Annotated in this window: 54 protein-coding genes (1 of these 54 only partly in view); 23 read left to right on the plus strand and 31 right to left on the minus strand. The window is 42.9% G+C overall.

Annotation, left to right across the window (positions count from 1 at the left end; genetic code table 11):
• On the plus strand, window positions 1-751 hold the 3' portion of the coding sequence (locus V7K62_RS00525) for an ABC transporter ATP-binding protein (protein WP_334860664.1). 32 nt of this gene lie to the left of the window's left edge; 751 of the gene's 783 nt are visible here — the last part of the coding sequence; the start codon falls outside the window, past its left edge; it ends in the stop codon at window positions 749-751.
• Between the two features lie 447 nt (window positions 752-1,198).
• On the opposite strand, the gene V7K62_RS00530 is transcribed toward V7K62_RS00525, so the two are convergent.
• Window positions 1,199-1,789: a Uma2 family endonuclease gene (locus V7K62_RS00530; RefSeq protein WP_334860666.1), complete on the minus strand. Its 591-nt coding sequence runs from the start codon at window positions 1,787-1,789 to the stop codon at window positions 1,199-1,201.
• A gap of 287 nt (window positions 1,790-2,076) precedes the next feature.
• Here V7K62_RS00530 and V7K62_RS00535 point away from each other — a divergent pair, with 287 nt between their 5' ends.
• Window positions 2,077-2,769 (plus strand): Uma2 family endonuclease, encoded by a 693-nt coding sequence (locus V7K62_RS00535; protein ID WP_334860668.1) that lies wholly within the window; start codon window positions 2,077-2,079, stop codon window positions 2,767-2,769.
• A 14-nt stretch (window positions 2,770-2,783) separates the two neighbouring features.
• Here V7K62_RS00535 and V7K62_RS00540 read toward each other — a convergent pair whose 3' ends face one another.
• The 3 genes from V7K62_RS00540 to glpX all read right to left on the minus strand — a co-directional run bounded on the left by V7K62_RS00540 (window position 2,784) and on the right by glpX (window position 6,128).
• On the minus strand, window positions 2,784-3,344 hold the full coding sequence (locus tag V7K62_RS00540) for a DUF2087 domain-containing protein (RefSeq protein ID WP_334860670.1): 561 nt from the start codon (window positions 3,342-3,344) through the stop codon (window positions 2,784-2,786).
• A 226-nt stretch (window positions 3,345-3,570) separates the two neighbouring features.
• Window positions 3,571-4,857 (minus strand): glutamyl-tRNA reductase, encoded by a 1,287-nt coding sequence (locus V7K62_RS00545; RefSeq protein ID WP_334860673.1) that lies wholly within the window; start codon window positions 4,855-4,857, stop codon window positions 3,571-3,573.
• Window positions 4,858-5,090: 233 nt separating this feature from the next.
• Window positions 5,091-6,128, minus strand: a complete 1,038-nt coding sequence (gene glpX, locus V7K62_RS00550; RefSeq protein ID WP_334860675.1) for a class II fructose-bisphosphatase — start codon at window positions 6,126-6,128, stop codon at window positions 5,091-5,093.
• Window positions 6,129-6,483: 355 nt separating this feature from the next.
• Between glpX and V7K62_RS00555 the strand changes: the two genes are divergently transcribed.
• The 7 genes from V7K62_RS00555 to grxD all read left to right on the plus strand — a co-directional run bounded on the left by V7K62_RS00555 (window position 6,484) and on the right by grxD (window position 11,458).
• Window positions 6,484-7,056 carry a DUF981 family protein gene (locus V7K62_RS00555; RefSeq protein WP_334860677.1) on the plus strand — a complete coding sequence of 191 codons (573 nt, stop codon included), beginning with the start codon at window positions 6,484-6,486 and terminating at the stop codon, window positions 7,054-7,056.
• 48 nt (window positions 7,057-7,104) lie between these two features.
• Window positions 7,105-7,419 carry a glutaredoxin 3 gene (grxC, locus tag V7K62_RS00560; protein WP_196523084.1) on the plus strand — a complete coding sequence of 105 codons (315 nt, stop codon included), beginning with the start codon at window positions 7,105-7,107 and terminating at the stop codon, window positions 7,417-7,419.
• 469 nt (window positions 7,420-7,888) lie between these two features.
• Window positions 7,889-8,374, plus strand: coding sequence for a tRNA adenosine(34) deaminase TadA (tadA, locus tag V7K62_RS00565; protein ID WP_334860679.1), 486 nt, complete (start codon window positions 7,889-7,891; stop codon window positions 8,372-8,374).
• A gap of 113 nt (window positions 8,375-8,487) precedes the next feature.
• Window positions 8,488-9,246, plus strand: coding sequence for a lysophospholipid acyltransferase family protein (locus tag V7K62_RS00570; RefSeq protein ID WP_334860681.1), 759 nt, complete (start codon window positions 8,488-8,490; stop codon window positions 9,244-9,246).
• A gap of 708 nt (window positions 9,247-9,954) precedes the next feature.
• On the plus strand, window positions 9,955-10,563 hold the full coding sequence (locus V7K62_RS00575) for a hypothetical protein (RefSeq protein WP_334860683.1): 609 nt from the start codon (window positions 9,955-9,957) through the stop codon (window positions 10,561-10,563).
• Window positions 10,564-10,789: 226 nt separating this feature from the next.
• Window positions 10,790-11,047 (plus strand): BolA family protein, encoded by a 258-nt coding sequence (locus V7K62_RS00580; RefSeq protein ID WP_334860684.1) that lies wholly within the window; start codon window positions 10,790-10,792, stop codon window positions 11,045-11,047.
• A gap of 87 nt (window positions 11,048-11,134) precedes the next feature.
• Window positions 11,135-11,458, plus strand: coding sequence for a Grx4 family monothiol glutaredoxin (gene grxD, locus V7K62_RS00585; protein WP_094349509.1), 324 nt, complete (start codon window positions 11,135-11,137; stop codon window positions 11,456-11,458).
• Between the two features lie 345 nt (window positions 11,459-11,803).
• Here the strand turns inward: grxD and V7K62_RS00590 are convergent, their stop codons facing one another.
• The gene (locus V7K62_RS00590) at window positions 11,804-12,052 is read right to left on the minus strand and encodes a DUF6761 family protein (protein ID WP_104907495.1); all 249 of its coding nucleotides are present in this window, start codon (window positions 12,050-12,052) and stop codon (window positions 11,804-11,806) included.
• Between the two features lie 578 nt (window positions 12,053-12,630).
• Here V7K62_RS00590 and V7K62_RS00595 point away from each other — a divergent pair.
• Window positions 12,631-13,404 carry a response regulator transcription factor gene (locus V7K62_RS00595; RefSeq protein WP_334861442.1) on the plus strand — a complete coding sequence of 258 codons (774 nt, stop codon included), beginning with the start codon at window positions 12,631-12,633 and terminating at the stop codon, window positions 13,402-13,404.
• A 109-nt stretch (window positions 13,405-13,513) separates the two neighbouring features.
• Here the strand turns inward: V7K62_RS00595 and V7K62_RS00600 are convergent, their stop codons facing one another.
• From V7K62_RS00600 to V7K62_RS00615, 4 genes are all read right to left on the minus strand, one after another.
• Window positions 13,514-14,317: an ABC transporter ATP-binding protein gene (locus tag V7K62_RS00600; RefSeq protein ID WP_442937202.1), complete on the minus strand. Its 804-nt coding sequence runs from the start codon at window positions 14,315-14,317 to the stop codon at window positions 13,514-13,516.
• Between the two features lie 9 nt (window positions 14,318-14,326).
• Window positions 14,327-14,893, minus strand: coding sequence for a hypothetical protein (locus tag V7K62_RS00605; protein WP_334860685.1), 567 nt, complete (start codon window positions 14,891-14,893; stop codon window positions 14,327-14,329).
• A gap of 68 nt (window positions 14,894-14,961) precedes the next feature.
• Complete coding sequence (locus V7K62_RS00610) at window positions 14,962-15,423, minus strand: DUF4079 domain-containing protein (protein WP_194041934.1); 462 nt, start codon at window positions 15,421-15,423, stop codon at window positions 14,962-14,964.
• 133 nt (window positions 15,424-15,556) lie between these two features.
• Entirely contained in the window at window positions 15,557-15,952 is a 396-nt protein-coding gene (locus tag V7K62_RS00615) for a DUF1830 domain-containing protein (protein WP_334860687.1), read from the minus strand.
• A gap of 573 nt (window positions 15,953-16,525) precedes the next feature.
• On the opposite strand from V7K62_RS00615, the gene V7K62_RS00620 reads away from it, so the two are divergent.
• The 3 genes from V7K62_RS00620 to V7K62_RS00630 all read left to right on the plus strand — a co-directional run bounded on the left by V7K62_RS00620 (window position 16,526) and on the right by V7K62_RS00630 (window position 20,241).
• Complete coding sequence (locus tag V7K62_RS00620) at window positions 16,526-18,118, plus strand: photosystem II high light acclimation radical SAM protein (protein WP_334860688.1); 1,593 nt, start codon at window positions 16,526-16,528, stop codon at window positions 18,116-18,118.
• An 87-nt stretch (window positions 18,119-18,205) separates the two neighbouring features.
• Window positions 18,206-19,603, plus strand: a complete 1,398-nt coding sequence (locus V7K62_RS00625; protein WP_334860690.1) for a DICT sensory domain-containing protein — start codon at window positions 18,206-18,208, stop codon at window positions 19,601-19,603.
• Window positions 19,600-20,241 carry a pentapeptide repeat-containing protein gene (locus V7K62_RS00630; protein ID WP_334860692.1) on the plus strand — a complete coding sequence of 214 codons (642 nt, stop codon included), beginning with the start codon at window positions 19,600-19,602 and terminating at the stop codon, window positions 20,239-20,241. The genes V7K62_RS00625 and V7K62_RS00630 overlap by 4 nt, the downstream gene beginning before the upstream one ends.
• Window positions 20,242-20,308: 67 nt before the next feature.
• Here V7K62_RS00630 and V7K62_RS00635 read toward each other — a convergent pair whose 3' ends face one another.
• From V7K62_RS00635 to clpS, 6 genes are all read right to left on the minus strand, one after another.
• A complete protein-coding gene (locus V7K62_RS00635) occupies window positions 20,309-20,713 on the minus strand; it encodes a type II toxin-antitoxin system VapC family toxin (RefSeq protein WP_334860694.1) in 405 nt (134 codons plus the stop codon).
• Window positions 20,714-20,722: 9 nt separating this feature from the next.
• Window positions 20,723-20,962: an antitoxin gene (locus V7K62_RS00640; RefSeq protein WP_334860696.1), complete on the minus strand. Its 240-nt coding sequence runs from the start codon at window positions 20,960-20,962 to the stop codon at window positions 20,723-20,725.
• A gap of 129 nt (window positions 20,963-21,091) precedes the next feature.
• A complete protein-coding gene (locus V7K62_RS00645) occupies window positions 21,092-21,313 on the minus strand; it encodes a hypothetical protein (RefSeq protein WP_334860698.1) in 222 nt (73 codons plus the stop codon).
• A 3-nt stretch (window positions 21,314-21,316) separates the two neighbouring features.
• Window positions 21,317-21,781 carry a hypothetical protein gene (locus V7K62_RS00650; protein WP_334860700.1) on the minus strand — a complete coding sequence of 155 codons (465 nt, stop codon included), beginning with the start codon at window positions 21,779-21,781 and terminating at the stop codon, window positions 21,317-21,319.
• Between the two features lie 140 nt (window positions 21,782-21,921).
• Complete coding sequence (locus V7K62_RS00655; protein WP_334860702.1) at window positions 21,922-22,746, minus strand: CPBP family intramembrane glutamic endopeptidase; 825 nt, start codon at window positions 22,744-22,746, stop codon at window positions 21,922-21,924.
• Window positions 22,747-22,914: 168 nt separating this feature from the next.
• Window positions 22,915-23,196: an ATP-dependent Clp protease adapter ClpS gene (clpS, locus tag V7K62_RS00660; protein WP_334860704.1), complete on the minus strand. Its 282-nt coding sequence runs from the start codon at window positions 23,194-23,196 to the stop codon at window positions 22,915-22,917.
• Window positions 23,197-23,491: 295 nt separating this feature from the next.
• Between clpS and V7K62_RS00665 the strand changes: the two genes are divergently transcribed.
• On the plus strand, window positions 23,492-23,857 hold the full coding sequence (locus tag V7K62_RS00665; RefSeq protein ID WP_334861446.1) for a hypothetical protein: 366 nt from the start codon (window positions 23,492-23,494) through the stop codon (window positions 23,855-23,857).
• A gap of 636 nt (window positions 23,858-24,493) precedes the next feature.
• Here the strand turns inward: V7K62_RS00665 and V7K62_RS00670 are convergent.
• A complete protein-coding gene (locus tag V7K62_RS00670) occupies window positions 24,494-24,694 on the minus strand; it encodes a hypothetical protein (RefSeq protein ID WP_094349495.1) in 201 nt (66 codons plus the stop codon).
• Between the two features lie 471 nt (window positions 24,695-25,165).
• On the opposite strand from V7K62_RS00670, the gene V7K62_RS00675 reads away from it, so the two are divergent.
• The 4 genes from V7K62_RS00675 to V7K62_RS00690 all read left to right on the plus strand — a co-directional run bounded on the left by V7K62_RS00675 (window position 25,166) and on the right by V7K62_RS00690 (window position 32,123).
• A complete protein-coding gene (locus V7K62_RS00675) occupies window positions 25,166-25,495 on the plus strand; it encodes an STAS domain-containing protein (protein WP_334860706.1) in 330 nt (109 codons plus the stop codon).
• Between the two features lie 148 nt (window positions 25,496-25,643).
• Entirely contained in the window at window positions 25,644-28,346 is a 2,703-nt protein-coding gene (locus tag V7K62_RS00680) for a TIGR03960 family B12-binding radical SAM protein (protein WP_334860708.1), read from the plus strand.
• A gap of 937 nt (window positions 28,347-29,283) precedes the next feature.
• The gene (locus V7K62_RS00685) at window positions 29,284-31,458 is read left to right on the plus strand and encodes an Rne/Rng family ribonuclease (protein WP_334860710.1); all 2,175 of its coding nucleotides are present in this window, start codon (window positions 29,284-29,286) and stop codon (window positions 31,456-31,458) included.
• 8 nt (window positions 31,459-31,466) lie between these two features.
• Window positions 31,467-32,123: a ribonuclease HII gene (locus tag V7K62_RS00690; protein WP_334860712.1), complete on the plus strand. Its 657-nt coding sequence runs from the start codon at window positions 31,467-31,469 to the stop codon at window positions 32,121-32,123.
• A gap of 8 nt (window positions 32,124-32,131) precedes the next feature.
• Here the strand turns inward: V7K62_RS00690 and V7K62_RS00695 are convergent, their stop codons facing one another.
• On the minus strand, window positions 32,132-32,719 hold the full coding sequence (locus V7K62_RS00695) for a DUF1997 domain-containing protein (RefSeq protein WP_334860714.1): 588 nt from the start codon (window positions 32,717-32,719) through the stop codon (window positions 32,132-32,134).
• Between the two features lie 71 nt (window positions 32,720-32,790).
• Complete coding sequence (locus V7K62_RS00700) at window positions 32,791-33,177, minus strand: VOC family protein (protein ID WP_334860716.1); 387 nt, start codon at window positions 33,175-33,177, stop codon at window positions 32,791-32,793.
• Window positions 33,178-33,402: 225 nt separating this feature from the next.
• Between V7K62_RS00700 and pheA the strand changes: the two genes are divergently transcribed.
• A complete protein-coding gene (gene pheA / locus V7K62_RS00705) occupies window positions 33,403-34,278 on the plus strand; it encodes a prephenate dehydratase (protein WP_334860718.1) in 876 nt (291 codons plus the stop codon).
• Window positions 34,279-34,398: 120 nt separating this feature from the next.
• On the opposite strand, the gene V7K62_RS00710 is transcribed toward pheA, so the two are convergent.
• The 9 genes from V7K62_RS00710 to V7K62_RS00750 form a co-directional block, all read right to left on the minus strand.
• Window positions 34,399-35,046: an LON peptidase substrate-binding domain-containing protein gene (locus V7K62_RS00710; protein ID WP_334860720.1), complete on the minus strand. Its 648-nt coding sequence runs from the start codon at window positions 35,044-35,046 to the stop codon at window positions 34,399-34,401.
• Window positions 35,047-35,230: 184 nt separating this feature from the next.
• Window positions 35,231-35,548 (minus strand): 30S ribosomal protein S10, encoded by a 318-nt coding sequence (gene rpsJ / locus V7K62_RS00715; RefSeq protein ID WP_008232935.1) that lies wholly within the window; start codon window positions 35,546-35,548, stop codon window positions 35,231-35,233.
• Window positions 35,549-35,727: 179 nt separating this feature from the next.
• Complete coding sequence (gene tuf / locus V7K62_RS00720; protein ID WP_334860722.1) at window positions 35,728-36,957, minus strand: elongation factor Tu; 1,230 nt, start codon at window positions 36,955-36,957, stop codon at window positions 35,728-35,730.
• Window positions 36,958-36,980: 23 nt separating this feature from the next.
• Window positions 36,981-39,059: an elongation factor G gene (gene fusA, locus V7K62_RS00725; RefSeq protein WP_334860724.1), complete on the minus strand. Its 2,079-nt coding sequence runs from the start codon at window positions 39,057-39,059 to the stop codon at window positions 36,981-36,983.
• A gap of 137 nt (window positions 39,060-39,196) precedes the next feature.
• Window positions 39,197-39,667: a 30S ribosomal protein S7 gene (gene rpsG / locus V7K62_RS00730; protein WP_334860726.1), complete on the minus strand. Its 471-nt coding sequence runs from the start codon at window positions 39,665-39,667 to the stop codon at window positions 39,197-39,199.
• 580 nt (window positions 39,668-40,247) lie between these two features.
• The gene (gene rpsL / locus V7K62_RS00735) at window positions 40,248-40,631 is read right to left on the minus strand and encodes a 30S ribosomal protein S12 (protein WP_012410236.1); all 384 of its coding nucleotides are present in this window, start codon (window positions 40,629-40,631) and stop codon (window positions 40,248-40,250) included.
• A 135-nt stretch (window positions 40,632-40,766) separates the two neighbouring features.
• Window positions 40,767-41,093 (minus strand): HesB/IscA family protein, encoded by a 327-nt coding sequence (locus V7K62_RS00740; protein WP_334861448.1) that lies wholly within the window; start codon window positions 41,091-41,093, stop codon window positions 40,767-40,769.
• 260 nt (window positions 41,094-41,353) lie between these two features.
• Window positions 41,354-41,773, minus strand: coding sequence for a cupin domain-containing protein (locus V7K62_RS00745; protein WP_069070111.1), 420 nt, complete (start codon window positions 41,771-41,773; stop codon window positions 41,354-41,356).
• 447 nt (window positions 41,774-42,220) lie between these two features.
• Window positions 42,221-44,242, minus strand: coding sequence for a phosphodiester glycosidase family protein (locus V7K62_RS00750; protein ID WP_334860728.1), 2,022 nt, complete (start codon window positions 44,240-44,242; stop codon window positions 42,221-42,223).
• A gap of 799 nt (window positions 44,243-45,041) precedes the next feature.
• On the opposite strand from V7K62_RS00750, the gene gltB reads away from it, so the two are divergent.
• Window positions 45,042-49,745: a glutamate synthase large subunit gene (gene gltB, locus V7K62_RS00755; protein ID WP_334860730.1), complete on the plus strand. Its 4,704-nt coding sequence runs from the start codon at window positions 45,042-45,044 to the stop codon at window positions 49,743-49,745.
• A gap of 470 nt (window positions 49,746-50,215) precedes the next feature.
• Here gltB and V7K62_RS00760 read toward each other — a convergent pair whose 3' ends face one another.
• Both V7K62_RS00760 and V7K62_RS00765 read right to left on the minus strand, forming a co-directional pair.
• Window positions 50,216-50,911 (minus strand): PPC domain-containing protein, encoded by a 696-nt coding sequence (locus tag V7K62_RS00760; protein ID WP_334860732.1) that lies wholly within the window; start codon window positions 50,909-50,911, stop codon window positions 50,216-50,218.
• 844 nt (window positions 50,912-51,755) lie between these two features.
• Complete coding sequence (locus V7K62_RS00765; protein ID WP_334860734.1) at window positions 51,756-52,664, minus strand: polysaccharide deacetylase family protein; 909 nt, start codon at window positions 52,662-52,664, stop codon at window positions 51,756-51,758.
• A 1,606-nt stretch (window positions 52,665-54,270) separates the two neighbouring features.
• On the opposite strand from V7K62_RS00765, the gene lepB reads away from it, so the two are divergent.
• A complete protein-coding gene (gene lepB, locus V7K62_RS00770) occupies window positions 54,271-54,843 on the plus strand; it encodes a signal peptidase I (protein ID WP_334860736.1) in 573 nt (190 codons plus the stop codon).
• A 100-nt stretch (window positions 54,844-54,943) separates the two neighbouring features.
• Here lepB and V7K62_RS00775 read toward each other — a convergent pair whose 3' ends face one another.
• The gene (locus V7K62_RS00775; RefSeq protein WP_334860738.1) at window positions 54,944-55,474 is read right to left on the minus strand and encodes a ComEA family DNA-binding protein; all 531 of its coding nucleotides are present in this window, start codon (window positions 55,472-55,474) and stop codon (window positions 54,944-54,946) included.
• 14 nt (window positions 55,475-55,488) lie between these two features.
• Entirely contained in the window at window positions 55,489-55,863 is a 375-nt protein-coding gene (locus V7K62_RS00780; protein WP_292724826.1) for an NINE protein, read from the minus strand.
• Between the two features lie 298 nt (window positions 55,864-56,161).
• On the opposite strand from V7K62_RS00780, the gene V7K62_RS00785 reads away from it, so the two are divergent.
• Both V7K62_RS00785 and V7K62_RS00790 read left to right on the plus strand, forming a co-directional pair.
• The gene (locus V7K62_RS00785; protein WP_334860740.1) at window positions 56,162-57,094 is read left to right on the plus strand and encodes a J domain-containing protein; all 933 of its coding nucleotides are present in this window, start codon (window positions 56,162-56,164) and stop codon (window positions 57,092-57,094) included.
• Between the two features lie 126 nt (window positions 57,095-57,220).
• Window positions 57,221-57,544 carry a DUF1825 family protein gene (locus V7K62_RS00790; protein WP_334860742.1) on the plus strand — a complete coding sequence of 108 codons (324 nt, stop codon included), beginning with the start codon at window positions 57,221-57,223 and terminating at the stop codon, window positions 57,542-57,544.
• The last annotated feature ends 127 nt before the right edge of the window (window positions 57,545-57,671 follow it).

Raw genomic sequence — 57,671 nt, forward strand, 5'->3', positions numbered from 1 at the left:
TTTGGTAGCCACTGGACTTTCTAAAAGCTTTGGTGGTATCAAAGCAGTTCATGAGGCGAAAATCGAAGTTCCTAAAGGCAGTATTACGGGCTTGATTGGCCCCAATGGTGCTGGGAAAACTACTTTATTTAACTTACTCTCAAACTTCATTCGCCCAGATAAGGGACGAGTGATTTTTGACGGCGAACCGATTCACAACCTGCAACCATATCAAATCGCCCAGCAGGGAGTAATCCGCACCTTTCAGGTTGCACGGACTCTTTCGCGGTTGTCGGTGTTAGAAAATATGCTACTGGCGGCGCAAAAACAAACTGGTGAAAATTTTTGGCAGGTGCAGTTGCAACCGCACGTTGTCGCTAAGGAAGAAAAGCAACTCCAAGAGCGAGCGATGTTTTTATTAGAATCAGTGGGTTTAGCAAAAAAAGCACACGATTATGCTGGTTGCTTGTCTGGTGGACAACGTAAGCTGCTAGAAATGGGACGGGCGCTGATGACTAATCCCAAGTTAATTTTGTTGGATGAACCTGCGGCTGGGGTGAATCCGAAATTAATTGATGATATTTGCGATCGCATTATCACTTGGAACCGTCAAGATGGGATGACCTTTCTGATTATTGAACACAATATGGATGTAATTATGTCATTGTGCGATCGCGTTTGGGTACTTGCCGAAGGGCAGAATTTAGCTGACGGTACACCTTCGGAAATTCAAAGTAATGCCAAAGTTTTAGAGGCGTATTTGGGAAAATAGAGTGCGATTGCCTTTCTGTTTCAGAGCTTCTCCCACACCTACGGTGTACTCACAAGTCATCGAATTACCCAAAACAAAATAAAAACCTCACCCTGTCCTATCTTTAATCCCTCTCCTTAGTCAGGAGAGGGACAGGTTTTACGTAGTAAAACCAGGGTGAGGTATCTCAGGCGCGGGTTGGGGCTTAGGTTTGAGAGAAAGCCGCAGATGGGCATCAAAATCTTTTGAAATTTGGCTCGTGTTAAAATCGAAGCTCATATTATAGTGGAAAAAAATTTAGGTTTTTGGCTTTAACTGAACCGTATTATCACTTGGAACCGTCAAGATTGGATAGACTTTTGTAGGCAAATTACGAATTGCGTTAGCGTAGCGGTAGCGAGTCTGCGTACTCCTGCAAAGAAGCAAGCTACGCGCAGCGTCTCGTAAAGAGCGTCATTACGAATTATTTTAGTCTTCGTTATTTTCTGCAAAATTCACTTGCTCATAAAGATCCCGCAATTCAATTTTAAAATCAACGGTTTGCAGTGATAAAGTTGCAGATTCATGTTCAAGTTCAGTAAATGACCATTGACTTTCCGCCGTTTTTACATACTGCATCACATGATACTGATATTGGTCAATTAAAATATATTCCTTGAATTCTGGAATAGAGCGATAATAAAGAAACTTATCGCCTTGGTCATAATTTTTAGTCGATTTAGATAAAACTTCAGCAATTAACATCGGGTTCATAATCGTTGTTGTGCTGGTTCCTGTATAAATAGGTTGTCCCTCAATCACCATCACATCGGGATACGTATGCTGCCGATAACGGGGTATCCACAAACGCACATCACCAATATAAATATCATAATTATTGCCTCTCAAACCAAACTTCAAATAAGCATAGAAGTTGCCTGCAATTTTATTATGATTTGTAGTGCCACACGGCATCGTTATAATTTCTCCATCACAGTATTCGCTTTTATATTCTGCCTTTTCTTCAATTTCTAAATACTCTTCAGGTGTGTAATAGAATTTTTGTGTTTCTACCTGCATAAAGATACTACCTATGATTGTGCGGTTATTGTGCGGCTAAAATTTTTTGATGATATTACCATTTTAAAGTGCTATCTGAAGTTAGTCGGCTACAAGTTTTATGTTTGGTGGGGAACGGCTTGAGGCTTAGGTTTGAGAGACAGTCGCACACAGCGTCAAATCTTCGGAAATTTGGCTGGTGTTAAAATCGAATTTAATATTGTACTTGATTGATGATATTTGCGATCGCATTATCACTTGGAATCATCCTAAACTATAAGAAAGTCCAAGAGTGGAGGCATAGCGTTATGGTAATCACTCCTAATACCGCATCTGAGGTCATCTACCCCGAAAGCGACGGACAACCAATGGCGGATAATACCAAGCAATTTCGCTGGATAGTAACTATTAAAGAAAATTTAGAAATTTTATTTGCATCGCAATCAGATGTATTCATCGCTGGAGATTTACTTTGGTATCCAGTTGAAGGCAATCCTAACATCAAAAAAGCACCTGATGCTCTGGTAGTGTTTGGTAGACCCAAGGGAGATAGAGGTTCTTACAAGCAATGGAAAGAAGAAAACATTCCGCCACAGGTGGTATTTGAAATATTATCTCCTGGTAATACAACTAAAGAAATGGCAAATAAACTCCTGTTTTATCAACGCTATGGAGTTGAAGAATATTACATTTACGACCCAGACCGAAATGAACTAACAGGCTTTGTGCGCTCAGAAGATTGGTTGGAAGAAATTAACCAGATTCATGGGTGGATAAGTCCCCGTTTGCAAATCCGCTTTGAACTTACCCCACAAACTTTAGAAATATATCGCCTTGATGGATACAAGTTTCTTACACCCGTTGAGCTTGACCAAGTACGTACACAAGAACGTCAAGCCAAAGAAGTAGCTCTCCAACAACTGGAACAAGAACGCCAACGATATCAAGATTTATTGACACGACTGCAAGAACGGGGAATTAACCCAGAACAACTGTTGTGAAACATCTTTCATACCTATGTTGTACGCCAATAAACCCCATCCTCTCGCTGCATTAACTTGCAAGCAATCAACTCCCGTCGCAGGGTGGCGCAGTCAGGATGGTAGCGTTTGAGAATGTCATTTACTAGGCGTTCTGGATACTGAACCCCAATCTCAAATTTACTTGCTAACCACTTCAGAATTACTAAACGCTTTTTGCGACTAGCAGGAATTTCTTTGAGACATTCGCCCTCGAAATAATTTTTTAATACTTTGCTTTCCCAAGCTTCAATATCCACATCCTCTATCAAAGATGCCATTTTCTCAGGTGTAAAAATTTCCTTGCTAATGCTTTGCAAAGCCTCGCTATCCAATTGATATAGACGGCTATTACCTTCGGGGCGCACAGTTACCAAATTTAGCTCCTTAAGTTTCGCTAAATGATGGGATACCGTCGGTTCCTTGAGTTGCAGTAGCACCGCCAATTGTTCGACGCTGCACTCCTGATTCGCCAGGATACCTACAATCTTCAATCGGCTATCATCCGCTAATGCCTTGAAAAAGCGCAGTAAGATGTTAAATTGCTCTGCTTGCATAACTAACTTCTAATTAGATATCTATCTAATTAGAAGTATATCTAATTGAAAAGCTCACATCCCCGACTTCTCAAAAAAATCGGGGATTTTGTTGTTTAGGGACTTCCAAATAAAAAAATACTCAACTACTTCTTGTGGGGTGGGTGTCTCACCCGCCCACAGCCAAAGGCGGGCAAGATGCCCACCCCACAAGATTGGATAATTTATTTGTTGGAAGTCCCTTAATTTAACTAAACTGTTCCTCTGCATCGAGGTTGAACAGCATTTGCAGAGTTTGCATACAACGCCGTCTGGCTTCCACATCTTGCTGCGATCGCAATTGCACCATCGGGTCATGTAAAATTTTATTGACAATTCCCCGCGTTAATGCTTCAATCACCTCTTGATGTTTTTCTGCAAATTCCGAACCCAATCTCGACAAAGCTTTTTCTAACTCTTGTTCGCGGATGGTTTCGACTTTATTTCGCAGACAGCTAATAGTAGAGACAGTTTCTAAACTGCGCCACCAAATATCAAAGGCTTCCACTTCTTCTTCTAAAAGTTTCTCTGCTTCCTGTGCAATCTTCCGACGGCTTTCGTAGTTTTGCGCTACTACAGCCTTCAAATCATCCACATTAAACGCCTGGACATTTTCCAGTTCATTTACATCCGCATGAACATTACGCGGCACAGAAATATCAAATAACATTAAAGAGCGCTGAACTTCTAAAACCATTTCCAATTTGGCACGGTCAAGTATTGGCTCTGTTGCCGAAGTACTTGTAAACACCAAATCACTATCGGCAATTACGCTCATCATTTCCGATAGCGGGTGAATTTTGATCGGTTGTTGAGGGAACTGCTTTGCTAATTCTTGGGCGCGATCGCGAGAGCGATTTACAATACTAATTTCCACAGCACCTTTAGAAAGCAGGTGTTGCACCAGCAACCGCGACATCTTACCAGCACCCAGAATTACCACTCGACAAGCAGCTAAATTTGCGACTTTAATTTGTGCTAACTCCACAGCTGCCGAACTGATAGAGACAGCACCAGTACCAATACTAGTTTCAGTGCGAACCCGCTTACCAGCTGTCAGCGCTTGTTTAAATAATCGATTCAAAATGGTTTTTATACCGCTATATTGCTGCCCCAGTTTGTGAGTAGTCTTCACCTGAGCCAGAATTTGACCTTCTCCGAGTACCAGACTATCTAAACCACCTGCTACCCGCATAACGTGCATCACTGCATCATCATGCAGCAACATAAACAAGTGTTGTCGCAGAGAAAGCACGGGTAACTTACTGTATTCCGCAAGAAACTGCGTTATTTCTCGGATACCTTGGTCTGCTTCACTGGTAACAATGTAAATTTCCAGGCGGTTACAAGTGCTAAGAATTGCAACTTCGTCAATATGGGGATAGCTGGCTAATTGAGCGATCGCACTTTCAATTTGTGGTTCTGGAATGCTCAGTTTTTCCCGGACTTCTACTGGGGCTGTTTTATGGCTTAACCCCACCACTGCTATATTCATTTGCTAAATCGTAGTTACTAGTTGGTAGTTGGCAATTGGGCATTGAGTGAGAATAGGGAATGGGGAATTTTTATTTATTGGTTGATAGTTTTTCCAACCAACAATTAATCACTAACTACTAACTACTAACTACTGTAAGGGTAAAGCATTTTGGTGAGTATTTTTCAGTTTTATAGAAAGATTTCTTTCCTGATGCTTTACCCCTACTTTTACCATTCCCCATTCCCTAAAAATTAGTTCAGTTGGAGACTCTTCGGTTCGCCAAACATGTGAATCGTATCAACAAATCGAGCAGTTTTCGACTGGTTAGAAATTACCAAGCTTTGAGTTCTGGCTCCGCCGTTGAAGAAACGTACACCTTGCATGAGATTACCACTGGTAATACCGCTAGCCGCGAACAGAACAGTTTTACCAGATGCCAGTTCATGAGCATCATAGACCTTATCGGGGTCATTGATATTCATAGACTTTAAGCGATCGATATTGGCTTCTCTGCTTTCTCCAATCAGACCTGTTTTTACGACTGCGGGATCGTAAATCAGTTGACCTTGGAAGTGTCCACCCAAAGCACGCATTGCTGCTGCCGAGATTACGCCTTCAGGAGCCGCACCAATACCCATCAGAGCGTGGATATTAGTTCCAGCAAAACCGCAGCTGATGGCTGCACCCACATCACCGTCTGAAATTAGGGCGACTCTCGCTCCAGCCTCACGGATTTCTTTAATTAAATCGTTGTGGCGTTCGCGCTTCATGACCACGATCACGAGTTCTTCAATAGAGCGCTCTAGACACTCAGCGAGAATCTTGAGGTTTTCTGTTGCTGATTTGTTGATGTCTACCTTGCCCTTAGCTGCGGGAGGTGCCGCTAACTTCTTCATGTAAAAGTCAGGAGCAGCAAATAATCCACCCTTCTCAGAAATTGCCAAGACAGCCATCGAACCAGGTTGTCCATAAGCTACCAAGTTCGTACCTTCACAGGGGTCAACGGCGATATCAATTTCAATTAGTTCATCAGGGTTACAGAAACTTGCGGCATCTGGTTGGGTACAGATACCAACTTCTTCCCCGATGTATAGCATCGGCGCGTCATCGCGTTCGCCTTCCCCGATAACGATGCGACCGCGCATGTGGATTTTATTCATCCGCTCCCGCATAGCTTCCACAGCTACCTGGTCAGCGATGTTTTTTTCGCCTTTACCCATCCATTTCGAGGAAGCGATCGCAGCTTGCTCTACTACTTCAATAATCTCTAACCCAAGTGTATTTTCCACAGAGTCCGCCCTCTCAACTGCTTGAATTTCCGTCGTTTTATCTGGCTATTTCAGTCTTCAAGTCTACCAAAGGGCGGATACACGTGGAAGAAAGTTAAGTTTTACTGCTAACTCGTTAGAAAAGTGCCAGTTAATACATCCTGATTTTTTACTCATAATTACTCCAGTATAAAACCTGTTCACAAGTAACTAAGTTACAAACTGGTACAAATAAGTAACAGTGTATATCCAGAACATTCCTTTTCTTAAGTATCTATCTTTAGGTATAAAATAATAAATAAAAAAGCTGGTAGATTCACTAAAAACTAAAGAACGAGGCGTAGAGTAAATAACTTGTCAAATTCAGAGGTTAATCGTGTTTATCGACTACATCACCCTCATGTTAATCAACATGGTAGCTGGGTTATTTCTACTAGCTGACTATGTATACCGTGGTATAGATAGCTCTAATCAAAGATCGTGGATTCCCGGTTTCGGGATAACAGGCGCGATCGCACTTACAACTGGTTTACACATGAGCTTCACCTGGCCAGTAATCGGTAGCTTTAACATTGCCTTCGGTGAGACGAGTGTCCTATTTGGAATCTTGTTTGTGGCAGCGGCGATTTCTCTTGCTCAAGGTTGGGATTTATTGACAATAGCAATTTATGGCTTCTTTGCTGGTGCAGTTGCGATCGTAGTCGGTATCCGCATCATCAACTTGAATTTGACAAAGCAACCGCTTTTATCGGGAATCGGCTTTATTTTAACTGGATTAGGTGGTATTTTTGCCGCCCCAACTCTCTATTGGAAAACCAACCGAACTTGGCGGTTAATTGGTGTAGCAGTGCTGATAGTAGCGGCTTTAATTTGGGCATTGACTGGATATTTATCTTACTGGAATCATTTAGAAAGTTTCCAAAAGTGGGTTCCAGTGCCGATGCGGTAAGCAATGATCTAGGCTAGAGATATAGTTAAAACCTTGCTTAAAATCAATATGCTAGACTTTCTTAATCCCCTTTTAAATCGCCATCCAGAGCGAGTTAAAGCCAACGTCGAACTTTACACCTGGCAAACTTGTCCTTACTGCATTCGTGCCAAAATACTGCTGTGGTGGAAAGGTGTAAATTTTACTGAATATAAAATCGACGGCGACGAAGCAGCCAGAGCGAAAATGGCGGAACGCGCTAACGGCCGCCGTAGTGTACCACAAATTTTTATCAATAACCAGCACATTGGCGGCTGCGATGACCTCTATCAGCTAGACACACAAAGTCAACTCGACCCCCTTTTAGCCCAAGCCGCTATTTAGAAATCAAATTAGCCACCAAAGGCGGGCTTGGAAACGCTAAATTTAATAATTTTGATTTGTTCTAGCCCATACTTCTAGAACACCAATTCAGTAATCCTGAAAGAACCTCTCCCCCAACCCCTCTTTGCTTCAAAGAGGAGTGTTTTGCTCACCCTTCCTCACCACGAAAAGCGGAAATTCAAAGCCTCTCTCCTAAAAGGCTACGGTCTACACACAAGTCCTAAAAACCTTGCGTGATTTGGCTTAACTCGTTCCCAGGCGGAGCCTGGGAATGCATTCATTGAGTCTCTGACTCAATGTCTAACTGGAGGCAGCAGCCCCTAATCAGCCATTCCCATGCTCTGCATGGGAACGAGAAAACAATGGGAATCGAGCTTTTTTCGACTTGTGTGTACACCGTAGCCTTTTAGAAGAGAGGAATGGAAGAGAGGTCAGAATATTAAATTGCACATCGCTTATTAATAAGAATATGTTAAGTAAATACACGGAATATCTTATACATCAAAAATGGATGAGTTGTGCCCTCGAATTAGCAAAAACAGCAGGTAATGCAGGTGAAATCCCTGTAGGTGCTGTTATCATTGATTCAACAGGCAAATTGCTAGCACAAGGAGAAAACAGAAAAGAGCGCGACAAAGACCCTACCGCCCATGCGGAAATTCTCGCTCTCAAGACAGCTGCAACAACTTTACAAAATTGGCATCTTAATGAATGCACCCTCTACGTAACTCTCGAACCTTGTCCGATGTGTGCAGGTGCTATTTTACAAGGGCGTCTAGGATTACTTGTATATGGAGTAGACGATACAAAAACTGGCGCGATTCGTACAGTTATTAACATACCTGATAGCGCTGCTTCTAATCACCGCTTACAGGTAATCGGAGGCATTCTAGAGTCAGCTTGTCGTCAGCAATTACAGACTTGGTTTGCCACTAAGCGGCGTAGTGTAAACTAACAGACAGAGGTAAAACTGTCCATCTAGTACGACACAAGTCAGGCAAGAGAATCTACGGTGTAACTAATCAGGCTTTTCGTTAAATTTTTACCCGTCAATCAGCTGCATCCGTCATGATGGAATTTTACTCTTCATCCGATACCTGCCAGCGCACACCAGCAAATTCTGAGGTGGCTCCCACTACCTCACGGGTTTCTCCTTGGTTGAGTCCCCTGGCATATTTATTAGGGCGTCACTGCCTATTACCATTATTCTTTGGGCAAATTAGAATAACCGGACAAAAAAATATCCCTACAACTGGGCCTGTGATCTTTGCGCCTACTCATCGGGCGCGTTGGGATGCATTACTCGTACCTTACGCTACCGCTGATTGTCGCAGAGAACAAGACATGCGGTTCATGGTGACTATTGACGAATGCCAAGGTTTGCAAGGCTGGTTTGTCCGACGTTTGGGGGGGTTTCCTGTAAATTCTAAGCATCCGTCAATCCGCACCCTGCGACATGGAGTAGAGCTACTTCAGCAGCACAAAACCCTGGTAATCTTTCCAGAAGGTAACATTTTTCGTGATGGCCAAGTTCACCAGTTGAAGGCGGGAATTGCTCGTCTTGCTTTGAGTGCTGAATCTAGTCATTCCGGGCTGGGAGTGAAAATTATACCTGTATGCATTAATTACAGCCAACCTTATCCCAATTGGGGTACAGATGTGAGTATTGACATTGGCTCACCAATCAGAGTCGCGGATTACATGAATGGCTGTATAAAACAAGATGCAAAAAGCATCACAACTGATTTAGCAAAGGCACTGCAACAATTAAGCCATCAAGAAACAAAAGTTACTAATCACGCATTTGCAGAAATTACTAATTCTTGATCTCATCAAAGTCAAAAGTTCTAAGACTGGCTCTTAACCATTGATCATTAACCGTGCATAATTAATAAACTGTACCTTTTCAAGGTTTAACACTAATTGCTAACTGCTATATCCATCCTGAATAAGTCACAAAAGATGAATGGTATTTTGCAACCTTCGAGGATATATATATAGATTACCCTCTATTAACAGGATATTCAGCCAAATTGGCATTTTTTTGTCTGCAAACTACTGAATTGGTTGATGATAAATATTTTTACTATTTGGTCAGACAGTTAAATGAAAGTCTTTGGATACTCGGTAAATATGGCTGGTAAAAACAAAATTTTGGGAAGCGTAGACTGGGGACATCTCGATCTTTAACTTGTTTGGTGAGATGGCGTTTCACGCCCGTTGGAAGCGATCGCAAATAGTTCAAGCAGCTTTTTGGGAAAATTCTCCTGCCAAATATCCTAGTGAACCTGAGATAATTATTGGTGAGGAAAGTCGGTAGTCAGACGGATAGTGAGGCACTCCACCGTAGGTATCACTGATCGCGGCGATATAAGTTAGTTGGTATACAGGGGTAATGGGAACTCTATTAAACAGATTTTTAGTCTAAATCAGAGATACTTAGGATGTAACTTTGCTTTGTCCAAAACCAAAACAGAGTTAAGATACCCGAAGTTTCCATAACTCTTTTATATAGTTGTCGCACTAATTGATCCCATGAACACTGCTGCCGCTGTTACCTTGATGCACCGTACTGTTTTATCAGTTATAGCAGTCCTCAGCCTGCTATCACCTGTGAATGCTCAGGTATCACAGTCACCAGGCACTACCAGCCAACCACAACCCATTGACCCCAACGATCCCAATAACCTCCGCCCCATAACCGAAAGTAACAGCCTTTTGAGCATTGCAGGGGGCGATCGCCTCGTCAAAGATGCAGAACAAGCCGTTTCTGCTCAAAATTACCCCTTAGCTGCTAAGAAGCTACAAGAAGCACGTCAGGTTTATAATCAGCTATCTAATTTTTATCAAGAGTTAAATTCTAGCTTTTCGGGAATTGACAACAGAGTTTCTGATTCTCAGCGTCAAAAAGCTCTATTAACAGCCCAAAAGCGAGATGAAGCCACCTTTCAGCTAGCATTGGTACATCGGGCACAAAATCAGCCAGAATTAGCTGTACCGTTGTTAGTTCAAATAATTAAGAGTCAAAACCCGACGCGGGATTTAGGTAAGAAAGCCTATAAACAGTTGTTTGAATTGGGTTTTGTTGATTCTCCCTATCCCAGAGAAGGCGGTAATTCATCCTCTTCATCCCCAAAAAAATAAATTAAATTTTTGTTGGCTCTTTTTACCTACCCACATTTCCCAACCAGTTGCTTGGGAACGCCCCAGTGCTAGGATAGAGCTATCCACCGTAACCAAAACCTGAGCGTTCTCAAGCAATACACCTCAGAGGCGCGTTTATCTACAGCCTTGCCAAAGCCTGAAGTTGGCACAGGCATTTGCTCTATATCTGTTAATAATAGAAAAGTAAGTTTTTTCAGGAATTGCGATGATTAGTCCGCAACAGGTTGAGGAAATGATCAAGGCGGAACTGCCAGACGCACAGGTTCACGTGCAAGACTTGACTGGTGGCGGCGACCACTATCAGGTGACAGTAGTTTCATCGCACTTTGCAGGTAAAGGACTAGTGCAACAGCACCAGTTAGTTTATGGTGCGTTGGGTCAAGCTATGTCAACTGAAGCAATTCATGCCTTGGCGGTAAAAACATACACTCCCGAAGCTTGGCAAGCAACAGCAGCTTCGTAAATAAGAGTCAGAAGTTAGGAGTTATGAATTTTGACTCCTCACTTCTCACTCGTCACTGTTGAATCCAACATAGGAAACACAAATACCATGACACCAGAACTCAAAGACAAAATTGATAGCTTGCTACAAGAAAACAAGATTTTAGTTTTCATGAAGGGAAACAAATTAATGCCCCAATGTGGTTTCTCTAACAACGTTGTGCAGATTCTCAATACCTTGGGAGTTCCCTTTGAGACAGTTGACGTTCTATCAGACCCTGAAATTCGTCAAGGTATTAAAGAATACTCTAGCTGGCCCACAATTCCCCAAGTGTATATCAATGGTGAATTCCTTGGCGGTTCTGATATCTTGATTGAACTGTACCAAAAAGGTGAATTGCAGGAAAAGGTAGAAGTAGCACTAGCTTCTTAATCTTTCTTTACGCAAACTAAAGGGTACGCTGCTGAATTTGCGCTTCGCAATCAAGGCAATCTGCCGTTTTTAATATCCTTGAAAGGAGAGACACTATTTATCTCCCCTTTCAAGGCTTTTTTAATCGGTTTATGACAAAATACTCTATGTTGAGGTTGATTTCATAGCTAGCCAATAATCCCCTCAGTCGCATTGGCAAGACCAATATAGGGCTGAGGGGATGCGTTTAATCAATACAATATCTCCAAAATTTCACACCACGGCAAAGCATTGACCAATACAGATAATATGCTATAATCATCTGCGGTAATTAACGGTTACTATCAATGACCAGGTAAATGGTACTTAGTAGTAATCGGGTTGTGGCTGTGGTTGCGGCACTGCAAAGTTTGATCCATCGTACAAGTAGCGACTGGCTTCCTCTTCTAGGCGATGAATTAGAAAAGGTTCAATGACGTTGCTATGTCGCAGTGCGGCTAGATATCCATCCAAATACATCCGCATATCATCCGTGCGATAACCGCGATTCCATAACTCGACGAAGGCGTCGGTGAGTCTTTGGTAATAGCGGATAGTTTGTGTGTCTTGGAGCATAACTGCTGTATTAATCTCTTTGGAATGAGAATTGTAAATGATTCACGCTCAAATGTGAAGTGTAATTTCACTTTGGCATTAACTCAAAGTCAACACATCTACTTTGGGTAGTACCCTGATAGCAGCTACAAGCTACTTTAATCCTATTCCAGAAAACATCTATTCTAGTTAGCTGCTAAGTTATTTTTCTAATTTTCACGATCAACAGCCCAATTGTATTGGTGTTATATTCCTGGATGGGGGCACTAATTTTTGCCAAAAAATCCAATTTAACCATCAGGTTGAAAAGCTGTTGTAGTAGCGGTTAGCTGGTTAGGTTATAGATATTTGCCACATTACATGTAAAACCAAAATGTTAAACTAAAAGAACTTTTGATAAGTCTAACAACACTTTTGATAAATTTAATAAAAATTTAATAATATTTCTAATCGCCTTTCGGCAAGGCATAAATTAAAGATATTGCCACTCTTTTTATGAGGAAATGTAAAGCTAATAGCAATTGAAGTAACAAAGGCTACAAAACCTTAGAGATGGGCTTGTTACTTTGAAAGTCATCACGCTAAGGGGTCTTGCCACCGTGGGTTCGGTTTGTATAGAAATCATTGAGGGGAATCCCCATCTGAGGTCGTTGTTGGGTTGGCACTTGCAACAACTAGAATACCGTGTGCATCAAGCTGCCAGCATTTATCAAGCAAGGGAAGTATTTTTAAGCCATCAACCAACATTGGTCATTTTAGATGCAGACCTGCCTGATGGTGATGGCATTGAGTTTTGTCGTTGGTTGCATCGTCAGCAGCAGCCTCTTATCTTAATGCTATCTGCCCGTAATAGTGAAGCTGATATCGTTGCAGGTTTAAAGGCGGGTGCAGATGATTACCTGAGTAAACCTTTTGGGATGCAAGAGTTTTTGGCGCGGGTAGAGGCACTGATTCGCCGGAAGCGCACACCTACTGCACCAGCTTATTTGGATTACGGCACTTTGCAAATCGATTTAGTTCAGCGCCGCGTCCGCTTCCAAGGGGAGTTCATCGACTTAACGCCCCAGGAATTCAGTTTGCTGTATGTTTTAGCACAAGCTGGGGGCGTACCTCTGAGTAGGTCGGAATTGCTGCGTCGTGCTTGGCCTGACGCTATCGATAACCCTCGTACCATTGATACTCACGTTTTATCGCTGCGAAAAAAGGTTGAACTTGATCCCCGGCAACCCAATTTGATTCAAACTATCCGCAATGTAGGATACCGTTTTAACATGGAAATTTTGAATACTAATATTTCACAGTCACAAACAACAAAGTTAGCTAGAGAGAGATTTAGTAATCAACGTTCAACACTTAGTAGTAGTCAAGTGTGAATGGGGCATTGGGCATTGGGCATTGGGCATTGGGCATTGGGCATTGGGCATTGGGCATTGGGTGAGGGGGAGTAAGAAAACGACTCCTGATTCCTGTCTCATCCAAAATTTAAAATCCAAAATCGTCTTGAGCTTCTGGTTGAATCAAGCTTTTTCGTAATTCAACCCAGTCTATCTCTGAGACTCTTTGATTTGCGAATAAATGACCTTGTTGTAGGTGCAATAACCGAGTGCAAAACATCTGGGCTAGTTCCAGTTGGTGATTTACCATCAGAATCGTGGTTTGATGAGTTTGACTCAACTGGGTTAATACTTGCATTAGATGAGCAGCTGTACCAGCATCTAAGGCAGAAGTTGGCTCGTCTAATAATAATATTTTAGGCTGGATGACTAAGGCACGAGCGATCGCTACTAGTTGTCGTTGTCCCGCAGAAAGTTGCACCTCTGTTCGCCCTAACCATTCACTGGGAATACGCAGTTGCTCTGTCCAATGATTGACTCGTTGCTGAATTGTCTGTTTAGGCAAACCACGCAAAACTAAAGGATAAGCCAAGGCTTGCCCAACTGTCATCCCCAACAGCTTTGACTCTTGCAATACAAGTACAAGCATCTGCCGTAGCTGGATGACAGGAATTTGGCGATATTCTTGATTTTCTAGATAGAGTTTACCACTCGTGGGTTCAATTAGGCGGTTGAGGAGGTGTAATAACGAAGTTTTCCCAGCGCCTACTGGGCCTACAATGGCAATGCGTTCGCTCTGGAATACCTCTAAGGAAATATCCTGCAATATGGGGTATCCCTGCTGATTGCCGGGAAGTTGGGTTTTCAGCTTTGTAAACAGATTAACTTGCTCTAGCCGGAGTATGGCTTTTGCTGTGTTCAAGGGAATTGGGGACTGGGGAGAAATAAGCAATGCCCAATTTTAAGTTAATTGTGCAGTAGTTAAAGCTGTAGCGATCGCCCAGCCATCGACCAATAATAGCAGCAGAGTGAATACCAGTAAAATCAGGTACATCCACGGCTGTGCTAAAGGGCGAACATCTGTAGTATCAATGCCCGTCTTTGCTTGGACAATTTGCACGAAACGAGCAAATCCAGCTACACGCATCGGTAGTAAATAAGCTTTCCCATCCTGGCTGAGGAAGTAATAAACTAGTCCTCCTTGCCCAGTGGTGCGGGGTTTTAACTCTTTGACTTGTGACCAAGGTAATAGCCAGCCTTTACGAAAAAAGCGAGGCACCCAGGCGGGGTAAGTAACCTGAATTCCCTCGTCATTGACTATTACTTGTTCAGTCAATACTGCATACAAGGCAACTAAGCCGATGCTAATCCCTATCCACAATAATTTTGGAGGTACGGGTGCAGCTGTTACCTGCGATAAAAAGGGTAATGGGACTGTGAGTGCTATGTATAGACTCAGCAACGTTATCCGAATCAAAGCAGACAGACGAAAAACAGAAGCTGAGATATTGGCTGAGTTTGCTGTCACGGCTCAATTACAATGCTTTTCTTTATTGTAGGGTAGGTCTATGTCCCTGGTGGTTGATGTGTGGTATTTCACGGTAAATACTTTTGCACTACAATCCAACCAGTAAGGGATACCCAGGCAAATCCTATAAACAAAATAATATTTACGCCGATGTGTAAAGGTCTAGCCCAAGATCGTCTGGCACTAATTTGCGTGGCACTGAAAGCAGACAGTAAAACTAGTGCTACCACTATCAATCCAGCGATTAAGTGTGACGAATGACCTAAAGAACCAAAGTGCCCTAAAGTGCCAACAATACCGATCGCTAGCAGTAATAAGACTAAACTTACCATGCTGATGCCCATTGTATAGTGGAGCGATCGCACCCCTTTATTTCCGCCCATAAATGGCGTAATAAAAGGGAATTGCTGCGAAGTTCTCGCCCGAAACATCCAAACGCCGGTAATTGCTAACATCAGATATGCCAGCAGGGACAATCCCATTGACCAGGCGGCTATTTTCCACAACCAAAGAAATGAAGGCAGATTCATAAGAATGATTGTAGATGAGATGGGGGGAGATGAGGGGGACAAGGAGAATAACCAATGCCCAATGCCCAATAAATAATAAACAAAAAGGGCTGCTGAATTAGCAACCCTTTTTGTTTAGTAAAATTGTTTTTTTTTAATCAACCGATGCTAAACCAAGGATTTGCAAGGGTTTTGTAGTATCTCCGATTTTTGTATTAATTTGCTGCACCATTAATTTGGTATTAATAGGGTCTTTTCCATCTGATGAGTCTGTATCAAACTCATAAGTACTGGGTTCTTCGAGCATCAGGCGATCGCACGGGATCTTATCGGATAAAATTGCACTTGCCATCATCCCTGTATGAATCTCCACTTGACCTTTTTGCGGAGCTTCAAACACTAAACGTTGTCCAGGGAAAACAACCCTTTCAAAATACCAGTTGGGAATATTGCAGATGCGAGCTACCTGTATTTTGCTCGTGGCATTAATGTAGCAGCAGAGAATTTTGCCCGATTGCTCAGGTGGTAGAGGATCTAATATTTGAGCCATAACTGCTGAGGAGCTTTACGCCACAATTTAACATTACACTAGCCAAGCCTAGCACCCACTGATCCCCAGTTGCTGTAACTGCGAATACCAACTGAGTCGTTGTAGATTATTTCTGTCTAAAGATATATTTTCAGTTGTGAAATTTTTGTAATTATTCACACCTTTTTCGGAATTATACACTATAAATAAAGTTTTTGATATTTTTTCCTGGTATAAAAGCTTCAATTCTCTTAAGGCACATAAGACGACGATCCCCTTGCTTTTCGCCTAGCGAGGAAGTGAGTTTTGTTGTTTCGTCTATCCCAGGATTTATAGGCTGGGATCATCACTTAATGAATAAACTCAATGTTATGGTAAAGCTATATGAAAAATATCTTCATAAAACCTATCTATAGATTCCATGTATGTTTTATGCACAGCAATTTTAGCGTTTCCCGCAGTTGCTAGCATTATTTTCGTAATTACCACTAATCGGTTAAAATTTCAAGCACGATTGTGATAAATAAAACTAAACTAAATAAACACACACTTTAAAACTGGATGTTTCTCTCGCTTTCCCCCAAGATTGGCAAGATGGAAGTTAAAACACAGATGATGGAAAATCGAATTCTTTACGTTCGCCTTCCTTGTAACCCCATCTTTCCTATTGGGGTTGTCTACCTGAGCGATCATGTCCACAAGCAGTTTCCTAATATTGAACAGCGCATCTTTGATTTAGGAACAGTGCCACCTTTAGACTACAGCTTTGCTCTGGATCGCTGTATTGATGAATTTAAACCGACACTACTAGTATTTTCTTGGCGGGATATCCAAATTTATGCCCCAGTTGGCGGACGTGGTGGCAACCCCCTGCAAAACGCCTTTGAATTTTACTACGCCAAGAATCCTCTATTGAAACTACGCGGCGGATTGGGCGGTTTGCGAATCTTCATCGCTTACTATCTAGAATTGTGGCAGAACCAGAGCTTAATCAAACGCGGTTTAAAACGTGCCAAAAAATATAATTCTGATGCTCGTGTAGTTGTCGGTGGTGGTGCAGTCAGCGTATTTTACGAACAATTGGGTAAAAGCTTACCCCAAGGAACAATTATTTCTGTGGGTGAAGGCGAAACCCTGCTGGAAAAACTTTTAAGTGGCAGAGATTTTCGAGATGAACGCTGTTACGTTGCCGGAGAAACTCAACCACGTCAACGGCTAATTCACGAACAACCCACCCCCATAGAAAAAACAGCTTGTAACTACGACTATATCGAAAGCATCTGGCCGGAATTTAACTATTACCTGCAAGAGCAAGACTTTTATATAGGTGTACAAACTAAGCGTGGTTGTCCTCACAACTGTTGTTATTGCGTCTATACGGTTGTTGAAGGCAAACAAGTACGCATCAACCCAGCAGATGAAGTAGTTGCTGAGATGCGCCAATTATACGATCGCGGCATTCGCAACTTCTGGTTTACCGATGCCCAATTCATCCCCGCGAAAAAATTTATCCCCGATGCTGTAGAACTCTTGCAAAAAATCGTCGATTCTGGTATGACAGATATCCACTGGGCAGCATATATCAGAGCTGACAATTTGACACCAGAGTTGTGTGAGTTGATGGCGAAAACCGGGATGAACTATTTTGAAATCGGGATTACCAGTGGTTCTCAAGAACTCGTGCGGAAAATGCGGATGGGGTATAACCTGCGAAACGTCTTGCAAAACTGCCGAGACTTAAAAGCGGCTGGTTTCAACGACTTAGTTTCCGTTAACTACTCCTTTAACGTCATTGACGAACGTCCCGAAACCATCCGCCAAACCATCGCTTATCACCGCGAACTAGAACGGATTTTTGGTGCTGATAAAGTTGAACCTGCCATTTTCTTTATTGGATTACAACCCCATACCCATTTAGAAGAATACGCTTTCAAAGAAGGCATCCTCAAACCAGGGTATGATCCAATGAGTTTGATGCCGTGGACAGCCAAAAAACTTCTCTGGAATCCTGAACCTCTTGGTTCATTCTTCGGCGAAGTCTGCTTACAAGCTTGGCAACAAAACCCCAACGACTTCGGGCGCGAAGTCATGAATATCTTAGAAGAAAAGCTGGGTTGTGCTGACTTAGAAGCAGCACTAACAGCACCATTAGAAACGAAAGAAAAACAGTTAGCAGGTGTATCCTAGAAAACACCAGGATGTGGGGATATTCAGAATTCTGAATTTCTCCCTCTCTCTTGCTCAGTGCCTCTGCGGTTATTTTTACCAAATCCCATGTTAGAAGGTTCAATCCTACAACAGCTAGAAACAGCCCATCGCCATACCACCAGGCCAATTCGATTCGGTGTTTACTACAAAAATACCTTAGTTGCCCTGTGCCACGCTCTCGAAGACCATATCTTAACCGATGACGGTACACCCTTAGTGATCACAGCTTTCCAACAGGGTAAATGGTATCTACAAGAAGCTCAACGATATGCAGACATCGCCCGGTACAGCCGCGAAATTGCCATCATGGCTGCCGCTGAATCCGGCTTTGCTGAACATCCTACCAGCCAGCTACCCAATGTAGACTTAGTAGGATTAGATCCAGCTGATCCAGTGGCGCAAGAGTGGCACTTAATTATTTTATCGCCTAAATACACAGCAATGGTAATTTGTCAAGAATTATCAGAGGCTGATTATGGTAGCACTGGAATACCGACATCAGACTTAGAGCGTAAATTCTATGGCTTGTGGACATTTGAGCCGGAGTTAGTGCAAGAGACAGCAGAAATAGCGATCGCTCACATCAAAAAATACAACCCAGAACTGGCGAAAAAACTCACAGCCGATAAAGAACAAATTGTACCGTCAATGGACAGATCCCAAAATTTGGGTGCAGTTGTCTCCCGTGTAGTAGATTATCTCCAGACTGGGCAAGATAATTTATCCATCCCGATAGCGCTTCAGAAACAAACCCTAGATCGCAACTTGGTTTCTAACGAAATCCAAGCCTTTTTGCGAATGGCGCAACTGATGGATATGGCAGATGTCAACAATCCAATGGCAGCTGCGGAAGTAGTAGTACTTGCTGAAGCGATCGCCCAGCTTTTGGATCTTCCCGCATGGCAGATTAAAAGGTTGCGGCTAGCGGCTTTGTTACATCGCATAGATCCATTACAAAATGCAGAAAGCGTTCTCACTGGTGGTATATCCACACGCTACCAAGAAGATGCCCCCAGTTCTCCCTTAACTTGTCCCTTAGTAGCAGGGGCGCAAGTATTGCGAACCATGCCACGACTACGAGCAGTTGCCCAAATTATTACTCACCAAACCGAGTATTGGAATGGCACAGGGGAACCAGCAGGTTTAGCTGGAGATGAAATTCCCCTAGAGTCGAGAATTTTGGCATTATTGGCAGACTTTCAGTGGCGACTTAATCAGCGAAAATTGTCAAATCAAAGCCGGGAACAGATATTTACTCAAGCTTTAGATGAGTGCAAACAGCAACAATCTACCCGCTTTGACCCTAAACTTGTAGATACCCTAGCTTTGTTAGTTATGGGTTTACAACAGGGACTCGACTTACCCTTGATGACACCCAAATTCAGCGCCGGCATCTGGATACTTGATTCCCAATGGGATAGCCACAGCAAGATAAGTGAGGAGATTGGTAGTTACTTTACATGAATATTGAAGCGATTAAATTAGGAAAACTCAAACAACTTCCAGGGGCAAATTTAGAAGACGAGGAACTCTCCCGACTGGATTTAAGCCGGATTAATCTTGCTGGCGCTACCCTTGTCGGCACTAATTTTGCTGGTTCTAAACTCGAAGGTGGGCATTTGGAGGGGGCAAATTTGATGGGAGCCAACCTCCAAGAAACTGACTTGCGGGCGAATTTGATGGGAGCAAATCTGATGCAAGCAGATTTAACGGGCGCCGACTTGCGGGGTAGTAATTTGCGTGGCGCTAACTTGATGGGAGCGAGACTCAGTGATGTGTCATTGGCGGGTGCTTTCTTGAGTGGTGCCAATTTGATGAATGTGAACTTGCAAGGCGTTGACTTGCGAGGTGCTGACTTGCGCGGTGCAAACCTGACTGGCGCAAATCTCAAAGGTGCAGACTTGAGTCGCGCCGATTTGCAAGGGGCCTTGTTGAGTGAAGCAAACCTGGAAGAAGCTGACTTGCGAGGGGCGAATTTGGCAGGGGCGAATTTGACGGGAGCTAATTTGTTGTGTGCAGAGTTAGAAGGTGCAAATTTGAGCGGCGTTAATTTGAATAAAGCGTGTTTGGTGGGAACAGTTGTGGAGGCGCGTTTTGAATAGGAGTTAATTTATACAAACTGCGATGAATAATAGACAACTGATGCTATCTGCTAAATACTAGACCATCTCAAAGTAGCCAATTTTCTACGCTTAGACCAGGTACGCGCCCAAATTCACGAACATTTGCTGTAACAAGCGTCAGGTTAAGGGCTAGGGCATGGGCAGCAATCAGTAAGTCATTAGGGCCGATGGGTCTTCCTGTTTGCTCTAGGTGTGTACGCATTACCGCATACTGCTGATCCACAGGAGGCGACAGCGACAAAATAGGTAACAGTTCAAGGATGCTTTCTAGTTGCTGAAGAAGACGGAGAGAGCCGCTTTTAGCTGCACCAAATCGCAGTTCGCACACTACAATAATGCTGGTACAAATGCAGTTTTCATCTACGGCTGCGAGGCGTTGAAACACCAAACCTTGAGGATATCTTACCAAATCTGAAATGATGTTGGTGTCTAGCAGGTATTGATAGGTCATTGGGCAGGATTAAAGCACAATATCATCGAGTGGCAGTAACCCTTCATCCACGTCAGAAAAGTTTTCTGTAATGTCTTCCAAACTGGCAAGCAGTGAAAGTAGAGAACCGGAAGAAATGGGTTCGATGATTAATCGATTACCTTCTTTGCGTAACAAAACTTCTGTGCTGGATAGAGCAAATTCATCAGGAATGTTTAGGACTTGATGTTGCCCATCCCGTAAGAGGTAAACATGGCATGAGTTTGGCATCAAGCAATCTCCTTAAAGTCATAATTATTTAGTAGCAGTGTGTTACTTCACAATATCATGTCAAGTTTTATCCTGCACGATCGAAATAACTGATGGGTATTAAGCGTTGATTGTTGGGTTTCAGTTCGTTTAACTGGAACGTTTTTGTAAAGTTGTATGTTGTGAAAAAATTTGCCTTCCTAATAGCAACGCTTCTTGCCTTTCCTCATCTGTCATATAATCATCTCCCTTGAGTCCGCTTGGAGTGCATCGAGGATTTCCTCCTGCATCTAAATATCGCTGATGTGCGATCGCAAATAATTCTAATATTCTTTGCGATCGCTGTTGTTTAATGGTGTTAAATTGCGTCATCGTTTAATTAAAGACTTCTCCTAAATGCGCTCTTAATTTATCGATACTACCCCACTGAGACATCAAGCCTGGACTAGACAACAATTTAGCTTTAGTGTCAAACAAACCCCACTCGGCTCTCATTTCCTTCTTATCAAGAGGAATACGACTGCGATTGTCGAAATCAGCAATCCAATGAACCTTAACCCATCGGAAAATACCCCATGGACCTGTTGTTTCCCATTGAGGTTTATCTTCACTTCCCTCATTAACCAGTTCAACTACGTGCGTCAAGTATCGCTCGTCGTAAATAGGTGGTTTTTGAGAAAGGATGATAAGAGATCCTTTTGGTAAGTTAAATGCATGAGCATCTACACCTGCACCCAGTTTAAAGTTCAAGGGAAAGTAAGATGCAATAGGATAAACTTTATACGCCCAAGTTTTATCATCATTGACATTTTTGATATATTCCAGACGAGAAAAATCCATTATTTTTAACCATAAATATTTGTTTGATGTTGAATCTATAAAAGCCTTTTGGCTACACTCTGATACTTTACCTAAATAGAATATTAATGTAGTTTCTTTTGAGCCGATATTTTACTTTTCCACAAGTTCATTACCCATTTTTAATTTTTAAGACTCCGTCCCCGTATCCCCAAAGCTAGTACACTCATTAACAACACCCCCATCACTCCTTGCAAGGGATTATTATTCACACCAGTTACCCAATCAGGAACTTCACCAGAATATTTCACTAATTCTCCAACATTAATAATGTAGTAGCCCCAAACTAAACCACCATGCAGACCAATTGGTAAACCCAAACGTCCCCTCCGCCAACGCTTTCCCCATACCTGCGTTAACCCCAGCAGTACTAAAGCTGGAAATTGCGGCAGTGTATGAATAATTGCCTCCAATGGTTTAATAAAGTGCAATGTAGCAAAGGCAGTTGCATCTGTCCACAATGCCACACGCGGACTGTAATCTCGTTGTAATTCATCTAGCAACCAGCCTCGGAATAACAATTCCTCAGCAAATCCAACACCTAAGCCAACAAGTAAACCCTCTAAAATTACTTTCACTAAAAAAACTTTCGGTTGTTGCCACACCAACCAACCCAACAAACTTTCTACCCCAAAAAGGATCAGAATATTAATTATCCCTATAGCCAAGCCACGCAGTAAATCCACACCGTTTTGTCGCCTGAATTCTAAGCCATAATGCCGCAGAATTTGGGGCTGCTGGTAGACATATTTGCCCCATAGTCTCAGGAGAAAAATAAATACTACATATAACAATACCAATGTCAATATACTTTCTAAGTTTGAATCATGTACTAGTAAGTATATTGGTGTAGCCAATGGCAACCATAGCAACAGTAAAGTCAAAATAAAAGCACCCAGCCTAATAGGGGCAGGGCGTTCAGCTAAACGGACAAGGTTTTCTTTCATACTAAATAGGTCAAAATAATTCGTAATTGATAATTCGTAATTACAATCAGTGTTAGCTCTGAACTTCCCACTGTCTTGCTGTTCACTGAATAAAAAATCCAGTGTTGGCTCTGTACCCTTTTTCATTACGAATTACGAATTACGAATTACGAATTACGAATTATTTGACTATTCATCAGGTTCAATCGTGCTACTTAAACCGTGACTTTGCAATGTTTCGCAATAAAACTCAGCGTGTTCCAGGGCGCAAGCAATGACTAAAGCTAGCCCGTTAGTATGGGCTTCCATCATGATGCTCACAGCTTGGGGTTGGGTAAGGCTAGGTACAGTGGCTATTAATGACTGTACAACATGCTCCATCGAGTTGTAGTCGTCGTTATGGAGCAAAACGCGATACCGAGGCGCGAGCTTGCGGGTTGTGGAAGGCTTTTCAATGGTTTCAACTGACACGGCTCTTTGCTCTTTTCTCGTTAATTCACTACAACAAAGTATCTGTCTTGCGATCGCTCAACAGTTGTTTACCTATTCTATAGTATTTCTGCTCAGATACTATGCTAGGAAAACCCTTTGCTGCCAGGGATTGGTGGTATTAGTTTTGCGTAGCCACTTGATAAGGCACACATCTAAGACATGACTCCCGTAAGAGTGCTACTCTAATCTTACAGAAGGTTTTCTTAAACGTAGCGCATTTTCACTTTTAAGATTAAGGAAGTTGCAAGCAAAATTATCCTTGCCCCTGCCCAAGATGGACATGAGCCTAGATTTTCTTCAACCGGGACAAATTGTGTCTTTAGAACATGGCGACAGCAACCTGTATGCAGAAGTCATTCAATTTGTAGTTTCCCGTCAGTTGTGCTGGGTGCGTCCTGTATTAATAGTTACTTTCATAGAAGAATCGCCCCTAATTACCGATTTGCGAGATGCGTCTGACTTACTTTGGCCTGCCAATTTATTTCGGCCAGCATTAGACACAGAAGTAATTACCTTCTTGAGCCAACTTTTAGCAAAACAACCAAGAACTGAACCTGATTCAGCCGCAAAGCAGCAACTCAATCAGTTTATTCACCAACTTTGGCAAGCATATCAAGAGGGTTTGGGGATTGGGGATTAGGGATTGGGCATTGGGAATAGACAACGTAGAGACTTCTTCAATGATTCTTCCTTGTTCCCCTTGTCTTCCCAGTCCCCAGTCCCTAATTCCCAGTTTCTCCCTCAACTGTAATGAATACCAGCATCTTTCATGCGTTGAAGACTTTGAAATTCGATTGCTACATCCTTCGCACCCTGAATTCTTTCGTCCCTTGCTAAGGTGGATAATTGTAGTTGGCAGCGTCGTCAATCGCCTCATGCATCACCTGGAGGATATGACTAGGAGTCAGTTTATCTGGATTGCCAACAGCCATATTGATGATATCAACTCCCTGAGCAACGAGTTCATTCCGCTTGTGGACAATTTCAGCAAACAGATTGGGAGGAATTTTTTTAGGCGTTTAGCGAACTGTATGGCGATTTACTACAAATGCACAATGTAGAGGTTCATTAGCACAGTTGACGCCACCTTAAGTATTTAAATAATCAACGTCAGAGAAAAATACTAGCAATGATATCGCCCTTGTATCCTCCCTGTCTAAACTTAATTACGAATTACCTTAGGGAGTCCTCGTACCTTTACAGGGAAGCAAGCTACACTCAACTTCTGTCTGCGACACGCTGTTCGCGTTCGTAGAGAGCGTCATGATGAATTATTTTAAAATCCCAGGCTAGGAACCAACTGGATTCGTCCAGCATCCATCTCTGCCATTAATAATTCTAGAGCTTCATAATCAACATCAGAAATGTAACCCAGTTCCGTCAGTTCTGAATTGATTTCATTCTCTATCTCAGGAGTTAGTTTTTTAATGTCAAGAGCTTTTTCTACCAATTTCCGAATAGCGTACTGAGTTCTCATAAGTAATAACCCAACTGTAATATAATACTAATCATCTCAGATCAGCCTCAGTATAAAGAGTGATCCAAATACTAACTTGCTAGTGATATATATCACAATTTAATTAGTTAGATAGATAATTCACTATGACTTTGCCGGATGCCATCAGCAACGCTAAAGTGGGAGATTTAACCTACCGTTAAGACTTAGCTAAATTAGCTTTAGTTATAGACTAAGCAAGGTTTATCAGCATAGTTACTGATAATTCGTCTGCTCTATGGCCGTCTATAGTTGATTGTTTTTGAACTGAGATAAAAAAAAAGTATATATAAACACATTTTAACCTGGAATTATAACAATCTTTAAACAGCCATACTAAAGCAATAAAGATTCAGCAAAGAGAGCTAAGACGTATGGTCGATGCAACAAAATAGAGTTTATGTTCAAATAATCCTTAGCTTGACGCTTCAAAATTCTTAATAGGATGTAATTATGCAGGCAGTGCTTAACTATCCCAAGATTGCAGTTATTCGTCCCCAAGGGTGTTTAAATGCTGCAAACGCCTTGGAATTTGAACGAGATATGACTACAGCATTGGCACAAAATGGTATTTCCATCTTGGTAGTAGACCTCGCAGCAGTAGAATCGTTAGACAGCGCGGGGTTGATGGCATTGTTATCTACACACAAGCTGGCTCTTACTTTAGGACGAAGTTGCCGACTTTGCGCTGTTGCTCCACCAATTAGAATTATTTTTGAACTGACGCAACTCGATAGGGTATTTGAAATATTAGACGGTGAAGCCGATTTGACCCAAACATAACTTTATGTCAAAGCACAAAGGTTCGGGCAATAAGTGGACTTTATGTAAAGGAGTTGTAAGTTGCAACGATAAACTCTGTTAGAAGACCTAATTCAATGCTAAGGTTGGGATTGGGTAGCTGTAATTAAGGTAGCTAGAAGATAGCACAGTGGTTGTTGCAGTTGAAAGATTAATAACGTCAGATATTTTAAAACCAGCCCGTTACCTGGGTAACGAGCTGTTAGCAGTACACAAACCTTGGGATACGACAGAAATACGTTGGGTTTTAACCTACCCAGAAGTATATGAAGTCGGTGCATCTAATTTAGGGCACATTATCCTTTATAACATCTTGAATGCCCAACCGCGTCAATTGTGCGATCGCGCCTACCTCCCAGGACAAGACCTGGCAGCCAAACTACGCGAGACTAATACGCCATTGTTTGCGGTAGAGTCAAAGCGATCGCTGACAGAATTCGACATTTTAGGCTTTAGCCTCAGTTACGAACTGGGTGCCACTAATATCCTGGAAATGTTGGATTTGGCTGGAATTCCCTTGACGTGGCGAGAGAGGCAGGGAGGCAGAGGAGAATTTACCGATGCCCAGTCATCCTTTCCGTTGATTTTTGCTGGTGGGCAAACAGCAACATCGAATCCTGAGCCTTATGCTGACTTCTTCGACTTTTTCGCCCTTGGAGATGGAGAAGAACTGCTGCCAGAAATTGGTTTGGTGTTGGAATTCGGCAAACAAGCAGGATTGAGTCGGGAACATCTGTTACTTGATTTGGCACAGATACCAGGCGTATATGTGCCTCAATTTTACGATATGGCAGAGGATGGCTCAGTTCATCCTTGTCGCCCAGATGTACCAAAACGAATTTTGCGACGGGTTGCAACTCCCATACCAGCATATTCCATTGGGCTAGTTCCTTATGTAGAAACGGTGCATGACCGCTTGACCATTGAGATTCGGCGTGGTTGCACTCGTGGCTGTCGCTTCTGTCAACCAGGAATGCTGACTCGACCAGCACGGGATGTAGAACCCGATAAGGTAGTAGAAGCGATTGAACAAGGTATGCGGGCAACTGGTTACAATGAGTTTTCCCTACTATCTCTGAGTTGTTCTGATTATTTATCCCTACCAGCAGTGGGGATGGAAATCAAAAATCGCTTAAAAAATGAAAATATTTCTCTGACTCTACCAAGCCAAAGGGTAGACAGATTTGATGAAAATATTGCCAATATCCTGGGAGGTACGCGGCAAGGTGGACTAACTTTTGCTCCAGAAGCTGGTACTCAGCGGATGCGAGACATTGTGAATAAGGGGTTGACAAATGAAGAATTGTTGCGGGGGGTGAAAACCGCTTGGGAGCAAGGCTGGGATAAAATAAAGTTGTATTTTATGATTGGCTTGCCGGGTGAAACGGATATTGACGTTTTGGGCATTGCGGAAACAGTAAGCTGGCTACAGCGAGAATGTCGGGGTAAGGGCAGAAAACCCTTAAACTTTAACCTGACAATTTCTAACTTTACGCCCAAGCCCCATACACCATTCCAGTGGCACTCAGTTTCAACCGCTGAATTTAAGCGTAAACAAAACTTGTTGCGACAAGAATTCCGCCGAATAAAGGCAGTGAAGGTAAATTTTACCGATGTCCGCATTTCGGCAATGGAAGATTTTGTGGGACGAGGCGATCGCAATTTGGGCAAAGTAGTCCGCCGTGCCTGGGAATTGGGTGCAGGAATGGATTCCTGGTATGAAAATTTAGATCAGGCTTTTAGTGCTTGGGGATCTGCGATCGCCCAAGCAGGTTTAGATTGGAAATACCGCCAAGTAGAAAATGGCGAATGGAATTTGTTTCACGCAGAGGCGCCCAAGAACAGAGAAGATGGAGAAAATACCCAACTCCTAGTAGCTCCTAACTCCTCACTCCCCACTCCCCACTCAGGACTCAGGACTCACTCCCTCAATACTCCCTTCCCTTGGGATCATATTGATACCGGGATTGAGAAAAAGTGGCTCCAAGAAGACTTGCAACGCGCCTTAGAAGCTGCAATTGTACCCGACTGCTCTTTTGAAGGTTGTTCTCACTGTGGCGTCTGTGGTACCGACTTTGGTCATAACATCGTGATTGAATCACCCGCTATCCCAAAATTCGCTGGCGAGTTTGTCCCCAACCCAACTAAGGCACAACGACTGCGAATTTGGTTTGGGAAACAGGGTAATATGGCTTTGATCAGCCACCTAGATTTAATCCGTCTGTTTGACCGAGTTGTGCGGCGAGCAGGCTTGCCAATCGCTTTTACTGGTGGGTTTCATCCAATGCCACGGATTTCTCTAGCAACTGCTTTGGCTCTAGGGGCTACTAGCAGCGGTGAAATTGCAGATTTTGAGTTAACTGTGCCAGTAGAAGTTGATACTTTCCGAGAAAAGTTGGCTCGTGAAATGCCCACAGACATACCTATATATAATGTGGAGCAGATAGATTTAAAAGCTAGTGCCGCTACCCAACTGCTAGAGACCGCAGAGTATTTGATTACTGTAGCAGCACTTGCAGAAACAACACCCATACAATGGCAAAACTGGATTGATACAATCAAAGCAAAAGAGGAACTTTGGTACGAGCAAATAACTAAGTCAGGCAAGAGCCAGTTAATAAATCTGCGCGATCGCTTATTTGAACTGGAATTAGTAGAAACCCACAATAGCATTGCAGAATCTATGTCATCTGTGATCCGTTATCTAGGTAGCTATCGCCAGGACGGTTTGGTATTGCGTCCTGAACAAATCCTGTTTATGCTAGAGACAGTGGCTAGTGTAGAATTTCAACTCCTGCACATCCACCGCAATCGGCTAATTTTAGGGGTATAATCCCTGTAAGGCAACTTGCTAGTAGTTGTCCTGACATGGCAGGTAATATGAATTGATTTTTAGCAAGGTTGCGTTAGAATAGGGTGAAGAGAAATTTTCTGGCGCTGCATTGAATTAGCTGGTTCACTACCCTGGTATTCAGGGGGCGAAAGCAAAGATATTAGAGTGCAACTTCTAGGATTTTATCCTAGACAAACAAAAAGCAGATTAAAGAATGCACACTCTCTCTATAGCTACCTTGTGAATCAGTAACTAACAGCAGGCTCGGTTAGCTTCTCTAAACTCATGCTTTTTACACAACTGCTGAATGTCTAATCCACGTAGTGCCCAAGAGCTAGTGCATTACTTTTTTAGAGTTAAAGCAACTGCTGTCGGTTATGCCGACTTGTAGATGTTCAAAAGACGCGCAAAGCGCGGCTTGTCTTAGGCTAGAGCGGCTCAAGGCAGGGTAGCAACTGGCGCTGCTGAGTATAACCCTGAGATAAATCCGGGGAATGGAAAATAGAAATAGTTTCTTTTTCTTAACGAATTCAGTAGGTTACTCTCAAATGAAACGTCTTGAGTTCAAATGCTCACTCAGGATTTAGAACTTTCAACTCAGAACTCTCAAGATTTGAGGGTATTGCATCACAAATCAACCACGGACGGTTGATTTAATTGCTTAAACGATATGCAGCAGTTCAGGAATAATCAGCCGGGGAAACGCTCTTAAGAGCGCCAATAGCTATTTAACTTAGAAGCTCAGATTTGCGATTTTTATTACCAGTAGCGCCTTTTGAGGGTTGTGAGGGCAGCAAAAGTATAATATCAAACCGAGAAACACTGGTAATTAAAACTGACGCGGAGACGCAGGTAGTTTTGAATTATTAAGTAATTAACCGGACTTGATACAACAAACCTCAAACCTGTAAGTGCTGCCAATTTTTGAGGAAATTGAATGCCAAAACAAATTATCATCGCGGAGCAGCACCAAATTGCTGCGGTTTTTTCTGAAGATCAAATACAGGAACTCGTTGTTGCTACGGGTCATCACCAAATAGGTGATATCTACTTAGGAGTAGTAGAAAATGTATTACCTGGGATAGATGCGGCTTTTGTCAATATTGGCGACCCAGAGCGCAACGGTTTTATTCACGTCACCGACTTGGGGCCATTGAAGCTAAAGCGTACCGCAGCAGCAATTACAGAACTACTTGCACCACAGCAGAAAGTTTTAGTGCAAGTAATGAAAGAGCCAACGGGGACAAAAGGGCCCAGACTCACTGGTAATATTACCTTACCTGGACGCTACGTAGTACTGATGCCTTATGGTAGAGGCGTAAATTTATCCCGACGAATTAAAAGTGAAAGTGAGCGCAACCGCTTGCGAGCGCTGGCGATTTTGGTCAAACCGGCGGGAATGGGTTTGCTCGTGCGTACAGAAGCCGAAGGCAAACCCGAAGAAGCAATTATGGAAGATTTGGAGTTGCTGCAAAAGCAATGGGAGTCCATTCAGCAGGAAGCCCATTCTACCCGCGCTCCAGCACTGCTCAACCGAGATGATGACTTTATCCAGCGCGTATTGCGGGATATGTACGGCGCGGATGTAAATCGGATTGTCGTGGATTCCAGTACTGGTTTGAAGCGCGTCAAACAGTACTTGCAAAATTGGAGTGGCGGTCAAACACCGCAGGGATTGTTGATTGACCATCACCGCGATCGCTCCCCAATTTTAGAGTACTTCCGCATCACTGCCGCCATTCGAGAAGCCCTGAAACCAAGAGTAGACCTACCTTCAGGCGGTTACATCATCATTGAGCCGACGGAGGCATTAACCGTAATCGATGTTAACTCAGGTTCCTTTACGCGATCGGCAACAGCGAGAGAAACAGTTTTGTGGACAAACTGCGAAGCTGCAACAGAAATTGCTCGCCAGTTGCGTCTGCGGAATATCGCCGGAGTGATCGTCGTTGATTTTATTGATATGGAATCGCGACGTGACCAACTACAAGTTCTCGAACACTTTAATAAAGGACTCAAAGCAGACAAAGCTCGTCCCCAGATTGCCCAACTCACCGAACTAGGCTTAGTAGAATTGACCCGCAAACGTCAGGGTCAAAATATTTACGAATTGTTTGGTGAAACTTGCCCCACCTGTGGCGGTTTAGGACATACCGTGCGTCTCCCTGGAGAAATCGAAAACCGATTACCAATACCGGCAGAGACACCAGAGCGTGAGCGTTTTGTATCCCTGCCTCACCGAGAACCACGTCAGCCATCTGCCCGCACCCCGGAACCACGAGAAACCTATGATGGATTTGGGGAAGCATTTGAGGGCGATTCGGAATTGAGTAACCTAAATCTGATCAATCATCCTAGTTATCAAGAGCTTAATGATAAGCGTCGTACCCGCACTCGCCGCAGTCGAATTGGTGTCAATGGGTTAAATGGGAAAGATGAATCTCGGGTTGTTCCCAATCCACTGGCTTTTGTTAACGAGCCAGACTTAGACCTAGATGTGGAACCAGAACTAGGAGTTGCACCAGAGATACCCTCACCCACCCTTGGTAAACCAGGTTGGAGTGAAAGAGTAGAGCGCACTAAAGTTATCAAGGCAGAACCAGTTAAACCAGTGGTAGAACCACCGGAGATTAGAACTGTAGAAATGAGCCTTCAGGAACAGGATATGTTTGCCTTGATGGGAATATCTCCCTTGGTGAAGTTAGAGCAAGAGGTTAAAAATACCAAGTCTGTGATTATTAATGTGATTCAGCCTGGTCAATTGCCAACAACCCCAACTGAATCAACCTCAGAATCAACTATTGTCCAAAAAGCAATACCTGAAATAACTGCTATTGTCCAAAAAGCAACACCTGAAATAACCACTATTGCTCAAAAAGTAACACCTGAAATAACCCCTAGCAAAATACCGACACCAAAAGTTATTGAGCCAGAACAAAAATCTTTGCTCGAAGAAACAACTGAACCATCGGAGTTGACTGTGAATCCTTCGGGACACTTGTCTGCGAAAGCCGCCGAAGCCAACGAGTTTGCAGATGAAAGTGAAGCCAATAGCAGCGCTACTGCCAGCCGTCGCCGCCGTCGTCGTTCCTCAGCGATCGAGGATAATTAATTTGCTTTATGGTAGAAACATCGCCAACGCCTTTGGAAGAATCCACTTGGCTGGAGTTTTCTACCTTGTCAGGGATTCCAGGGTTGGTTGCAGGTGTTGATGAAGTAGGGCGAGGTGCTCTATTTGGCCCTGTGGTGGCGGCAGCAGTGATCCTACCAGATCGCGCTTTGCCAATACTGATGGCAGCTAAAATCAAAGACAGTAAAAAGTTGTCTAGTTCTCGGAGAACTCAGCTAGCGCAGCAAATTTGTGCGCTGGCTATAGACTGGAAAATTGGGTTCGCTTCTACTGGCGAAATTGACAAGATAAATATTTTGCAAGCAACGCTGTTAGCAATGAAGCGAGCTGTGCTGAAGTTGAAGGTACAGCCTGCAATCTGCTTGGTTGACGGCAATCAATTAATCAAAGACTTGCTACTGCCACAGCAAACAATAGTCAAAGGTGACGAGCGATCGCTCGCTATTGCCTCTGCTAGTATTGTCGCTAAGGTTTGGCGTGACGATCTGGTAATGCGTTTAGCATTAAAATACCCTATGTACAACCTGGAGTGTAACAAGGGTTATGGTAGCCAGCGACATTTGCTGGCCTTGCAAGAATATGGGCCCTCGCCTCTGCATCGTCAGTCTTTTCGTCCTTGCCAAATCAAAGGTCTGAGTGTTGAGTGATTAAATAATTACTCAGCATTCAGGATTGGTAATTCAGTACTATCACCGTCAAGTCCTCTATCTTTAGTTTGTGATATCACCCAGTAGCGATAATCCGTCAAAAGTTGATTTAATAACCGTTGCTTGACTGACAACAGCACGCTTTTAAGCAAACCATTGCCAGTAGCTTCTAAAATCGGCTTAGGAGTGAAGGAAAATGGTGGTGGGAAATCCACCAGCACTTCTAAATCAGCTTTTCCTTGCAGGCGAGTGCCAGTGCTAAACTCTTTGGGAGACAAATACCCTTTTAAATTGAGAGCAAAGCGCTGGTTAATATACTCGAAACCCAGGATTTCACAGCCTAGCGATCGCAAATAAATAACTCCATTTGATTCCGCCCACACTCTCATGTCTACAGTAGGTTGAATACTTAGTGACATAAAACTTAGCGGACGCATTTTCAAGCGAAATACTTCCTCAGAAAGCTGCTGAATCCGGCTATTGTCACCTAAAGCCTTAACCAAACGCTGAGGCTGACGCAAGTAGTGCTGAATGGGAATAGGCTGCTCTGGAACAGCAATTTCCACTGATTGTGAGGCAGTAAACTTGGTAGCCATGAATTGAAGGAAGTAATTGTTTGATACTTCTATTATTGATTAATTTCTTGTGTTTATTTTTTTAATTTAGTTTACATGGGACTAGCAATTTCAACAAGAATTCCATCCAAATCACGGACATAAGCCACTGTTTGTCCCCAAGGCTTAACTTTGGCATCTACAACAACCACACCACCAGCTTCTATAGCACGCGACAAAGCTGCTGCTATATCATCTGTTACAAAACCAACCTCAATACCAGCAGGTAGATTTAACAGACTGTTTTCTTGGAATCCTTCGGGGAGGTTAGATTTTGCAAGTTCATTTGAGGCGAAAGCGAGAGTAGTTCCACCTGTTTCCATCTCAGCGTATTGTTTGCTCTCGTGAATAAACTGCTGTTTCAGTCCAAATGCCTTTTCATAAAAAGCGACCGATTGGGTGACATCTTTTACATAGAGAATTGTGTAGGAGAACTTCATAATCTTTATTTATTACTGAAATAACTATTGAAATTAAGTTAGTATATTTGCTCTACTTAGTCAAGCACCTACACTGTTGTATAGCTATGAACTGCATAATGACACTATCTAAATAACTTATACATAATTAAATGAATCAAATTAAAGCAATATTATTGGTCAATAAAGAAAGGCTGGGTTGACTCACGATATAGTTTATAAATTGAATATATAACTAATAAACACATGACTATATCGATCGCACATTTAGGGCCTCCCGGCACTTACACAGAACAAGCAGCTGTTCTTTATGTCAACTGGTTGACTAAAAGTACGGGAGTTGAAGCTACGTTATGTCCCTATCCCACCATCTCGCAGTCACTGCACGCTGTTACTGATGGTCAAGCTCACCTGGCTGTTGTGCCAGTGGAAAATTCTATTGAAGGGAGTGTTACCACAACACTGGATACACTCTGGCAGTTAGACAGTTTGCGAATTCAGTTGGCTTTGGTATTACCCATTGCCCATACGTTAATCTCCTGCGCGTCTAGCTTAGATAAGATTAAAACTGTTTACTCTCACCCGCAAGCTTTGGCACAATGTCAGGGATGGTTAGAGCGGTTTCTGCCGACTGTACAGATTATTCTCAGCAATTCTACAACCGAAGCACTACAGCAGTTGGAGCAAGATCCAACAACAGCAGCGATCGCTTCTAGCAGAGCGGCTCAACTCTACAAATTGCCGATACTAGCTAGTGGTATTAATGACTATCCAGAAAACTTTACTCGTTTTTGGGTAGTAAGTCAGGGTGAAGCGGACACTGGATACCAGAAAACAAAAGTGCCTACCAGTCACACATCTCTGGCTTTTAGTATGCCTGCCAACACACCTGGAGCATTGGTCAAACCTTTGCAAATATTCGCTCAACTAGGAATTAACCTTAGCCGGATTGAATCTCGTCCGACAAAGCGATCGCTAGGCGAATACTTATTTTTCATGGATTTAGAAGCGGATGCCAAAGAAGCACAAATGCAATCGGCTTTAGCAGAATTAACTATTCACACAGAGATTTTAAAAGTTATTGGCGCTTACAATGTTTTACCGATCAGCGCTGTTACTTGAAAAGTTAGGAGTTATCAGTTATCAGTTATTAGTTAGAGACTATAAATTATCAGTTGTCAATCTTTTATTTTTTGTTATTTCTTCCTAACTCCTCACTCCTCACTCCTCACTCCTCACTCCTCACTTATCACTAAATGTGTCTTTGAGAACAGCCCGAGCTGCTAAGTGATTACGAGTAGAAGTTAAAATTTCTGCTTCCCGCTCTAGACGAGTTACAGTATCTTGCATTTCTAACAATAATTGCTGCTCTGCGGCGACACCGTAAAGATTACTAGCTACCCAATAAGATAACTCTGTTGGTAGATCAGGCAAATCTTCTGGTAATTCGATATTTTGCTCGGTTAATTTGGCTGACAGACGCACAACATCTCGCAGTAGTTGTTCTACCTCAGTTGATAAAGGTCGCAAATCTTTAGTTGGTGGTTGGTCTTCAATCCACTCAACTAAGCCAACCCGGTATGGCTTTTCACGAACATACTCTAATACACGAAATCTTTGCTGCCCTAAAGTCATCATCTTGATCCGATCATCTGGCAGCCGTTGGTGATGAATGATTTCGGCACAGCAACCAGTGTTTGCAATTGTACCTTTGACTGGATCAAACATCAAAACACCGAACCTGCGGTCGCTTGACAAAATCGTGTTCATCATGATTCGGTAGCGAAATTCAAAGATGTGCAGGGGTAATGGTCTGGTAGGAAACAGAACTACTTCGGGTAACGGGAACAGAGGTAGTTCGCGAACTGCAATTTTAGAAGATGATGTCATTGTTACTTTGGTATAAACTTAATCTTAAAAAATAATTTTTCTCTGCTTTTCCCGTACTTTCTCTACATTCTATCATTTGTTTCCTAGCTAAATAAAAGCCCTGAGATATATTTCTTCAGGGCTATGTAAATATTCATACTAGTGTCATTTGTCTGAGTACTAATGACTAATGACTAATAACTAATTAAAGTTTGACTTCGATATCTACACCCGATGGTAGATCCAATTTCATCAGGGCATCAATAGTCTTAGAAGAGGGCTGATAAATGTCAATAATCCGGCGATGAGTACGGGTTTCAAAGTGTTCTCGTGAATCTTTATCTACGTGAGGCGATCGCAGCACACAATAGATCCGGCGTTTTGTTGGTAAAGGAATTGGGCCTATGGCTGTAGCGTTGGTGCGGTTAGCTGTGTCTACAATCTTCTCGCAAGATGTATCTAATAAGCGCCTGTCAAAGGCTTGTAAGCGAATTCTAATCTTCTGCTGCTGTAGAGTTGCCATCTTTAATTTTCCAGGTTCTGCGTAATTAGGGGAGTATTTACAGGTTAAAGGTTACAAGTTATAGGTTACAGAAAACTATTACCTGTCCCCTGTAACCTATTACCTTATTTATAGAGGGAAGAGAAAGGAGCAGAGAGGCATTATACCATCTCTGCTCCTTTGTTATGAGCAAAAAGGTGCTACTTCAGAATTTTGGAGACGACACCAGCACCGATGGTGCGACCACCTTCGCGGATAGCGAAGCGCATTCCTTGTTCAATAGCGATCGCGTTGATCAATTCTACTGTCATCTTGATGCGATCGCCTGGCATCACCATTTCTACTTCTTTGCCTTCATCAGAGGTGTAGGCTTTGATAGTACCAGTTACATCAGTTGTCCGCACGTAGAACTGGGGACGGTAGCCAGCGAAAAATGGAGTTTTACGACCACCTTCTTTTTCTGTTAAAACGTATACTTCACCTTCAAATTCCATGTGAGGTTTAATTGAACCTGGTTTGGCAATTACCATACCCCGTTCAATATCAGCCTTCTGGATACCCCGGAGAAGTACGCCAGCGTTATCCCCAGCCATACCTTGGTCAAGACTCTTTTTGAACATTTCAATACCAGTTACGGTAGTGGCGCGAGTATCTCTGATACCCACTAGTTCAACGTTATCGCCAACTTTAACTATACCCCGCTCAATCCGACCGGTGGCAACAGTACCACGACCTGTGATTGAGAATACATCTTCTACAGCCATCAGGAAGGGTTTATCAACATCCCGCTCAGGAGTGGGGATGTAAGAATCTACAGCATCCATCAGCTCATAGATTTTGTCTACCCAGGGATTTTCTCCTCGTTTGGTCTTGGGATTCTTGGTCATCGCTTCCAGAGCTTGCAGACCAGAGCCTTTGACAATGGGGATGTCGTCACCAGGAAAATCGTAGCTAGAGAGCAATTCTCGAAGTTCTAGTTCTACCAGTTCCAAGAGTTCTGGGTCATCCATCAAGTCTTCTTTGTTCAAGAAGACAACCAGACTGGGAACGCCAACCTGTTTTGCCAACAGAATGTGTTCGCGGGTTTGGGGCATCGGGCCATCGGTAGCAGCTACTACGAGGATACCTCCGTCCATTTGGGCAGCACCGGTGATCATGTTCTTCACATAGTCAGCGTGTCCTGGACAGTCTACGTGAGCATAGTGCCGACTTGCAGTTTCATACTCTACGTGAGCAGTATTGATGGTAATACCCCGTGCCTTTTCTTCTGGGGCATTATCAATTTGGTCGTAGCCCTTAGCTACAGCCTGACCCATCGCTGCCAAGGTCATGGTGATGGCTGCTGTCAAGGTAGTTTTACCGTGGTCAACGTGGCCAACTGTACCGATATTAATGTGGGGTTTATTCCTTTCAAACTTTGCGCGTGCCATGAATACTCATTTCCTTATTTTAACTAAGCGTTCCCTTTGCTTTTTGCAATGATAGTTTCAGCTACGCTGCGAGGCACCTCTTCGTAGTGGCTGAACTCCATCGTGAAGATACCCCGACCTTGCGTCTTTGACCGAATATCAGTGGCGTAGCCAAACATGGTCGCTAGTGGAACTTTGGATGCGACCTTAGCGATTCCCTGTTCGGTGCTTTGGCTTTCAATCTGCCCTCGGCGGGAGATGAGGTCGCCAATGACGTTCCCGATATAGTCTTCAGGAACTTCAACTTCAACTTTCATCATAGGCTCTAAGAGGACGGGTGAAGCTTTCAGCACAGCCTCTTTCATCGCCATTGAGCCAGCGATTTTGAAAGCCATTTCCGAAGAGTCTACATCGTGGTATGACCCATCAATTAGCGTCGCTTTGACGTCAATTAACGGATATCCAGCTAGAACACCGGATTCGCAGCTTTCTTTCATTCCTTGTTCTGCGGGGCCAACGTACTCTTTAGGTACTGTACCACCAGCGATTTTGGAGACGAATTCAAAGCCAGTACCGGGTTCTCCAGGCTCCAAATTGATCACAACGTGACCGTATTGACCTTTACCACCACTTTGGCGGATGAATTTGCCCTCAACTTTGTTCACAGCTTTCCGAATTGTTTCTCGGTAAGCTACTTGCGGCGCACCTACGTTCGCTTCCACCTTGAATTCTCGTAACATCCGGTCTACTAGAATTTCTAGGTGTAGCTCTCCCATCCCCGCGATCACGGTTTGGTTTGTTTCCGGATCGACGCGGACTCGGAAGGTCGGGTCTTCTTCTGAGAGAGATTGCAGAGCCTTGGACAGCTTGTCCATGTCGTTCTTGGTTTTGGGTTCAACCGCCACCGAGATTACAGGCTCAGGAATGAATAGGGATTCCAGAATTACTGGCGATGCATCATCACAGAGTGTGTCACCTGTCAAGGTGTCTTTCAATCCCAGAGCTGCTCCCAAATCACCCGCCCGCAGTTCATCGACATCTTGTCGGTCATCTGCCTTCATTAGAACTAGGCGGGAAACCCGTTCTTTTTTATTCTTACTAGCGTTGAGAACGTAGCTGCCCTTTTTCAGGACACCAGAATAAACGCGAACAAATGTCAGGCGACCGTAAGGGTCAGCCATAATCTTGAATGCCAGAGCCGCTAGGGGTTCGTTGTCATCAGCCCGCCGCTCAACAGCCTCGCCATTCGGCAATAAGCCTTGAATTGGCGGTACTTCACTTGGCGCTGGCAGGTAATCGACAACGGCATCCAGCATCAACTGCACGCCTTTGTTTTTGAATGCTGAACCGCAAAGTACTGGGACAATTTTCCCCGCAATTGTGCCTTTACGCAGGGCAGTCCGAACTTCCTGTTCTGTGAGTTCTTCGCCATCGAAGTACTTAGCCATCAGAGCATCATCGGTTTCTGCTGCGGCTTCTATGAGCTTGGTGCGGAATTCGTCTACCTGCGCTTGCAATTCTTCCGGGATATCGGTTTCCTGGATATCAGTTCCTTGGTCATTGGCGTAAATATACGCACGTTGCCGTACTAAATCGACAATACCTTGGAAGTCATTTTCACTGCCAATTGGTAGTTGAATGGCGATCGCATTCGCCCGTAGGCGATCGCGAATTTGCTCGTGAACTTTATAAAAGTTCGCTCCGGTGCGATCCATCTTGTTGATAAAGGCTATCCGAGGAACTTTGTAGCGTTCTGCTTGACGCCACACTGTCTCAGACTGCGGTTGCACGCCGCCCACAGAACAAAATACTGCGATTACACCATCCAACACGCGCATGGAACGCTCAACTTCAATTGTGAAGTCTACGTGACCTGGAGTATCGATAATGTTAATTTGATGATCTTTCCAACTGGTACTAATAGCAGCAGCAGTAATGGTAATTCCCCGCTCCCGTTCCTGCTCCATCCAGTCTGTGACGGCAGTTCCTTCATGAACTTCGCCAATTTTATGAATTATCCCAGAGTAAAATAATATTCTCTCTGTTGTTGTTGTTTTGCCCGCATCTATATGCGCCGCAATACCAATGTTGCGTACTTTATCTAGCGGGATCGTGCGTGCCACAGCTGCCTCCTATAGTTTTTGCCTCATGATATCTTGTATATTACTCTTTGTTAAGATTCTATACTTTTAGGGAAAACCGTCTTTTTTTGTAAATCCACGATATAAAGCTTCGGGAGGGCGATATATCGCTTTTCTACTTAGTAACGATAGTGGGCAAATGCCTTGTTTGCTTCCGCCATCCGGTGCGTTTCTTCCCGTTTACGAATGGCATTTCCAGTTTCATTGGCAGCATCCATTAACTCATTTGCCAGTTTGCTTGCCATTGTCCGGCCTGGTCTAGAGCGGGAATATTGCACTAACCAACGCAGTGCTAGGGTAGTGCCCCGTTCTGAACGCACTTCCATTGGTACTTGGTAGGTTGCTCCCCCAACTCGCCGAGCTTTTACTTCTACTAAAGGAGTGGCATTTCGCACTGCTCTTTCAAAGGTTTCTAAGGCAGCGCTACCAGTGCGTTCCTCAATAGTTTTCAATGCTTCATAAACAATCCGTGAGGCAAGTGATTTTTTACCATGACGCATGATCCGCCTGATAATCATGCTCACAAGGCGACTGTTATATACGGAGTCAGACGGAACTGGGCGCCTTTGAATAACACCACGACGAGACATACTTCACCTTTAATTCGGAATTGGCAACGAAATTATATGCTATCAGACACCGGAAACTAAAAGTGGTAGAACCCAACCCTCAGACTTCCTCAATTTTTTTCGGCTGTTGCAGCAAGGCTGACTTATTGACTGCCAATTTTGGATTTTGGATTTTGGATTTTGGATTAAAAGTTTTCGGTACATGTTCCGATCGCAAGGATCTGAACAAATCAAAAGTCTGTAAGCCTCATCCCCTTCTGGGTTCGATCAATCCAAAAGACGCTCGATAACTCGCTAACGCTACGCTATCGCAAATCTAAAATCTAAAATTTATTGACTTGCTACCTGCAACTAAATACTCAAGGCGACAAGATTATAAACCTTTATGTCCAGATGAGAATTTCGCTGTCGGTTACAGCATTCTCCTCAGAACTTCTACACTTGCTCGCTTAGTGTAGATGTAGCTTGCTTGATTTTTTGAAACAGACTTTAGCAGCCTTTATAACTGCTGTTAGAACAACACAGACGGCGATCGTTTTTTGCCCTTGGGCGCTTTTAAGATAGACGATTAATCGTGTTGGATGCGATTAATCGCCTAATCCTATTTTTTCGCTTCTTTGGGACGCTTGGTTCCATACTTGGAACGGCCTTGCTTGCGGTCTTTGACTCCGGCTGTATCTAGGGTGCCACGGATAATGTGGTATCTCACGCCTGGTAGATCCTTAACCCGACCGCCACGAATCATCACAACTGAGTGTTCTTGTAAGTTGTGACCAATGCCTGGAATGTAAGCTGTGACTTCAAATCCAGAAGTAAGTCTGACTCTTGCTACTTTACGTAGGGCTGAGTTAGGCTTTTTTGGGGTGGTCGTGTAGACTCTGGTACAAACTCCCCGACGTTGGGGACATTGTTTAAGAGCAGGGGACTTGGTTTTCTGACGCGCTTGTTCGCGTTCATTTCGTATTAGCTGCTGTATTGTTGGCATGAGTTACAGCGCGTAAAGCTGCTTATGGTCTAAGTTTTAACAAATCCTAATTATATCGTTTTTTACGGTTTTATGTCAATTGTTATTTTTCCTTAGTGATTGGCCATTTGTTTTTTTTGACTAAATGATCAATCACTAATGACTTAAAGAGAAGGAATTGCCACAGCCACAGGTAGCGATCGCCTGGGGGTTGTGGAAGCGAAAACCACCACCCATTAAGTCTTCTGAATAATCCACCCTCAAACCGTTGAGGTAATTTAAGCTTGCTTTATCTATGACTACTTGAATTTCATCCAAGTCGAAAACCTGGTCGCCAACTTTTATTGCTTGATCGAAGGACATATCATAAAAGAACCCGGAACAACCACCTGCTTTTACTGCCAATCGAAACAAGACATTTGGCTGCTGCTTGGACTTGATTCGCCCAATCTCACTCACGGCTGCTTGACTCAGATGAATCATGGAACTCGTTTTTTGCAATTGAATACCCCATTTTCCATTTTACAGATGGGTTGACCCTCGCTTCTGCAAAATTCCAAATCACCCAAGGCATGAGCGCGATCGCTATTACTACATTTATAACACTAAGATGCTTCAGTCCCCACCTTAACTAGGTAGGGACTTCTGGGGTGCAGTGGTTCGTTCACAAAGACGCTTTACACAATAAATGTATTCAGTTTTGGGATTAAAGCCTTTAGAGCTTTAATAGCGTTCTTTTGGTTTTAATCTTTGGTACGGGCATAGTCATCTTGGTAGCGAATAATATCATCTTCTCCCAAGTATTCGCCATTTTGTACTTCAATCAACACCAAGGGGATCACGCCAGGATTCTCCAAACGATGAGATGTACATTGGGGTACATAAGTTGACTCATTATTGCTCAGTAGGACTTCTTTCTCGCCACAAACTACTCTAGCTGTACCAGAGACGACAATCCAATGTTCACTGCGGTGGTGATGCATTTGTAGACTGAGGCGGTGTCCGGGCTTAACTTCGATGCGCTTAATTTTGTATCCGCGCCCTTCTTCCAAAACTGTAAAAGCACCCCAAGGACGTAATTCAGTTGCAGCAACGCCCCTAGAAGTGATGGCTGGAGGTAGGTGTAGAGTTTCAGTCTGTGTAGTTTCTTGATATCGAGCCATAGTTACCTCATTTGGAGACATAACAAACCGTTGGTACTCTTAACTATTGATAGAAAATCTGGCGCTATGTTGCAACCTTGAAAATCAGCAATTTTGTCGCACTTTGATAAACATAGCAAAATCAAACCTTATGGTGTAAACCATCACTACTAAAACTCTGATGTCTACACGAAGTCTTCATCAAGCAAAATGACAGCTTGTTCTAAACTTTAAAAAAAAGGATGGGCATTGGGCATTGTCGAAGTATTGGCATTGGCAATTAAGAGACTTCCCAATACTGCTCGGTTAAGCATTTTCAACTCGGAATTCGGTTCGGGGAAAAGGTTAAAGGGTAAGGGTTAAAGGTTTTTTCTTTCGCCCTTTCCCCTTCCCATTTTCCCCTTAACCGACAAGTATTGAGAGACTTCCCTATTCGCTAATTATTTTTGAATTTTGAATTTTGAATTGTTATCGTGGTTGCAGGAAAATACCAATTCCATTATGAACACGAGCAGCGGTACTAGGCGAGCGATCGAGTAGTTGCCCGCCTAAATAAAGGCTGGTAGAACTACCGCCATCCAAATTTAGGGCATTCACACAGCCCATGAGTTGCATCAATTGGGCATGTTCTGCCAAATTAGGCCCATAACCGCCGACACGATTATGTGTGGCAGTAATCATTAGTGTGCCTGTTGCTGTTGTGCAAATACCGCTACGAATAGCTTTTTCGGCAATAAAGGCATTGCTGAATTTTTCGCCTTTGGCATCAAGGACAATCTGACGATTTTGGACTAATAGCGGCCCCGCTCCGATAATGTGGGGATAACGACTAAAATCAGCCGGGGCAGTAGTGCTGGAAATGCTTACTGTGCTTCCAATAGGTAGCTGGGAGGCAGCACTAGCAGCGTTAGCGCGTAAGGTTAACAGATAGCCATCCTGGGGAATGGGAACCGCTGTCGTACCAACTTTGCCACCTGGTAACTGATTAGTAATTTGGTCTTTCTGTACCACTAAGATAATTTCGTTATCCGTCAAGGATGTGTAAGTTGATCCCCAAGCTGGAGTATAACGAGCAATGCCACTCTGGACGTAACCGCTGTTAAGAAACAGAATTGGTAGGCGCTGGTCATTTGCTGCGATTAAAGTTTCTTCTAAGGTGAGACGACCGAAGTAAAATTGGCCTGAATCATTCCAAGCGATCGCACCTCGATTAAGAATCGGGCCTGATAACCACTGACTATCGCGACGAATCGCACCCAATGGCAATCTGTTATTGCGGTTAAAATAACCACCGTTAATTCCAGCTACTGCTAAGTAACGTTGTGCTGTTTGAATTAAGGGAGCAGTACCCGCAAGTCCATCAGGACTAGCCCACATAGGTTTCAACGTTAGACCAAATTTACGGGGATTAACTTCTAACCAGACCACCGGAAAGCGTTCTGTGCCTAAATTGACATAATGCTGTCGCCAGCGCAATCCTGGCGCCCAAGCAATATCCCGCTCTTCTAAAGGATCGGGTCGAATATCGATAATCAAGCGATTGGGGTTAGCTACAGTACTAACTTGAGGCAATAGACCAAAGGGAACGCTCAGACTAATAATCGTTTGGTTTTTCACCACCTCCACTTTTTGAATCAGTGGTTGGGGGGCTGGTGGTATTGGTTGTATTGGTGTAGCTGGTGATAATTGTTTGAGCAGGTTTGGCAGTAATGTTGGTGGTGCTGCTGGTAGCTGGGGACTATAGCGTTCTATCAAAACAGGGTCGGCTATTCCATCCAGGGTAACTGTCCACTCTCGATTTGGTGGTGTAGTGGGTTTGGGAGTTGGTGTGTCTGGATCAGAAGATGGAGGTTGCGGTTTGGCGATCGCTGACCCTTGTGCAACTTGCCAAGGAGTTGGACGATCTAAATCGACAAGAATCCGAGCCTGTTGCAAAGGGGCACTCGCCTCTGGAGGTTCCTGGCTCTGAACAATATTTGTGATTTGTGTTTTTGGGGTAGCAATCACCAAAGTGTTGCCATTAGCTTGAATTTGCCAGCCAGATGTTTGAGCAAAATTAGTAATATCCAGATAACGATACGCTCCTAGTAGCCTGGCGGCTAAAACCTGTGGCGTTGTCACCGACGAAAACCACTGTATTGGTTGCCTCGCCCAATTACTACTGTTTAAGAAATTTATTCCAATTAATTGCCTGAATGCCCCGTCACTGAGATGAGTTGTCACCTGACCAGATTTTCCAGGTTGCTGTAACCAAGTTCCTGGTAAAGTACGTCCATTGAGGGAAATTTGATTACCAGAGGATGCTACACCTGATAAAGGAGGTGCAGGTGACTGTGAGACTAACGGGGGTATTGATTTGGTGGTTTTCGGGGACTCCTGGGCGTTGGTAGCACCGATAGTAGTTAAGCACAGTGCTGTCAAAAGTATTGGTGAGACAGTAGCCCGAAAAAACTTGCGTTCGCTAATCCTTAATTGGCAACAATTCGGCATTTTTACCATAACTTACTAGGTACTTTTGAAAACTATCACCCAAGGTATAAACTAACCAATTATTTGTAAATATAAAGAAAACATGAGTTTATTTTTGAATAAATATGGTAATATATATTTTGGGTAGCTATCTCTTTTAGGCATAAACCAATTTATTTAGACGCTAAAGCCACTGCAATGAAGTGTTTTAACTCCCACTAATTCTAACCACACCATATACGGTTATACGGTAGTTTTGGTTATCAAAACTAGATTAAGATATTAAATCCTCACCTAACGTTGCTAATATTATTACTTCAGTAATATCTAGTTAATAGTAATACATACAGTAACTGGTAAGCGGCAAAACTCCAGACGACAACAAAAATATTTGGGAATTGTCAAATGGGTATATATTGTAATACGCTGATTTTATTGCTGGATCAGGATGACTTTGCCTTTAGAACATAGTACAGCGTTTAGTTTTAGTTTTGATTTCAGGTGAGCCGAAATAGGCTCTATGAGTAGCTAGCGTGCATCTGGAAAAAGGGAATTGAGAAAATACTTAGCTTCAGAATATCAAAAAGAAACTGTCAGGGCAAAAATGATGTCTTGGCGGAAGTAACTTGTCTAACCCCGCATAAATACATAAAATATACGGAAGTATTTTAACATATATGAACTAATAAAGTAAAACCGAAGTTAAAATTTTTTTCCCTAAATTTCGGTGCTTATATATTTCTCCATCGCTGAATTTAGAAATTTTTTCCCACAATAATGTAGTGGCAAAATTGGTAACTCAATACTTCAGGAACAGGGTATGAATAATAAACCGATGAATCAAGACCAGAAAATCACGGCGGATATCAACTCAAGAGATACCTATCAGGGGCAAAAGTGGTTAGTAGAGGAACGAGATGCCTGTGGTGTAGGTTTTATTGCTCATCGCCAAAATCATACCAGCCACGAAATTGTCGAAAAAGCCTTAGCTGCTTTAACCTGCTTAGAACACCGGGGAGGTTGTAGCGCCGATCAAGACTCTGGTGATGGTGCAGGAGTATTGACAGCAATACCTTGGGAGTTGTTCCAACAAGACTTTGCCCAAAGAGGAAAGGAATTTCCATCCACCAATAATATAGCTGTGGGGATGATATTTCTACCACAAGACCAAGAAGCAGCACAAAAAGCTAGGGCGATTGTTGAGCAAGTAGCTGCAGAAGAAAAATTAATTGTACTGGGTTGGCGAGTAGTGCCAGTGCAATCTGATTTACTGGGGGTACAAGCAAAAGAAAATCAACCCCAGATTGAACAAGTTTTGTTAGCTTCTGTTGACAAAACCGGTGATGAATTGGAACGGAAATTGTATATTAGCCGCCGCCGAATTAGTAAAGTTGCAACCAAAATCTCAGAAGAATTTTATATCTGCTCATTGTCAAATCGCACAATTGTCTACAAAGGCATGGTGCGTTCTGCGGTCTTGGGCAACTTTTATGACGATTTAAAAAATCCAGCTTACAAAAGTGCCTTTGCTGTCTATCACCGCCGCTTTAGTACCAATACGATGCCCAAGTGGCCCCTAGCGCAACCGATGCGGCTTTTGGGTCACAACGGCGAAATTAATACCTTATTGGGTAACATCAACTGGATGATGGCACGAGAAGCTAGCCTGAATCATCCTGTATGGGGCGATCGCATCAATGAACTAAAGCCATTAGTTCATATTGATAACAGCGACTCAGCTACCCTAGACAACGTAGTGGAATTGCTGGTTTGCTCTGGACGCAGCCCGTTGGAAGCTTTAATGATTATGGTTCCAGAGGCTTACCAAAATCAGCCTTCTTTACGTGAATTTCCAGAAATTGTTGATTTCTACGAATATTACAGTGGTCTACAAGAAGCTTGGGACGGGCCAGCACTTTTAGTATTCAGCGATGGTAAAAAAGTTGGTGCAACACTAGATCGTAATGGTTTAAGACCAGCTCGCTACGTAATCACCAAAGATGATTACATTGTTGTAGCTTCCGAAGCTGGGGTCGTGGATTTCCCAGAAGTCGATATTGTCGAGAAAGGTAGACTCGGCCCAGGGCAAATGATTGCCGTGGATTTAGAAAATCATGAAGTGCTGAAGAATTGGGATATAAAGGGGCGCATCGCCAAGCAGCACCCTTATGGAGAATGGCTGCAAGAGTATCGTCAAGAACTCAAACAAATTGTCAGTAGTCAGTCGTCAGATGTGAATGGAAATGGACATCTGGCTGCTGAAAATGGTAATGGGCATAGTACAACTGAGAAAATTGACAAGCAAACCTTGCTTCAGCGTCAAACCGCCTTTGGCTACACCACAGAAGATGTAGAAATGGTGATTCATCCAATGGCGATCGCAGGTTCAGAGCCGACTTTCTGCATGGGTGATGATATTCCTTTAGCGGTGCTGTCACAAAAACCCCACCTGCTTTATGACTATTTCAAACAGCGTTTTGCTCAGGTGACGAACCCAGCGATCGATCCCCTGCGGGAAAAGTTAGTAATGTCTCTGAAAGTTGAACTGGGTGAACGGGGTAACTTATTAGAACCCAAGCCAGAATATGCTCGGAGATTGAAACTTGAGTCGCCAGTGTTAACGGATGCTCAATTAGAGGCGATTAAGCTGTCAGGATTTGCCACGGCTGAGTTGTCAACCCTATTTGCGATCGCCAGCGGTCCAGAAGGATTGAAAGCCGCTGTGCAATCTTTACAAGCACAAGCAGCTGAGTCAGTCCGGGCAGGTGCAAAAATTTTAATCTTAAGCGATGGGGTCAATGACAGTATAAACACAGAATATACCTACATTCCTCCCTTATTAGCAGTGGGTGCGGTGCATCACCATCTGATTCGGGAAGGGTTGCGAATGAAAACATCCCTGATTGTCAATACTGCTCAATGTTGGAGTACCCATCACTTTGCTTGTCTGATTGGCTATGGTGCTGGCGCAGTTTGCGCGTATATGGCTTTAGATACGGTGCGTAATTGGTGGTCTGATCCCAAAACTCAAAAGTTAATGGGTGTGCAAAAAATTCCCACCCTCACCCTAGAACAAGCTTTAGGAAACTATCGCCAAGCAGTAGAGTCAGGTTTGCTAAAAATTCTCTCCAAAATGGGAATTTCTCTGCTCTCCAGCTATCAAGCAGCCCAAATCTTTGAAGCTATTGGCATCGGTGGAGATTTAATCGAACTGGGATTCCGTGGTACGACTTCCCGCATCGGTGGTTTGAGTGTGAGTGAACTCGCTGATGAAGTGCTTTCCTTCCACAGCAAGTCTTTCCCAGAACTGACGACCACGAAGTTAGAAAACCTGGGCTTTGTGCAGTACCGTCCTGGTGGCGAGTACCACATGAATAGCCCAGAAATGGTTAAGGCGCTGCATAAGGCTCTAGATGGCAAAAAGTACGACCACTACGAAGTTTACAAAAAGCACCTCCAAGGCAGACCAGTAACGGCCTTGCGGGACTTGCTGGACTTCCAAGGCGATGCCTCGCCAGTTCCCCTAGAAGAAGTAGAGTCGGTATATGAAATAGTCAAGCGTTTCTGCACCGGTGGCATGTCTTTAGGCGCTTTGTCAAGAGAAGCCCATGAAACTTTAGCGATCGCTATGAACCGCATTGGTGGTAAATCGAACTCAGGGGAAGGCGGCGAAGACCCAGTGCGCTATGTAGTTTTAGATGATGTGGACGAGTCTGGTCACTCGCCAACCCTACCTCATTTAAAAGGATTGCGGAATGGTGATAAAGCTTATAGTGCCATTAAGCAAGTTGCATCGGGACGCTTTGGGGTCACGCCAGAGTACCTAGTTAACGCCAAACAAATTGAAATTAAAATTGCCCAAGGTGCCAAGCCTGGGGAAGGTGGACAACTGCCAGGGCCGAAGGTGAGCCAATACATTGCGATGTTAAGGCGCTCCAAGCCAGGTGTAACGCTGATATCGCCGCCACCGCACCACGATATTTATTCTATTGAAGACCTAGCACAACTGATTTTTGATCTGCACCAAATTAACCCCAAAGCAAAGGTGTCGGTGAAGCTAGTTTCAGAAGTTGGCATTGGCACGATCGCTGCTGGTGTAGCTAAGGCAAACGCCGATATTATCCAGATTTCTGGCCATGATGGTGGTACAGGTGCATCGCCACTAAGTTCGATTAAACACGCTGGTTCACCGTGGGAATTGGGCTTAAGCGAAGTGCATCGCGTCTTGATGGAAAATGGCCTGCGCGATCGCGTGATTTTACGCGTAGATGGCGGACTCAAGAGTGGTTGGGATGTGGTAATAGGTGCATTGATGGGCGGTGAAGAATTCGGTTTCGGCTCCATTGCCATGATTGCCGAAGGCTGCATTATGGCGCGTATCTGCCACACGAATAATTGCCCTGTGGGTGTTGCTACTCAGAAAGAAGAACTCCGTAAGCGGTTTACGGGAATACCGGAACAGGTTGTCAACTTCTTCTACTTCATTGCCGAAGAAGTGCGTAGTTTGTTAGCCCGACTTGGCTACCGTTCTTTGTCAGAAATCATTGGACGTGCAGATTTGTTAAAACTACGCCAAGGAGTAAAACTCACCAAAACGCGATCGCTAAATCTCGACTGTTTACTTCAGCTACCAAATAGCAGAGACAATCGTAGCTGGTTGGTGCATGAAGAAGTCCACAGTAACGGCGTGGTTTTAGATGACAAGTTCCTTGCCGATCCCGACATTCTGGCTGCCATTAGGGATCAGTCTACTGTCACCAAGACTTACCCAATTATCAATACTGACAGAACAGTGGGCACAAGATTAGCGGGTGCGATCGCTTCTCAATACGGTGACAGTGGCTTTGAAGGACAAATTAATCTCAACTTTACAGGTAGTGTTGGACAAAGCTTTGGTGCTTTCAACCTCCCCGGCATAATTCTGAGCCTAGAAGGAGAAGCAAACGACTATGTAGGTAAAGGGATGCATGGTGGTGAAATCATCATCAAACCTCCAACTGATGCTACCTATAACGCATCACAAAACGTGATAGTTGGCAATACCTGCCTCTATGGTGCTACTGGTGGCATATTATTTGCCAATGGACAAGCAGGAGAGCGCTTTGCTGTGAGAAACTCCAAAGGCGTAGCAGTGATTGAAGGTGCTGGGGATCACTGCTGTGAATACATGACAGGTGGTGTGATTGTCGTTCTCGGCAAAGTAGGACGTAACGTAGCTGCTGGCATGACTGGAGGACTCGCATACTTCTTGGATGAAGACGACTCATTTCGTGAGTTAGTCAACCCAGAAATTGTCAAAATGCAGCGGGTGATTACCGAAGTAGGTGCAAAGCAACTGCAAGAGTTAATCCAAACTCATGCAGAACGCACTGGTTCACCAAAGGCGAAGAAAATTCTGCAAAACTGGCAAGAATTTTTGCCGAAATTCTGGCAGTTGGTTCCGCCTTCTGAAGCTGATAGTCCAGAAGCCAATCCTGAAAAAAAAACAACTGAGTTCAGTAGACCTTTTGCAAAAGTCCCCTAACACCCCACCCCCACCCCCTCCCCGCTCTTCGGGAGGGGAGACTTTGACGTAAGTCAAAGGCGGGGTGGGGTTCTTTTTTTGATTTATGCAAGAAGTTCAGTTTAGTAAGCAGTGATTAAGAGACTTCTAACAAATAAATTATCCAATCTTGTGAGGCGGGCTTTCCGGCCTGCCTTTCGATAAAACAAGGTTTTCAGCGCCTAAAGATTTTTGTAGTATTGATGTGTACTGCTAAACTCGGTTTTTTGCGACAATGGTTCTCATATCCCGAATGATATGTTACACCTTAATAAGCAAAATACCCCAAGGGAAATACCCTTGAGGTATAAGCATAATTGTTTAAGAATATAAACTTTATTCTTAAACAATTATTCACTCTCCCCGGCAAAATTGACGAAAACCTTGATTTATCGTTGAGAGGTGGGGAGGAGTGTAAACGGTTACATCCTTTCAGAAAACAGACTCTACTGTCACACAGACTGTACTGTCACAGTGTAATTGGTATTGTTACCGGCGAAGGACGAAACCCTTGCATAGTAGGTGTCTGGAGTTAAGTTCCTAGTAATCGCATCCGGTGTGGTGCCACTATTAACGGAAGAACCAAGGAAAACTTGATTGCTACTATACAGTGTGAGATCGGCATCTGCTGCTAGATTGTCAATTCCCACTTTATAATTTCCGCCTTCGCTGACACTAAATCTGTAGTAATCGAATTGATCGCTGCTGCCAACAAAATCATTTTGGAATCTGGAAATGTTGCTACCAAACTCACCAAGGTCAAGCGCGGTGCCAAAGGTATTCCCTGGGTCACTACCTACACCTGATCCTGCAAAACTTATATTGTAGCTGGTGTTGGAACCACCATAAGGATAAACTCTTGCATAGTAGGTTCCTGCACTTAAGTTGCGACTAATTGAATCACTAGCAGTGCCACTCCTGACAGAACTTTGAATAACAGTTCCAAAGACATCAAGTAATTGTAAGTCGGCATCTGCCCCCAACCCTGATAAGGTGACACTAAAGTTACTACTATTGGACAAAGAAAAACGATAGTAGTCATTAACGTCACTAGAGCCTACAAATTCATTGGTGAACTGAAAGTTATAGCTGCCACTTGCATTACCAAGATTATATGCAGTTTGCACCACGTTACCGGGATCTCGCATATTGAACAATCTCCTTGTAATAATATATTTAGTTAGTGGTCAAGTCTGAAGCTTAACAACTCAAGCTGAAGCTTATCTCCTATGAAGGATCTCTGCGATGTTAAAATTTTCTAACGCTTCATCGAATTATTAGCATCAGAATTGGGGATTAAGTAAAATCTACTTAATAAATATAAAATAAATGATTTACTTTTTACTTTCAAAACAAAAAATAAAAGTTTATTTTTTATTGTTTTCTGATTATAAATAAGTAAGCAATACGTATATTTAAGTTTTATATTTTATAGCGCTTCTCGGCCCTTGTGAGGTACAATAACCCCATCCCCAACCCCTTAAGAGCAAGCGAGGAGGGGACTATGATGTACCTTATATGATTAGAAAAATCTATATAATAATGCTAAAACTATAAAAATATTTATTATATTCCGAACAGTTCAAAAAATTAAATTATTCAAGTAGTGTGTACTATATCTCCCTCTGAGAGAAGCAACTGGCGTTAGGAGTGCCGCACTCAAACAGAGATTAGTCTTTTGATCTCAAGCTATTGAGCGTAAAGATCAAGTAATTAAAAGCATTTATATTCCATCAGGTTAATATTAATGCATTCTCGGCTAGTAATCATAATCTGTACTATGTCTGCTGGTTAGATAATTCTGTATTCAGAAGTATCATAAGCTACAAACATTTAGGCGATCGCTCTTTGCAGAAAAAGTTTTTGGTTTACTGCTAGAGTGCCCTTAATTATCAGTCTGTAACCGAACGCGAAAACAGCCATTTTAACCAAAAAATATAATTTTAGTTTTTAGCCAATTACCATTGACTAATTACCTATAATTAATAATTATTACTTTTTGTTAGCAAGCAACTTTTGGTCTGTATCTTCAATTTCTAAAAGTTCTGGAATAGTCACAAAGCGATAGCCTTGCTTTCTAAAGTTGCTAATAATTTCTGGTAAAGCTTGCACAGTTCTGGAACGATTACCACCACCATCATGCATTAGCACAATCCCACCAGGTTTAGAATCTTTAATCACGTTATTGATTAACTTTGGTACAGCTGGTAACTTGTAGTCCGTGGAGTCAGCCGACCACATCACCACCGTATACTTTTGTCCTTTAGCGTAAGCAGCTAATCCATTGTGCAAAATGCCACCAGGCGGTCGGAACAGATTTGTTTTAGCACCTGTAACTTGATAAATTAAATCTTCTGTGCGATCAATTTCAAAAGCAGCTGCTTGTTGATTAAAGAAGTGATACCAGTGATGCCAAGTATGATTGCCAATGACGTGACCTTGAGCAACAATCTGCCTTCCTAACTCTGGATAATTTTTCAGGTTCTGTCCGACGACAAAAAACGTCCCTTTGATATTATTTGATTTCAAAATATCTAGCACTTGCTCTGTGGTCTCAGGCCAAGGGCCGTCATCAAAGGTGAGAGCAATTACTTTCTCACCTTTAGTGAGTTTCGCCGATTCAATTATTGCCCCCTGAAAACGTGATGGTATAGGGTAGGCTAGACCCTTTGTTTGGGCTTCTTGCTGCCAACTTGTAAGCATCGCCGCCTTTAATTTCTCAATTCGCTGCTGAGTTCCTACGTTTGCAGCGACATCCTTGACATTTATACTTTGTCTACTCTGAGCCTCCGAAGCATTTGGCCTTAGAAGCATCATGAAAGCAAGACTAAAAACACCACCTAAGGCAAGTAGCGCAATTAATATTCCTTCTGGCCACAGAAACGACTTATTGTTTTCCACCTCATAGCTCCTTCAAAGATCGAACCATCACCACGGTTATGACGGTACGTTATAGCACATTTTTATTAGATATTTAGATACCAGATGCTTTCTGGTAATCATGAAAATTGGAATTGGGATAACGGAAATTCAGAATTCAGAAGACAGACTATATTGCTTTAGCTGAAATCTATATGCTCTAGATTTGGACAGCGCTGAATATACAATACTTGGTACTGTTTAATTTCAACCCAGTCATAAAAGGCAAGGTCTGCACTTCCACATTCTTACCGCTAGTTCAAAGAAGGAGATGGAACACAATCAGATAATTAACCACACCCCAAAATCCTCTTAATAGGAGTTCTGAATTAGTTGCTGTTTTTCACTTCACCGCTAAGGCAGCATTATCCTTTCAAGTTTTATAGCTTTTCAAATAAGATGAACTAAGCTGTCACACCTACAATTTGCACTTTTCGCAGACTGAAGTTTTTATAGCCAGACTTTCTGACAGTAAACTTGTATAATTTACAACTTAGTGAATTGTTTTGATTAACATACAAAACTACTTACAAGGGGCGGGGTATCTTTCAAAAAAGAGTCTAGTAAACTATTACTTCTATTCTTGATAGGATATATTCTACTGCCTGCTGCCATTGTTTCCTTTTTAAGAAAAAGTTAAATTTTTAACTGACAGAATGTTACCTTGTACTTTCTATGAAATAGACCAGACGAAAATTGATTCAATATAGTTTCTCATTGCCAAGAGGCACTTATTCGTTAATCTAGATGCTTTCGACTCATTCAGCAAAAATAATTCTATCAGCAGTTTAGTTTTCTTTCGGATGCTGATACTTTAGCCGAAATTGCTAGTAGCTTTCTGTCTGTTAATATTTTTCTCGATAATTAAGGATATTTATATCTTAATTAATAGTACAGTTTTATATGCACTGTCACCGTGTAATTACGGAAATTATTTGCATATATATAGGTAAGTTATTAAAATTACAATAGTATGGTATCCATATATTGAAGCATTAAATTCTCTATCTAGATGTAATATTTATTACCAATAATACTTTTTTGAGCGAGGTTATTGTATTTAAAAGTACATCTAAGCTGGAGCTATTTTTATGTAATATCACTTAATAATGCAGATCAAAATATATTTTCTTGCTACTCAACCTCCAGCAAGACTGCCCTCTGCCTTTTTTCGGTAAAGTGAGGTAAGTAGGTATTGTCCAATACGGAGTAAACTATTTTACCACTCAACGAACCATTTTCTGTTTAAAGAAAAAACCGACTGGCTGTATTGCTCTAACAGTAGGTAACTAGCTTTTTTAGCAGGAGGAAACAAAACCGATGATTATCTCATAGCTTGCCTTATAATTACAGAAATTAGAATTATGATTTTTAATCATCTATTTAGCAATCCTAATTATTAGCTTATATTGCCTTAGACAGGTCATAGTTTATTTACAGTACTTTTGCTTATCTTTGCTAGATGCAATAAGTGTATTATTTAATATCTGTATGGGTTGACACTAAACCCAGGTTTCCTATTAATATACCTTTTGAGTCAAAATAATCAAGGTATTTGTCTCATTTCTGAAACTGGCTAGAAACTTTTATGATTCCTCACGAAAGTGATGCAAAAGAAGAACGTGCGTCGTTAAAAGTATGGCGTAGTTGGCAAGAAAATCTGATTTTAATTGCGATCGCATTGTGTTTGGCATTCCTGATCCGAACTTTTATCGCCGAACCGCGCTATATACCTTCTGACTCGATGTTACCCACCTTGCATACTGGCGATCGCTTGGTAGTTGAAAAAATCTCCTACCATTTTCACCCTCCCATAACTGGGGATATTATTGTTTTTCAGCCACCCGCAGAACTACAACGTCGAGGATATCCCAAAGACCAAGCCTTCATCAAGCGAGTTATTGGCCAGCCCGGTGAGGTAGTTAGTGTTACTTCTGGCAAAGTCTACCTCAACGGTCAACCCTTGGCAGAAGACTACATCGCTGAACCCCCAAATCAGCCATATCAACCAGTGAAAGTCCCAGAAAACGAATTTTTTGTTATGGGAGATAATCGCAACGATAGTAATGACTCTCGCTATTGGGGCTTTTTACCCAGAAAAAATGTCATCGGTCGGGCAACGTTTCGCTTTTGGCCTCTCAATCGCATTGGGTTGATTTAATCCATTTTAGATTTTGGATTTTAGATTTTTCCTTCAATCCAAAATTCAAAATCTAAAATTGCCGGAGTTAGGAGTTATTTTAAAATTTCTAACTTTTAACTTAAAACGTTAAATAATACATCATCTGAGCGATCGCATCACCAGTTAATTCCAGCCGCCGTTGGAAATCAGCCAGGTTACGGTAAAGTCCGGCTGATTGCCGATTTTGCACCACTGCTTGCGCCAGAGACAAATCTATAAATGGAATTTGTGCTAACTTTTCAACGGTTGCTGTATTCGGGTTGACTTGGGTAGGATTTTCTAAAGATTCGTGGTCATAGTAAATAAAATTCAGCAGAGGCTTTAATGGCTCTAGGCGCGGCGCTGGCATACCCAAAGCCGCAGCGATATCTTCAATACAATAAAATTTCACACCCGATCGGGAAAGTTCCACAAGCGATCGCGCTTGGTGAATTGACAAACCTGGTAGGCGTAACCAATCATCTACAGTGGCTTGATTAGCATCAATGCGGATACCTAATTGGGCCGCTATCTGAATTTCTTCCCCAGATTGTAGGCGATAGTAGGGATCGTTGAGGAGCTTGGCACGGAGTTTTTGTAGCCTGGAGTTTAAAGGTAGCCAGTTATTCATGATTGTCGCTTACCTCAAGAAATCTGGTCTAGCAATTGGCGGCGCTTTTGCTCAAATTCATACTCTGAAATCAGTCCATCCTGACGCAGAGCATCTAATTCTCGCATTGCATCAGCGATCGCTCCTACCTGATTAATCACCTTTTGTGAGTTCCTTGCCGCTGACTTGCCTAGATTAAAATTGCGATCGAAAGCTTCTTCGTCTTGGGCTAAATACCAAACTCCCTCAATCGCACTAGCTACCTTGGGGATAGGCGTCCAGGAAAGCAACACATACAAAACACCCCACAGCGGCTGTCCCAGATAGAATTTGTGTAATCCTGAAATTGTCAGCGTGCCAGAAAAAGCTAAAACAGCGGCAACACTTCGGCTTTTGCGCTTAGTCAACATATTTATAACAGATATACCAATACCACAGTTCCGACAATAAGATAGCCAACTACCCTGCCTTGCCCTTCAGACTTTTAGATGGGAAGTCTCACACACAATTTAACGTGAGTTCGATAAGATTCTGAAGAACCCCTCTCCAAATCTCTCCCCGTTGACGCCAACGCAGAGGGAGGCTGGGAGGGAAAGGTCTGTCGAATTCACACAACTTGGTATTTGAAGAAATTTGAGTAAGTTTCACATGACTGTGCATTGAGCTTTGATGCTAATTTTAAGTTTTTAACGGATCTAGATTACTACGATGTCACAGACCTTTCTACCGCCAGAATGGTTTAAACAGCTTTGTGATCCTTACGCTGTGCTAGGAATTTCTGTGAGTGCTGACGATCGCCAGATTTTTAAACGCTATCACACTTTAGCAAAGCTGCTACATCCCGATCGCTATGCCAAAAGCTGCAATCCAGACCAAGAATTAGCAACGGCAATACTTAGCTATTTAATCAATCCAGCTTATGAACAACTCAAACATCGACACAAGCGCTTGATTGCCATAGCTATGCTGCGATCGGAGGCAAGAGTGTTACAGCACCAAGCTTTGTCTGTTCAAAATGCCATAGCTGAGGAAATTACAGAAATGTCTCCACCCCAAGCAGAATTGTTTTACGAAGAAGCGATCGCCTGCTATGCAGAAGCTCAATACAAATCACTCCATCAGTTTTATCAAGTTACACAACAAATTACTATACTGAATTTAGTTTACTTACAGTTGCATAAACCTGACCTATTCCTACAACAAAAACCTCTTCGCATCATCCCGGAAGTAGAAGTCAAGCCAGTTGAATTGACATTAGATGAAAAAACTAATGTCAAACCAGTTTTGATAAACTACGCTCAACGTCACTACCAGCGAGCCATTGAGTACGTCAGGCTAGCCAACTGGGCCTTAGCCGTGCAAGAACTGCGCGATGCCATCAAGTTAGAGCCAAATAACAGCAACTATTATGCCTTATTAGGTTTAGTACATCTAAAACAGAAATTTATCGGCATGGCCAGGGTTTATATCCGTCAAGCATTAAAACTTAACCCGCAAGATTTACTAGCTCTGAAATACGCTCCCGGACTGAAAATTAAACCTGGTGAAAACACCAATCCTAAATCAATGGCTAAAGCTCTGAGTATTGCGGCTTTATTAAGTCGATTTAACGAGGGGAAACGTTCTCAAGTCAAGTGTTGAAATTTCGGTAGCAAACCGTACTAAAACCGAAGCTTCGTGACTAGATTGCTCCCCTAGACTAAAATAATAAATAGAAGTAAAACTATTAAGCTACTGAGTCTGGGCGCTCAGTTTAATATAAGCAATATGGGATTCTTCGATTCTGAAATAGTTCAGCAAGAAGCAAAACAGCTGTTTGAAGATTATCAAGTGCTGATTAAGCTTGGCAACGGCTACGGCAAATTTGACCGCGAGGGCAAAAAGCTGTTTATTGAGCAAATGGAAACCATGATGGATCGGTATCGCATCTTTATGAAGCGTTTCGAATTATCAGAAGATTTCATGGCACAAATGACAGTAGAACAACTTAAAACACAATTAGGTCAGTTCGGTGTCACCCCGCAACAAATGTTTGACCAAATGCACCTGACTTTAGAACGGATGAAAGCCGAGCTAGAAAAACAAACCTAGTACCGCAAAGCGGAATTCAAAATTCAAAATGACGCTCTCTACGAGACGTTGCGCTAACAAAATTCAAAATGAATACAGCGTAAGCGTTTGGTTGATTTGGAATGGGTGGTTTATTTCCGCCGATCTG

Source organism: Nostoc sp., assembly GCF_036917935.1.
GTDB lineage: Bacteria > Cyanobacteriota > Cyanobacteriia > Cyanobacteriales > Nostocaceae > Nostoc.

Coding starts and splice junctions, on each gene's coding strand:
- V7K62_RS00530 (WP_334860666.1), bottom strand. CDS start 1,789: ATGCAGGTAGAAACACAAAAATTCTATTACACACCTGAAGAGTATTTA.
- V7K62_RS00535 (WP_334860668.1), top strand. CDS start 2,077: ATGGTAATCACTCCTAATACCGCATCTGAGGTCATCTACCCCGAAAGC.
- V7K62_RS00540 (WP_334860670.1), bottom strand. CDS start 3,344: ATGCAAGCAGAGCAATTTAACATCTTACTGCGCTTTTTCAAGGCATTA.
- V7K62_RS00545 (WP_334860673.1), bottom strand. CDS start 4,857: ATGAATATAGCAGTGGTGGGGTTAAGCCATAAAACAGCCCCAGTAGAA.
- grxC (WP_196523084.1), top strand. CDS start 7,105: ATGCTAGACTTTCTTAATCCCCTTTTAAATCGCCATCCAGAGCGAGTT.
- tadA (WP_334860679.1), top strand. CDS start 7,889: ATGTTAAGTAAATACACGGAATATCTTATACATCAAAAATGGATGAGT.
- V7K62_RS00570 (WP_334860681.1), top strand. CDS start 8,488: ATGATGGAATTTTACTCTTCATCCGATACCTGCCAGCGCACACCAGCA.
- V7K62_RS00575 (WP_334860683.1), top strand. CDS start 9,955: ATGAACACTGCTGCCGCTGTTACCTTGATGCACCGTACTGTTTTATCA.
- V7K62_RS00580 (WP_334860684.1), top strand. CDS start 10,790: ATGATTAGTCCGCAACAGGTTGAGGAAATGATCAAGGCGGAACTGCCA.
- grxD (WP_094349509.1), top strand. CDS start 11,135: ATGACACCAGAACTCAAAGACAAAATTGATAGCTTGCTACAAGAAAAC.
- V7K62_RS00590 (WP_104907495.1), bottom strand. CDS start 12,052: ATGCTCCAAGACACACAAACTATCCGCTATTACCAAAGACTCACCGAC.
- V7K62_RS00610 (WP_194041934.1), bottom strand. CDS start 15,423: ATGAATCTGCCTTCATTTCTTTGGTTGTGGAAAATAGCCGCCTGGTCA.
- V7K62_RS00615 (WP_334860687.1), bottom strand. CDS start 15,952: ATGGCTCAAATATTAGATCCTCTACCACCTGAGCAATCGGGCAAAATT.
- V7K62_RS00620 (WP_334860688.1), top strand. CDS start 16,526: ATGGAAGTTAAAACACAGATGATGGAAAATCGAATTCTTTACGTTCGC.
- V7K62_RS00625 (WP_334860690.1), top strand. CDS start 18,206: ATGTTAGAAGGTTCAATCCTACAACAGCTAGAAACAGCCCATCGCCAT.
- V7K62_RS00630 (WP_334860692.1), top strand. CDS start 19,600: ATGAATATTGAAGCGATTAAATTAGGAAAACTCAAACAACTTCCAGGG.
- V7K62_RS00635 (WP_334860694.1), bottom strand. CDS start 20,713: ATGACCTATCAATACCTGCTAGACACCAACATCATTTCAGATTTGGTA.
- V7K62_RS00640 (WP_334860696.1), bottom strand. CDS start 20,962: ATGCCAAACTCATGCCATGTTTACCTCTTACGGGATGGGCAACATCAA.
- V7K62_RS00645 (WP_334860698.1), bottom strand. CDS start 21,313: ATGACGCAATTTAACACCATTAAACAACAGCGATCGCAAAGAATATTA.
- V7K62_RS00650 (WP_334860700.1), bottom strand. CDS start 21,781: ATGGATTTTTCTCGTCTGGAATATATCAAAAATGTCAATGATGATAAA.
- V7K62_RS00655 (WP_334860702.1), bottom strand. CDS start 22,746: ATGAAAGAAAACCTTGTCCGTTTAGCTGAACGCCCTGCCCCTATTAGG.
- V7K62_RS00665 (WP_334861446.1), top strand. CDS start 23,492: ATGGACATGAGCCTAGATTTTCTTCAACCGGGACAAATTGTGTCTTTA.
- V7K62_RS00670 (WP_094349495.1), bottom strand. CDS start 24,694: ATGAGAACTCAGTACGCTATTCGGAAATTGGTAGAAAAAGCTCTTGAC.
- V7K62_RS00675 (WP_334860706.1), top strand. CDS start 25,166: ATGCAGGCAGTGCTTAACTATCCCAAGATTGCAGTTATTCGTCCCCAA.
- V7K62_RS00685 (WP_334860710.1), top strand. CDS start 29,284: ATGCCAAAACAAATTATCATCGCGGAGCAGCACCAAATTGCTGCGGTT.
- V7K62_RS00690 (WP_334860712.1), top strand. CDS start 31,467: ATGGTAGAAACATCGCCAACGCCTTTGGAAGAATCCACTTGGCTGGAG.
- V7K62_RS00695 (WP_334860714.1), bottom strand. CDS start 32,719: ATGGCTACCAAGTTTACTGCCTCACAATCAGTGGAAATTGCTGTTCCA.
- V7K62_RS00700 (WP_334860716.1), bottom strand. CDS start 33,177: ATGAAGTTCTCCTACACAATTCTCTATGTAAAAGATGTCACCCAATCG.
- pheA (WP_334860718.1), top strand. CDS start 33,403: ATGACTATATCGATCGCACATTTAGGGCCTCCCGGCACTTACACAGAA.
- V7K62_RS00710 (WP_334860720.1), bottom strand. CDS start 35,046: ATGACATCATCTTCTAAAATTGCAGTTCGCGAACTACCTCTGTTCCCG.
- rpsJ (WP_008232935.1), bottom strand. CDS start 35,548: ATGGCAACTCTACAGCAGCAGAAGATTAGAATTCGCTTACAAGCCTTT.
- tuf (WP_334860722.1), bottom strand. CDS start 36,957: ATGGCACGCGCAAAGTTTGAAAGGAATAAACCCCACATTAATATCGGT.
- rpsG (WP_334860726.1), bottom strand. CDS start 39,667: ATGTCTCGTCGTGGTGTTATTCAAAGGCGCCCAGTTCCGTCTGACTCC.
- rpsL (WP_012410236.1), bottom strand. CDS start 40,631: ATGCCAACAATACAGCAGCTAATACGAAATGAACGCGAACAAGCGCGT.
- V7K62_RS00740 (WP_334861448.1), bottom strand. CDS start 41,093: ATGATTCATCTGAGTCAAGCAGCCGTGAGTGAGATTGGGCGAATCAAG.
- V7K62_RS00745 (WP_069070111.1), bottom strand. CDS start 41,773: ATGGCTCGATATCAAGAAACTACACAGACTGAAACTCTACACCTACCT.
- V7K62_RS00750 (WP_334860728.1), bottom strand. CDS start 44,242: ATGCCGAATTGTTGCCAATTAAGGATTAGCGAACGCAAGTTTTTTCGG.
- gltB (WP_334860730.1), top strand. CDS start 45,042: ATGAATAATAAACCGATGAATCAAGACCAGAAAATCACGGCGGATATC.
- V7K62_RS00760 (WP_334860732.1), bottom strand. CDS start 50,911: ATGCGAGATCCCGGTAACGTGGTGCAAACTGCATATAATCTTGGTAAT.
- lepB (WP_334860736.1), top strand. CDS start 54,271: ATGATTCCTCACGAAAGTGATGCAAAAGAAGAACGTGCGTCGTTAAAA.
- V7K62_RS00775 (WP_334860738.1), bottom strand. CDS start 55,474: ATGAATAACTGGCTACCTTTAAACTCCAGGCTACAAAAACTCCGTGCC.
- V7K62_RS00780 (WP_292724826.1), bottom strand. CDS start 55,863: ATGTTGACTAAGCGCAAAAGCCGAAGTGTTGCCGCTGTTTTAGCTTTT.
- V7K62_RS00785 (WP_334860740.1), top strand. CDS start 56,162: ATGTCACAGACCTTTCTACCGCCAGAATGGTTTAAACAGCTTTGTGAT.
- V7K62_RS00790 (WP_334860742.1), top strand. CDS start 57,221: ATGGGATTCTTCGATTCTGAAATAGTTCAGCAAGAAGCAAAACAGCTG.